This is a genomic window from Alteromonas sp. ABH4_456 (assembly GCF_056160645.1).
In genome coordinates, this window is sequence record NZ_JBSWXO010000011.1 from 1 (window position 1) to 57671 (window position 57671).

General features: G+C 49.5%; 44 protein-coding genes and 3 pseudogenes. 18 read left to right on the top strand and 29 right to left on the bottom strand.

Features of this window, described 5'->3' with window-relative positions; all coding sequences use genetic code 11:
• Positions 1 to 265: 265 nt before the first annotated feature.
• A pseudogene (locus tag ACXAG2_RS15955) lies at positions 266 to 1306 on the bottom strand (IS481 family transposase).
• Positions 1307 to 1411: 105 nt separating this feature from the next.
• On the opposite strand from ACXAG2_RS15955, the gene ACXAG2_RS15960 reads away from it, so the two are divergent.
• Entirely contained in the window at positions 1412 to 1717 is a 306-nt protein-coding gene (locus tag ACXAG2_RS15960) for a hypothetical protein (RefSeq protein ID WP_474868566.1), read from the top strand.
• Between the two features lie 22 nt (positions 1718 to 1739).
• Here the strand turns inward: ACXAG2_RS15960 and nadK are convergent, their stop codons facing one another.
• From nadK to ACXAG2_RS15985, 5 genes are all read right to left on the bottom strand, one after another.
• Positions 1740 to 2615, bottom strand: a complete 876-nt coding sequence (gene nadK, locus ACXAG2_RS15965) for an NAD(+) kinase (RefSeq protein WP_119500923.1) — start codon at positions 2613 to 2615, stop codon at positions 1740 to 1742.
• Positions 2616 to 2686: 71 nt separating this feature from the next.
• Positions 2687 to 3451, bottom strand: a complete 765-nt coding sequence (locus ACXAG2_RS15970; protein ID WP_474868568.1) for a 3-hydroxybutyrate dehydrogenase — start codon at positions 3449 to 3451, stop codon at positions 2687 to 2689.
• Positions 3452 to 3460: 9 nt separating this feature from the next.
• Entirely contained in the window at positions 3461 to 4459 is a 999-nt protein-coding gene (locus tag ACXAG2_RS15975; protein WP_474868570.1) for an extracellular catalytic domain type 2 short-chain-length polyhydroxyalkanoate depolymerase, read from the bottom strand.
• Positions 4460 to 4511: 52 nt separating this feature from the next.
• On the bottom strand, positions 4512 to 5738 hold the full coding sequence (locus tag ACXAG2_RS15980; RefSeq protein ID WP_474868572.1) for an E22 family MetX-like putative esterase: 1227 nt from the start codon (positions 5736 to 5738) through the stop codon (positions 4512 to 4514).
• A 20-nt stretch (positions 5739 to 5758) separates the two neighbouring features.
• On the bottom strand, positions 5759 to 7054 hold the full coding sequence (locus ACXAG2_RS15985) for a GntP family permease (protein WP_474845483.1): 1296 nt from the start codon (positions 7052 to 7054) through the stop codon (positions 5759 to 5761).
• A gap of 188 nt (positions 7055 to 7242) precedes the next feature.
• Between ACXAG2_RS15985 and ACXAG2_RS15990 the strand changes: the two are divergent.
• Positions 7243 to 9564, top strand: a pseudogene (locus tag ACXAG2_RS15990) (TonB-dependent receptor).
• A 119-nt stretch (positions 9565 to 9683) separates the two neighbouring features.
• Positions 9684 to 10325, top strand: a complete 642-nt coding sequence (locus ACXAG2_RS15995) for a response regulator (protein WP_303574662.1) — start codon at positions 9684 to 9686, stop codon at positions 10323 to 10325.
• 55 nt (positions 10326 to 10380) lie between these two features.
• Here ACXAG2_RS15995 and ACXAG2_RS16000 read toward each other — a convergent pair whose 3' ends face one another.
• Complete coding sequence (locus tag ACXAG2_RS16000; protein WP_474868574.1) at positions 10381 to 13773, bottom strand: PAS domain-containing hybrid sensor histidine kinase/response regulator; 3393 nt, start codon at positions 13771 to 13773, stop codon at positions 10381 to 10383.
• Positions 13774 to 14008: 235 nt separating this feature from the next.
• On the opposite strand from ACXAG2_RS16000, the gene grpE reads away from it, so the two are divergent.
• The 4 genes from grpE to ACXAG2_RS16020 all read left to right on the top strand — a co-directional run bounded on the left by grpE (position 14009) and on the right by ACXAG2_RS16020 (position 18757).
• Entirely contained in the window at positions 14009 to 14623 is a 615-nt protein-coding gene (gene grpE, locus ACXAG2_RS16005; RefSeq protein ID WP_119503362.1) for a nucleotide exchange factor GrpE, read from the top strand.
• Between the two features lie 110 nt (positions 14624 to 14733).
• On the top strand, positions 14734 to 16662 hold the full coding sequence (dnaK, locus tag ACXAG2_RS16010; RefSeq protein WP_474868576.1) for a molecular chaperone DnaK: 1929 nt from the start codon (positions 14734 to 14736) through the stop codon (positions 16660 to 16662).
• A 181-nt stretch (positions 16663 to 16843) separates the two neighbouring features.
• Positions 16844 to 17974 (top strand): molecular chaperone DnaJ, encoded by a 1131-nt coding sequence (gene dnaJ / locus ACXAG2_RS16015; protein WP_474868579.1) that lies wholly within the window; start codon positions 16844 to 16846, stop codon positions 17972 to 17974.
• Positions 17975 to 18124: 150 nt separating this feature from the next.
• Complete coding sequence (locus tag ACXAG2_RS16020) at positions 18125 to 18757, top strand: class I SAM-dependent methyltransferase (RefSeq protein WP_474868582.1); 633 nt, start codon at positions 18125 to 18127, stop codon at positions 18755 to 18757.
• Between the two features lie 75 nt (positions 18758 to 18832).
• Here ACXAG2_RS16020 and ACXAG2_RS16025 read toward each other — a convergent pair whose 3' ends face one another.
• The 3 genes from ACXAG2_RS16025 to ACXAG2_RS16035 all read right to left on the bottom strand — a co-directional run bounded on the left by ACXAG2_RS16025 (position 18833) and on the right by ACXAG2_RS16035 (position 21902).
• Entirely contained in the window at positions 18833 to 20359 is a 1527-nt protein-coding gene (locus ACXAG2_RS16025; protein ID WP_474868584.1) for a DUF3369 domain-containing protein, read from the bottom strand.
• A gap of 155 nt (positions 20360 to 20514) precedes the next feature.
• Positions 20515 to 21450, bottom strand: coding sequence for a sensor histidine kinase (locus ACXAG2_RS16030; protein ID WP_474868587.1), 936 nt, complete (start codon positions 21448 to 21450; stop codon positions 20515 to 20517).
• Entirely contained in the window at positions 21411 to 21902 is a 492-nt protein-coding gene (locus ACXAG2_RS16035) for a GAF domain-containing protein (protein ID WP_474868590.1), read from the bottom strand. Before ACXAG2_RS16035 ends, ACXAG2_RS16030 begins: the two co-directional genes overlap by 40 nt.
• 409 nt (positions 21903 to 22311) lie before the next feature.
• Here ACXAG2_RS16035 and ACXAG2_RS16040 point away from each other — a divergent pair, with 409 nt between their 5' ends.
• The 3 genes from ACXAG2_RS16040 (at position 22312) to ACXAG2_RS16050 (ending at position 24262) form a co-directional block, all read left to right on the top strand.
• Positions 22312 to 22647, top strand: a complete 336-nt coding sequence (locus ACXAG2_RS16040) for a DUF3718 domain-containing protein (RefSeq protein ID WP_474845494.1) — start codon at positions 22312 to 22314, stop codon at positions 22645 to 22647.
• Positions 22648 to 22779: 132 nt separating this feature from the next.
• Positions 22780 to 23376, top strand: coding sequence for a class I SAM-dependent methyltransferase (locus tag ACXAG2_RS16045; protein WP_474868592.1), 597 nt, complete (start codon positions 22780 to 22782; stop codon positions 23374 to 23376).
• A 289-nt stretch (positions 23377 to 23665) separates the two neighbouring features.
• Positions 23666 to 24262 carry a rhamnogalacturonan lyase family protein gene (locus tag ACXAG2_RS16050; RefSeq protein WP_474868804.1) on the top strand — a complete coding sequence of 199 codons (597 nt, stop codon included), beginning with the start codon at positions 23666 to 23668 and terminating at the stop codon, positions 24260 to 24262.
• Here ACXAG2_RS16050 and ACXAG2_RS16055 read toward each other — a convergent pair.
• Both ACXAG2_RS16055 and ACXAG2_RS16060 read right to left on the bottom strand, forming a co-directional pair.
• Positions 24228 to 24725 (bottom strand): annotated as a pseudogene (locus ACXAG2_RS16055) (type 2 periplasmic-binding domain-containing protein); the annotation flags it as partial. The gene ACXAG2_RS16050 and the pseudogene ACXAG2_RS16055 sit on opposite strands and share 35 nt — an antisense overlap.
• A gap of 43 nt (positions 24726 to 24768) precedes the next feature.
• A complete protein-coding gene (locus ACXAG2_RS16060; RefSeq protein WP_474868594.1) occupies positions 24769 to 25125 on the bottom strand; it encodes a hypothetical protein in 357 nt (118 codons plus the stop codon).
• Between the two features lie 259 nt (positions 25126 to 25384).
• Between ACXAG2_RS16060 and ACXAG2_RS16065 the strand changes: the two genes are divergently transcribed.
• The gene (locus ACXAG2_RS16065) at positions 25385 to 26887 is read left to right on the top strand and encodes a carboxylesterase/lipase family protein (RefSeq protein WP_474868597.1); all 1503 of its coding nucleotides are present in this window, start codon (positions 25385 to 25387) and stop codon (positions 26885 to 26887) included.
• Positions 26888 to 26985: 98 nt separating this feature from the next.
• On the opposite strand, the gene ACXAG2_RS16070 is transcribed toward ACXAG2_RS16065, so the two are convergent.
• From ACXAG2_RS16070 to ACXAG2_RS16095, 6 genes are all read right to left on the bottom strand, one after another.
• Positions 26986 to 28116 (bottom strand): ThuA domain-containing protein, encoded by a 1131-nt coding sequence (locus ACXAG2_RS16070; protein WP_474868599.1) that lies wholly within the window; start codon positions 28114 to 28116, stop codon positions 26986 to 26988.
• A gap of 11 nt (positions 28117 to 28127) precedes the next feature.
• Positions 28128 to 28727: a gluconate 2-dehydrogenase subunit 3 family protein gene (locus ACXAG2_RS16075; RefSeq protein WP_119500944.1), complete on the bottom strand. Its 600-nt coding sequence runs from the start codon at positions 28725 to 28727 to the stop codon at positions 28128 to 28130.
• Positions 28727 to 30418 carry a GMC oxidoreductase gene (locus tag ACXAG2_RS16080; RefSeq protein ID WP_474868602.1) on the bottom strand — a complete coding sequence of 564 codons (1692 nt, stop codon included), beginning with the start codon at positions 30416 to 30418 and terminating at the stop codon, positions 28727 to 28729. Before ACXAG2_RS16080 ends, ACXAG2_RS16075 begins: the two co-directional genes overlap by 1 nt.
• Before the next feature lie 348 nt (positions 30419 to 30766).
• Positions 30767 to 31951, bottom strand: a complete 1185-nt coding sequence (locus tag ACXAG2_RS16085; RefSeq protein WP_474868604.1) for an AGE family epimerase/isomerase — start codon at positions 31949 to 31951, stop codon at positions 30767 to 30769.
• 83 nt (positions 31952 to 32034) lie between these two features.
• Positions 32035 to 33462: a GGDEF domain-containing protein gene (locus ACXAG2_RS16090; RefSeq protein WP_474851788.1), complete on the bottom strand. Its 1428-nt coding sequence runs from the start codon at positions 33460 to 33462 to the stop codon at positions 32035 to 32037.
• Between the two features lie 64 nt (positions 33463 to 33526).
• Entirely contained in the window at positions 33527 to 34720 is a 1194-nt protein-coding gene (locus ACXAG2_RS16095) for a LysR family transcriptional regulator (protein WP_474868607.1), read from the bottom strand.
• A 132-nt stretch (positions 34721 to 34852) separates the two neighbouring features.
• Between ACXAG2_RS16095 and ACXAG2_RS16100 the strand changes: the two genes are divergently transcribed.
• The 3 genes from ACXAG2_RS16100 to ACXAG2_RS16110 are packed head-to-tail and all read left to right on the top strand — an operon-like array spanning position 34853 to position 37674.
• Positions 34853 to 35545, top strand: a complete 693-nt coding sequence (locus tag ACXAG2_RS16100) for a 4-carboxy-4-hydroxy-2-oxoadipate aldolase/oxaloacetate decarboxylase (protein ID WP_119500948.1) — start codon at positions 34853 to 34855, stop codon at positions 35543 to 35545.
• Positions 35542 to 36639, top strand: coding sequence for a 4-oxalomesaconate tautomerase (locus ACXAG2_RS16105; RefSeq protein ID WP_474868609.1), 1098 nt, complete (start codon positions 35542 to 35544; stop codon positions 36637 to 36639). Before ACXAG2_RS16100 ends, ACXAG2_RS16105 begins: the two co-directional genes overlap by 4 nt.
• A gap of 15 nt (positions 36640 to 36654) precedes the next feature.
• Complete coding sequence (locus ACXAG2_RS16110; protein ID WP_119500949.1) at positions 36655 to 37674, top strand: amidohydrolase family protein; 1020 nt, start codon at positions 36655 to 36657, stop codon at positions 37672 to 37674.
• Between the two features lie 152 nt (positions 37675 to 37826).
• Here the strand turns inward: ACXAG2_RS16110 and ACXAG2_RS16115 are convergent, their stop codons facing one another.
• The 3 genes from ACXAG2_RS16115 to ACXAG2_RS16125 all read right to left on the bottom strand — a co-directional run bounded on the left by ACXAG2_RS16115 (position 37827) and on the right by ACXAG2_RS16125 (position 43160).
• Positions 37827 to 38819, bottom strand: a complete 993-nt coding sequence (locus ACXAG2_RS16115) for a patatin-like phospholipase family protein (RefSeq protein WP_474868611.1) — start codon at positions 38817 to 38819, stop codon at positions 37827 to 37829.
• A gap of 150 nt (positions 38820 to 38969) precedes the next feature.
• Entirely contained in the window at positions 38970 to 40346 is a 1377-nt protein-coding gene (locus ACXAG2_RS16120) for an alkaline phosphatase PhoX (RefSeq protein ID WP_474868614.1), read from the bottom strand.
• Positions 40347 to 40451: 105 nt separating this feature from the next.
• On the bottom strand, positions 40452 to 43160 hold the full coding sequence (locus ACXAG2_RS16125) for a M14 family zinc carboxypeptidase (RefSeq protein WP_474868616.1): 2709 nt from the start codon (positions 43158 to 43160) through the stop codon (positions 40452 to 40454).
• Positions 43161 to 43370: 210 nt separating this feature from the next.
• Between ACXAG2_RS16125 and ACXAG2_RS16130 the strand changes: the two genes are divergently transcribed.
• A complete protein-coding gene (locus tag ACXAG2_RS16130; RefSeq protein WP_474868619.1) occupies positions 43371 to 44675 on the top strand; it encodes a porin in 1305 nt (434 codons plus the stop codon).
• Between the two features lie 77 nt (positions 44676 to 44752).
• Here the strand turns inward: ACXAG2_RS16130 and ACXAG2_RS16135 are convergent, their stop codons facing one another.
• The 3 genes from ACXAG2_RS16135 to ACXAG2_RS16145 all read right to left on the bottom strand — a co-directional run bounded on the left by ACXAG2_RS16135 (position 44753) and on the right by ACXAG2_RS16145 (position 47909).
• Positions 44753 to 45505, bottom strand: a complete 753-nt coding sequence (locus ACXAG2_RS16135; protein ID WP_474868621.1) for a copper resistance protein B — start codon at positions 45503 to 45505, stop codon at positions 44753 to 44755.
• Positions 45498 to 47402, bottom strand: a complete 1905-nt coding sequence (locus ACXAG2_RS16140) for a copper resistance system multicopper oxidase (protein ID WP_474868623.1) — start codon at positions 47400 to 47402, stop codon at positions 45498 to 45500. The genes ACXAG2_RS16135 and ACXAG2_RS16140 overlap by 8 nt, the downstream gene beginning before the upstream one ends.
• 63 nt (positions 47403 to 47465) lie before the next feature.
• A complete protein-coding gene (locus ACXAG2_RS16145; protein ID WP_474868625.1) occupies positions 47466 to 47909 on the bottom strand; it encodes a hypothetical protein in 444 nt (147 codons plus the stop codon).
• A 115-nt stretch (positions 47910 to 48024) separates the two neighbouring features.
• Here ACXAG2_RS16145 and ACXAG2_RS16150 point away from each other — a divergent pair, with 115 nt between their 5' ends.
• Positions 48025 to 48153 carry a hypothetical protein gene (locus ACXAG2_RS16150; RefSeq protein ID WP_269748665.1) on the top strand — a complete coding sequence of 43 codons (129 nt, stop codon included), beginning with the start codon at positions 48025 to 48027 and terminating at the stop codon, positions 48151 to 48153.
• A 4-nt stretch (positions 48154 to 48157) separates the two neighbouring features.
• Here ACXAG2_RS16150 and ACXAG2_RS16155 read toward each other — a convergent pair whose 3' ends face one another.
• Positions 48158 to 49381 carry an MFS transporter gene (locus ACXAG2_RS16155; RefSeq protein WP_474868628.1) on the bottom strand — a complete coding sequence of 408 codons (1224 nt, stop codon included), beginning with the start codon at positions 49379 to 49381 and terminating at the stop codon, positions 48158 to 48160.
• Between the two features lie 42 nt (positions 49382 to 49423).
• Positions 49424 to 49912 (bottom strand): GAF domain-containing protein, encoded by a 489-nt coding sequence (locus ACXAG2_RS16160; protein WP_474868630.1) that lies wholly within the window; start codon positions 49910 to 49912, stop codon positions 49424 to 49426.
• Between the two features lie 225 nt (positions 49913 to 50137).
• Here ACXAG2_RS16160 and ACXAG2_RS16165 point away from each other — a divergent pair, with 225 nt between their 5' ends.
• On the top strand, positions 50138 to 53026 hold the full coding sequence (locus ACXAG2_RS16165; protein WP_474868633.1) for a response regulator: 2889 nt from the start codon (positions 50138 to 50140) through the stop codon (positions 53024 to 53026).
• A 2-nt stretch (positions 53027 to 53028) separates the two neighbouring features.
• Here ACXAG2_RS16165 and ACXAG2_RS16170 read toward each other — a convergent pair whose 3' ends face one another.
• From ACXAG2_RS16170 to ACXAG2_RS16180, 3 genes are all read right to left on the bottom strand, one after another.
• Complete coding sequence (locus ACXAG2_RS16170) at positions 53029 to 53553, bottom strand: response regulator transcription factor (protein WP_474868634.1); 525 nt, start codon at positions 53551 to 53553, stop codon at positions 53029 to 53031.
• A complete protein-coding gene (locus tag ACXAG2_RS16175) occupies positions 53553 to 54614 on the bottom strand; it encodes a hypothetical protein (RefSeq protein ID WP_474868637.1) in 1062 nt (353 codons plus the stop codon). Before ACXAG2_RS16175 ends, ACXAG2_RS16170 begins: the two co-directional genes overlap by 1 nt.
• 108 nt (positions 54615 to 54722) lie before the next feature.
• Positions 54723 to 56831: a TonB-dependent receptor plug domain-containing protein gene (locus tag ACXAG2_RS16180; protein WP_474868638.1), complete on the bottom strand. Its 2109-nt coding sequence runs from the start codon at positions 56829 to 56831 to the stop codon at positions 54723 to 54725.
• A gap of 272 nt (positions 56832 to 57103) precedes the next feature.
• On the opposite strand from ACXAG2_RS16180, the gene ACXAG2_RS16185 reads away from it, so the two are divergent.
• Complete coding sequence (locus tag ACXAG2_RS16185) at positions 57104 to 57634, top strand: hypothetical protein (protein WP_232373517.1); 531 nt, start codon at positions 57104 to 57106, stop codon at positions 57632 to 57634.
• The last annotated feature ends 37 nt before the right edge of the window (positions 57635 to 57671 follow it).

Below are 57671 nucleotides of genomic sequence, written 5' to 3' on the forward strand. Positions count from 1 at the left end.
CACAACGCTCACCGGATAAAACTGAAAGGAGAGTCAATGAGAAAAACACTGGCGACCGTTGACGCCACTTGAACACTTAAGGTAAAAATCAACTAGCCAACGATGCGTTGATCTGAGGTGTTCAAATAAAACCGGAATGGCTGTTCAAGTAAAACGGAATACGCATCTTGAAGAGTCTGCGAAGAAATTGGGGTATGCCTCCTTTACATGTACTAGCTCAGACCTGATCTGACAGTTACCCAGTTTTTCTGGTGCCAGCGTCAGATTAGATTTGAGCTAAATTCTTCTCAGCCCAAATCTGTTTCCCCATCAATTAATGTTTCCATTGGCGTTCTGCCGCAGCACATTTTGCCCTGATGGGGTCGTTCATTGTTGTAATAATCCAGCCACTCGTCCAGATCTTTCTGCAACATCTCCAGTGAATCATAGAGTTTCTTGCGGAACGTAACCTGATAAAACTCGTTGAGAATGGTTTTGTGGAAGCGTTCACAGATACCGTTCGTCTGTGGATGACGGGCTTTTGTCTTGGTGTGGTCGATATCATTTATCGCGAGATAAAGCTGGTAATCATGCTGTTCGACCTTCCCACAATATTCCGTGCCTCTGTCGGTAAGAATTCTTAGCATCGGCAGCTCCTGTGCCCCGAAGAACGGCAATACGCGATCATTCAATACATCTGCTGATGTGATAGGCGTTTTCGTTGTGTAGAGCTTGGCAAACGCAATTTTGCTGTAGGTATCAACAAACGTCTGCTGGTAAATCCGACCAACACCTTTCAAATTCCCAACATCAAACGTGTCCTGAGAGCCAAGATAGCCTGGATGATGTGTTTCAATTTCACCGCAGGCTTCATCATCCTGCTTCTTCTTTTCCAGTGCTGCAACTTGCTCATCGGTTAGTATAATTCCTTCCTTCTCGACCTTCTGTTCAAGCGCAGCCAGACGCTTTTAAAGTTCTCAAGGTTATGACGAAGCCAGATAGAACGCACGCCACTGCCGGACACGAATACGCCTTGCTTGCGAAGTTCATTACTGGTTCTGGCTTGGCCGTGTGCGGGAAAATCGACTGCGTGAACGAGTACAGCTTGCTCGGTCTGCTCATCAACGCGATTCTTTAAGTTAGGTGTTCTTCTGGATTTGCTGATGAGCGAATCAACACCGCCATCTTCAACTAACTCCTGGTAGCGATAAAACGTGTCTCGGGATACGCCCATCACTTTGCAGGCCTTAGAGACGTTGCCGAGTTCTTCGGCCAGATTGAGTAATCCTGCTTTGTGTTTAATGATTGGATTGCTAGTATGCAACATGAGAGTTACCTTTTGGTTTGTTTAATAAAGATTCGACACCTTTATCAAACTGGGTAACTCTCACGCCCTCAGGTCCTGGAAGGACATGACAACTTTAAAGATTTCATGCGTTTCAAGTTTGATCCGGCGCGGCCTTATCAGTATCACATAGATACTTCGCTGCAATTACAGTCTGACTATCTGGTGGATTTGCACGGCAATGTGCTGGTGAATAAAGTCGGCAAGTACGAAAACCTGCAAGGGGATTTCGATAACATCTGTGAGCATATTGGCCTGAAAAAAATCACGCTGCCCCATAAGCGTAAAGCGGATGACAGAAAACGCTACCGCGCTTATTACGACGATGACCTGGCGGAAAAGGTGGCTAACCATTTCGCCCGGGATATTCAGATGCTGGGGTATGAGTTTTAACCGGGCAAAACGCCCGGGAGGATCAGTAAAGCTTGCTGCCCCAGCTCAGTTTATTCCGCAGAACATTGAAATAGCTGTAGCCTTTAGGGTGCACAAGGCGCAGGGTATCCTGGCTTTTATGCACGCGGATCTCATCCCCGGGCAGAACTGGCAATACAATATGACTGTCGCAGCTCACCTGCAGGCTGTCGCTGTTTACTTTTGACACCCGCATTGAAATTGTGCTTTTTGAGTCCACCACGATCGGACGGCTGCTGAGGGTGTGGGGGAACATGGGCACCAGGGTTAATGCATCCAGGTGGGGTACAATGATAGGGCCGCCGGCGGATAAAGAATAAGCCGTAGAGCCGGTAGGTGTGGCAACAATTAACCCGTCTGAGCGCTGACTGAACACAAACTGGCCGTCGATATAAATCTCAAACTCCATCATGTGAGCCACTTTACCGTGGTGCAATACTACTTCGTTCATCGCGGCATTATTGCTCTTCAGTTTTTCGTGGCGATACACACACACTTCCAGCAGGAAGCGCTCTTCAACCACGGTTTCACCGGAAAAAATAATATCCAGTTGCTCTTCAATCTGGTCCGGGTGGATATCGGTTAAAAAACCCAGGTTTCCACGGTTTACGCCGACAACATGAATATCAAAACGGGAGAGTACCCGTGCTGCGCCCAGCATACTGCCGTCGCCACCTATAACCACGGCAAGATCGGCTTCTTTTCCGATGGTGACTAAATTAGCGGCAGGGTATTTGTCATTATCCATCTCATCAATGATGGATTCTTCGATGAGTACGCGGCAACCACGTTTATCGAGCCAGGTCGCTATTTGTTTGAGACTGTCCTGAGTGCCGGTATGGTCAGGTTTACCAATCAGGCCAACGGTTTGATAAGTCATAATCTGGCTAATGCCCGCATGCTGCTACATTTTTTCGGACATTAGCACAGAGTTTGATAAAAAAGAAAGGGTTAGCGCGCCACCCAGCCGCCATCAAGTACCATGGTCTGACCGGTGATATTGCGGGCGCCGTCGCTGATGAGAAATTTCGCCGTTGCGCCAAGTTCGTCCATGGAAATAAATGCTTTCTTAGGCATGGGCTTGAGCATAATTTCATTTACCACTTCTTCTTCGCTGATCCCGTTTTCCTTAGCCTGGGCAGCAATTTGCTTGTCTACCAGCGGGGTTTTTACATAAGAAGGGCAAATGGTATTAATGGTGACATTGCAGTCGCCGGTTTCAAGCGCAATAGTTTTCGCGAAGCCAAGTAAACCGTGCTTTGCTGAGACATAAGCCGATTTAAAAGGAGAGGCAACCAGCGAGTGTATTGAGCCCACATTAATAATGCGGCCAAAATCATCAGCACGCATACCGGGTAAAAATGTCTGGGTAAGCAGGGCAGGGCCAACCAGCATAATATTGATAAGCTGTTGCCATTTTTCGGCCGGAAAATCCTCGATTTTAGACACATGCTGGATGCCGGCGTTGTTGATAAGCACATCTACCTTCGCGTCTCCCAGTTTACCGGGAAGTGCTGCGACCTGCTCAGCATCGCATACGTTAACTTCAACGGCCTGCGCGCTGAAGCCGGCGTCCTTTAATTGCTGAGCAGCAGACTCAGCGGCATCAAGATTAATATCTGCAATGATTAAATGATGCCCGTCATTTGCCAGTGATTCAGCAATGCCATACCCGATGCCACTGGCACCGCCAGTGATAAAAATATTCAAAGCCATGATAAAACCTTAATTTGATGATAATCCAAGAACGATATCGCGGACGGCATTAATCTGCTCTCCGCTGCGTGTGGCGTAATCTTCTCCGGTGTAACCCCACCAGTCCCAGCAGCCCTGAGGATTTAGAGGCATGAAAAGCGATTTGCGGGTTTGCGGGTACACCACCACCATATTGTTACTGTCGGCCCAGTTATTCAAGCCGGTTTGCTCTACGTAAGCTTTGCCCACTGCTTCTGCGTACTGATTACAACCATGAAAACTGACATGCACCCGGCATTGTTCACCTTCACGGCAACTGGCAGGAATATAAGCATAGCCTGTTTCTGCCATGGTAGACGCATTATCGCCAGCGAGTGTCTGCTGACTGAAACTCACTACCTCACCACTCAGCTTGTCGCTGGCGGGTTGTAAACCGTCCAGCAGAAAGTTGAGCATTTCTCCTGCAGCATCATAGTCACAGCGGCCGATATAGGGTGAGTCAGACGACATGCACCGTCCGCCGTTGTTCTTTGTAGGGAATAAATGGGCAACCGGTTTATTGTTAACGTAAGTAATTTGTTCAGCCGGCATCAAAGCCGCATACTGGGCGTTCAGTGCGTCACTGACGGCGCTGTTCACCCGCACGTCGCGGGTGCCGTGAAATAACCAGACCTTATCGTTTTGCAGTGCTGACAGTGGCGCCAGTTTTCCTTCCTGCGCCAGCGTTTTTACTTTTCCGGTGAGTGCATTCACATCAATGGCTGGTTCAGTTTTATCAACACACTGACTCAGCGCTGTGCTGATATCACCTTTTGCGCAGTAATAAGGGCCTGCCGCCAGAATGCCCGCTCCGTCAATCCAGTCGCTGTAAGCCAGATGAAACTGATTGGCCATGTAACCGCCGGAAGACAAGCCTGACACTGTGATGTGAGCAGTATCGAGGTTAAGCGCCGGCACCTGTGCCATTGCGCCGGCGCTAAATAATGCTGAGAGCAGGGCGGCGGTGGCGTTGTTTTTCAATCCGTGCATAAATCGTGTTTCCGTTATGAATCGTGAATGTTTGAATGAGGAACCGGGTGCATCATTCAGTTTCGTCGTTTAAAAACCGGCGCAGCAGTTGTGCTTTTTGTTTGATGTCAGCCACTCCTTCAAGATGCCCCAGTGCGCCTTTCAGGTAACTGAGTTGCGTATTCTTGCCTTGTGATTTCAAAATACCATGGGGTGCTTCCGCCATGTATGGCATCAGCAGAAGATCGGTTTCAGCGGGCAAATAAAGCGTTTTCGCCTTAACGTTCTTCAGCCCCTCTTGCAAGGAGCCCCGGTGGCCGGCAACGAACAATTGATTTGCGCGTACCAGGTAAAGCAGGTGGTTGGCATCCATTAAATCAGCACGGTCTTCTGCCCTGCTTCTGAGCCAGTTAATGATTGAATGGGTGGCATGAATATCCTCAAGCGGGCCTTTTTCCTGTGGTGTATAGCCCAGCGCTTTGCCTTGCTGATTGAAAAAATCCGGATGCAGCGCCTGCAGAGTAATGCTCATGAGTGCTGCGACCAGACCGTCTTTTGGCGGATTATCACGGGTATAATCACCGTTATTCCAGTGTTTATCCAGCCGGATTGGCGTGGCCCACTGTTCCAGCGCGGCGGTGGTCCAGGCGTCAGCCTGAGCCGCAGGGATCACGGCAATCATTCGGGGCACCCAGTCCGGATAAGTCGCGGCCCATTCCTGTGCCTGCATGGAGCCCATAGAGGGACCGGCAACGGCATGCAGCGATGAAATGCCAAGGCTTTCCAGTACGAGTTTTTGTACGTTCACAAAGTCGCGGATGGTCACCACCGGAAACGACAAACCATAAGGCTTACCGGTTTGGGGATTGATGGTGGCCGGGCCTGTGGTTACCACATTCGGGTCGTAAGCGGACAGGTTTACCAGAGAATCCACACTGATCACAAAGAACTTATTGGTGTCTATGGCCTTGCCGGGGCCGATAATGGCATCCCAGTATCCGGGTTCCGCATCATCTCCGTGATACCGGCCGGCGGCGTGTGAGTTTCCCGAAAAATAATGCGTGATAAGTATGACGTTATCTTTGGCGTCGTTGAGTTTGCCGTAACTTTCCCAGCCAACTTTCACTTCAGGAATAATTTCTCCGCCGTAAGTTTCAAACTGAGTAGTGGTGAAAACCTGCTTTTCTGTCATCAACATGGCTGTACCTGACTGGTTGGGCGGTGTGGCGGCACAGGCCGGTTGGACGGCTACCGCGCATAAGACAATTAACCTTACCAGTATGCTACGAAAATTAGTCATAAATGTAGTCATCATTTTCCTTAAAACAGACTGAACAGCGTAATGGCAATAGCTAAGCCAATAACCGGCACTACCACTGTCAGTGCGGCCATGGCACCGTATGCGGCTTTGTGGGTTTCGCGACAAATAGCACGGATGGTGGTAACAACGTAACCATTATGCGGCAATGAATCCAGCGCGCCGGATGAAATAGACACGATGCGATGCAATTGTTCGGGCTGCACGCCCTGGTCAATATAATGCGGTGCAACCAGCGGTAAAACAATGGCCTGGCCGCCGGACGCTGAGCCGGTGAGTCCGGCGATGACACTGACCGCAATCGCTGCGCCAATCAGTTCATTGCCGGGAATATGCGTCATAATTTCAACGGTTTGCTGAAAAGCCTCTGTGTGTTTGGCGATGGCACCGAAACCCACCACGGCGGCGGTGTTGCCAATGGCGACCAGAGCACCGGTTGTGCCATCGTTAATGGCGGCGGATAAATTATGAAAGTAGCGGAAATTGATGATCATCAGCGTCAGTACGCCGCCTGCCAGTGCAACGATTAATGCCAGTTGCGCCATGCTGTCATGGAGTAAAAAGGATAATGCCAGTACGACAAACAGGGGCAGTATGCCGGTCAGCGGACTGGGGTAATCTCTGGCTTCAATTTCAGGATCGCCGGTGCGGCTTTCAAACTTTTCGCCGTTAGCGATGGCGCGGCTAATCATGCGCTTCAGCCACCAGTAACCGAATGTGGCCATAAAAACAGCAACCAGCAAGCTGACTTCCCATGCTGCAAAGGGAGATGTTCCCAGATATTTTATCGGGATCCAGTTCTGGATTTCAGGTGAGCCTGCTGATGTCATGGTGAAGGTGACAGAGCCGAACGCCAGTGTAGCTGGGATAAAACGGCGGGGCAGATTGGCGTCTTTAAACAGGCTGAGCGCCATGGGGTAAACCGAGAATGCCACGACAAACAGACTTACACCACCGTAGGTTAAAATGGCGCAGGCAAGCACCACAGCCAGCACGGCGTGTTTAAAACCCAGCTTATCGACTATCCAGCGGGCCACGGAGTCTGCCGCACCGGTATCTTCCATAAATTTACCGAAAATAGCCCCCAGCAAAAACATAAAAAACCAGGCCGCAATGAAGCCGGAAAAGCCACCCATGTACAAGGTGACAAAATTCTCTTCGCCCTGAAAAAGAGGAATACCGCTGGTAAGCGCAACAATAACGGCGCAAAGCGGAGCAGCAATAAATAAATTCATGCCGCGGATGGTAAGCACAATAAGGAGGGCAAGCCCGCCTGTAAGGCCAATCATACTGATCATATCGGGTTCCTTAATAACAATCTGTGACCGCAGACGCTTCAGGAACTGAAAAAGATTGTGTCGTTAAATCAGTAAGATGCCCATAGTACGATGGTACTACTTACTGCTACAAAAAATTAACATAGAGTTTACCTCAGACCGCAGCTTCAGTGCCGAATAGTTGAAACAGATAACAAAAGGGACACATCATGATAAACGCACAGAAACCCGTTAACCGCTTTACCCGCACGCTAAGTGCAGTGGCGGTCACTGCCGCATGCTTAAGCAGTCAGACTGCTTTTGCGCAGCAAAACAACGATGAAAGCAGAGGCAAATTAGAGCGCATTGAGGTGACGGCCCGTAAAACGGTAGAGTCATTACAGGAAACGCCTGTTGCTATCACTTCAATCGGTGCAACTGAATTAACGGAAAAGGGCATCAGCGTGCTGACGGAAATTCAGCAGTTCTCACCGAATACCACCATGCAAACCAGCCGCGGTACCAACTCTACCTTAACAGCATTTATCCGCGGGCTGGGTCAGCAGGATCCGCTTTGGGGTTATGAGCCCGGTGTTGGGATTTACATTGATGATGTGTATATGGCACGGCCACAGGGCGCGGTGCTGGATTTACTTGATGTACAGCGAATTGAAGTGCTGCGGGGGCCGCAGGGCACATTGTACGGTAAGAACACCATTGGTGGTGCGGTGAAATATGTTACGAAAGAAATGACCGGTGAACCTCAGTTTAACGCTGAGGTGACACTGGGCAATTACAGCCGCCGTGACATGAAATTAACCGGTCAGATGCCGCTGATTGAAGACAAAGTTTACCTGGGTGTGGGTTATGCAAACCTGAACCGCGATGGTTACGGTGAGTTCCTGATCTCTGCACTGGATGGTCAGGATACAGAAAACTACAACAAAGATCTGTGAGCTGCCAGACTGACCCTGGAAATTCATCCGTCTGATAACCTGTTCCTACGGTTCGGCTGGGATAAAACCGAAGATGATTCAAATGCTAAAGGGGGTTACCGGTTACTGCCAAGCTTACGTACCGACGCACCGCAACCGGATTCTGTTTTCGACTCTTACACCAGCATGCCTACAGACAACTATGTTGAACTGGAAGGCTTCAGCTGGCTCGCCAGATACAATGTGAATGAAAATCTGGAGCTGAAATATATCGGCTCCCACCGCGAAAGTTTTTCTGATACCAATATCGATTTTGATAATACTCAGCTGGATATTTTTGACGTACCGGCCATTTACGATGACTCTAACGATACTCACGAAATTCAGGCGAACTATACCGGCAGTGCGTTCAGCCTTGTAAGCGGCCTGTATTATTATGACGGTGAATCCTGCGGCGTATTTGATGCGGTACTTGGTGTGCTGGGGCGGGACTACGCGGCGCTTGGCATCTTCCCTGAAGGTACGCCGGGTTTCACCCGTGAAGTGTCCGGTTGTAACAACAGTGAAAGCTGGGCGGCGTATACCCAGTTAAATTACGATATTACCGATAAACTCTCTCTGTCTCTGGGGGCCCGTTATACCGACGAAGAAAAACAGGCAACGGTAAATAACGGCACGGTATTGTTTAATCTGTATCCTGAATCCGGCTGGATTGACGGTTATGTCCGTCCTGACGGTCTGACTATGCCGCAGGTGCTGGGCAGCGATTCCGACGGCGACGGCGTGCTTGATGCGCCGGCAACAGAAAGCTGGTCACGTTTTACGCCGCGGGTAGGGGTAGAATATCAGTACACCAGGGACACCATGTTCTTCGCCAGTTATTCTCAGGGCTTTAAGTCCGGTACGTTTAACCCCCGCGCGACAATCAATGAACCCGGTGTATCACCGGAAGTAGTGGACTCGTTTGAACTGGGCGTGAAAAGTGATGTAACCAGTCAGTTCCGCGTCAATGCCACGGCGTTCAGCTACAACCATAAAGATCGTCAGTATATTGGTATTGAAGGTAACTCCGATGATCCCACAGCATTGCTTCAGCGTCTGAGAAACGCCGCTGAAACTGCCGCCTCGGGTATTGAGTTGGAGATGACTTACGTGGTGAATGAGGCACTGAAGTTTGATCTGGCCTACGGTTTTATCGATTTTGAAATTAAAGAAAATAACGCTACGCCGCCGCTAATCGGACTGGCAAGCACACCGGAAAACACTCTGAATTTTGGAGCAAACTATTTATTGCAAACCAGCATGGGTGATTTCATTTTCAACGCAAACTATTACTACCGTGACGACTATCTGCTGTTTGAGACCAGCGACCTTATTGAGCAGGACGCGTACGGCATGGTCAACCTTGGCGTAAGCTGGGAAAGCATGGAAGGCAACTGGTACGGTGGTCTGCATGTGAAAAACCTGACTGACGAAGAATACCTGGTTGGCGGTTATGACTTTGTCACCCGTAATGAGGATGGCAGTTACGGTCCCGGTCTGGGTAACGACACCACGCTGATTGGCTATTATGGCGATCCGCGCACAGTACAACTTACTGTAGGCTACCGGTTCTGACTCTGATTGTGTGTAAACTCTGAAAGGCGGCAAGGGCCGCCTTTTTGTGTTTGATGACTTGAACCCGGAGGCAGACTTCGTCAAAGTAATTCATGAATATGACTCAAACGGATTTACCCATGCAGGCCAATGTACTGATAGCTGATGATCACCCGTTATTCCGTGCCGCCATGCGTCAGGCGCTGGCCGGCATCACCGGTGAGTCAGTGGTTGAGGCCTCAACATTCAGTGAAGCCAAAGACGCCCTCATTCAGGATGACAGTATTGAACTGGTGTTCCTGGACATTCACATGCCAGGCAACGACGGACTCACAGGGTTGAGTGAACTTCGCACCACATTTCCTGATGTGCTGGTGGTAATGGTGTCAGCGGAGGACAAACCGGATCTTATTCGTAAAGCCATCGATCTGGGAGCCAGCGGTTATATTCCCAAATCAACGCCATTACCGTTGATTGCCGGTGCCGTCAGTCAGGTGCTGGATGGTGGTCAATGGTTGCCGGACGGGCTGGAGGCTGAATTAGCTTCTCATGAAGACGCCGCTCAGGCAGAATTTGCAGAGCGGCTGGCTCAGCTCACACCGCATCAGTTTACTGTGCTTAAAATGATGGCAGATGGTTTGCTGAACAAACAGATTGCCTGGGAATTGTCCATTTCCGAATCCACAGTGAAACAACATGCTTCGGCGGTGTTACGTAAACTCAATGTGATAAACCGTACCCGTGCCGGCGTGCTTTTCCGTCAACTCACCGGCGCGGAGTAGTGTCAGTACATCAGGTAATTGTGACTATAAAGCGCGCAGTCAGGCTGACTGTGGTTTACCCGTCTGTGATGATAAGCTTCTTCAGCATGCGCTTTAACGCAGCGGGTTTTACCGGCTTAGGTAAATAGCGCAAACCCGCTGCAGCCGCTTCGTCTCTCACTCCGTCTTCCCGGTTTGCTGTATTGAGAATACCGGGTACATTTTTTTGCCAGAAGTCTTTTAACGCAACGGCCGATGTTGTGCCTTTTTCGCCGTAATCCAGGTGAAAATCAACCAGCATCACATCAGGCGCCTGAGGGCATAAGGCTCTGGCCTGGTGCAATGACTGACTGCCGGTGACCGTCGCGCCCCAACCGGTGAGCAAGGTTTTCATCGCAGTCATGATCTGATCATCGTTTTCCAGCACTAAAATGTGTTTTTCAGCCAGCCAGTTTGCCGTATTTGTCATGTTTGGATTGATATCTGCTGCAAGCACATTACTACTTTTCTGCAGTGCCCTTACGCCACGGGGCAATGTCACTGTAAATACCGTTCCTTTACCCATTTCCGATTCCAGCGCAACAGGATGACCGAGAAGCTGGCTGATCCTTTCAACGATGGTCAGCCCCAGGCCCAGCCCCTGATTACCGGGTAAATGTTCCAGTTGATGAAATTCATTAAAAATCGCTTTTTGCTGACCCGCAGGGATCCCGGTTCCGGTGTCGTACACCCTGATTTGAATCCGGTTGTCTGACCGTCGCCGGACGCCAATCAGCACTTTGCCTTCCGGGGTGTAACGGATCGCGTTTGAAATCAGATTCTGGATAATACGCCGGAGCAGTTTTTTGTCTGAACGCACAACCAGCGCAGAGGGAATATAACGGAGTGACAGCGCTTTTTGTTCTGCAATAACCTTAAACTCATCCACCAACGGTGACAGCATGTCGTAGAGGGCAAATTCGGTGACTTGCGGGACTAGTACTCCGGACTCAAGTTTGGTCATATCCAGCAAAGTAGAGAGCAATGATTCGGCACTGTTCAGTGATGTCACCAGTCCCTGTGACAGACTTGCCAGTCCGGTGCCTTCGGTTTTCTGCGACAACATGCCGGCAAACAGGGTAGCGGCGTTGAAAGGTTGCATCAGATCGTGACCTGCAGCAGCCAGAAAGCGGGTTTTACTTTCGCTCGCCCGGTCGGCTTCCTGCTTCGCCTGTTCAAGCTGAGCCGTACGTTGTGCTACGCGAACCTCAAGATCTTCTTTTGCTGCCCGCAGTTCATCCTGAATGCGTATATAGGCCGTAATGTCGCTGTAGGTAGTCACGTAACCACCGTGGGGCAACGGGCTGCCGTTAAGCTCTATTACCCGACCGTCGGGTTGCTTGCGGATATACTGGTAACTGCTGCCGTTTTCCATGTAAGTAACACGTTTGCTTATTTCCGTTTCGACATCCGGAAGATTGCCCAGCAGGCCGCGCTCAGCGTTGTACTGCAATAAGGACTGGATCGGCATACCGGCCTTCAGGAATCCCGGTGGATAGCCAAACAACTCTGTATAGCGGTCGTTCCAGGCCAGCAGGGAAAGATCCTGATCCAGTACGCTTATCCCTTGCTGTATATTTTGTACCGAAGACTGCAATATGTCGTGATTAAACTGGAATGACTGGGAAGCTTCTTCTACCCATTCTACGATGTCACTGAGTTCGCCGCCGCGCTTTTGCGCAATGGCTGAAAGCAGAATACGGGCACCCGGTGTGCCCATCTGAGCAGCCAGTAATTTTTCTACCCGTGACAACAGGCCAGCACTGGCAAACCCTTCTGCATATGCAGAAGAATGGGACAACTGACTTTTAAGCGTGCGGTGCACCGATGGCTCCAGTACCCGGCCGGTGAGCAGGAACAGATCTCTTAATCTGATTGCCAGATCAGGGTGACTGTCGCTGACGATATCGCCTGTATCCGGTGCCTGAACAGACCTGGCGCTGCCCTGATTAAAAAGCAGAGACAATCCGGCCAGGGTGACCAGGTTAATAAACAGGCTGATGATAAAACTCCGGCCCAGCTCCAGTTCAGTCGGCGGACTTTCAAAGTAATAGCTCGACAGAATAGAAGGGTAGAGTAGCCAGGCGCACCAGCAACAAAAGCCGGTGAAAATGGCAATGATGACTGCCGTCTTTGAAGTCCTTTTCCAGTACAGACTTAATAACATTGCCGGCAGCAGTTGTCCGAGTAACGCGATAGCAATTACACCACTTTTCACCAGTGGCGCAGACTGACTGACGTTCACGTGATACCAGTACGCCACTGACAGCACAACCAGCACGGTTAAGCGTCGTACTGTCAGCAGAGTCGACGGCGTCATGGTGTTATGTGGATCGTCTTTAAGGCGGATTTTCAGCCATAAAGGCGTGATAAGGTTGTTAGAAATCATGATGCCAAGGGCAAGGGTTGCCACGATAATCATACTGGTGGTGGCTGACAGACCACCTATCAGCGCGGCCAGCGCCACACCGGCATTGCCGGCCTGTAATGGCAATGCCAGTACATAGGCATCTGTTTTTACCACTGAGGTATCCAGTAACACGTGTCCGGCCAGTGCAACCGGCAGAATAAATGTCGTCATGCCAAGCAGGTAGAGAGGAAACAGCCAGCGGGCGGTGCGCATTTCTCCTTCACCGTTACACTCAACAAAATTCATGTGAAATTGTCTGGGTAAGACAAAGAGTGAGCAAACACCCAGCAGGACGTGGCTGGCATACACCAGCGGTGCGCTGTCTGCATACAGCACTTCTCTGGCAACGGGGTGACTGGCGGCCTGAGCGATTAAGTCAAAAGGCCCGCTGAACAGGCCATAGCAGACAAAAATACCGACGATGGAAAGTCCCACCAGTTTCACCACCGATTCTACGGCGATGGTCAGCACCAGCCCCGGATGTTTATCGGTAAGGTTTAATGTACGTGTACCGAACAAAATGGCAAACAGAGCCATGAGTCCGGCGACATACAAGCCAACCGTGTTGGTTCCCTGTTCCGCATCATAAGCAATCAGGCGGATGCTGGCCGAAATGGCATCAAGTTGAAGTGCAATGTACGGGATAACGCCGGTAAAACACAATACGGTGACTGAGGCAGCCAGAAAATGTGAATGCCTGAAGCGCAGGGCGAAGAAGTCTGCCAGTGAGGTCACGTTATTTTTCTGGCAATAACGGGAAATTTTTATCAGTACCGGGAAAAGAAAAGCCATACCGGCAATGATCCCGGCATACGTCGGTACCAGTGCCCAGCCAAATTGTGACGCCTGGGTGGTTGTGCCGAAAAATGCCCATGAAGTGCAGTGAATGCCTAACCCTAAACTGTACAGCACCGGATGCTGCTGATTGTCGCGCAAACGCTTGTCTCCCCAGAAGGCAACAAGAAACAAAAACGTGAGATAAATCACGGTAATAACGCCGACAGTCCAGATACTAAACATGACCAGAAAGAGATGAAAACAATTCGTTAACAAACTCTACAGCAAACCTGTTGGCAAGCAAATCACAAAAAAATCGCGGTTTAGCCACAAATTTTTCATGGATACCCTTGAAGGGTGGGTAAGTAACCCCATTAATAGCCCCACTGAACGCATTCACGCAGCCTGTGGCACGGACTTTCCTGTGCAGGCCGCTAAGCAAAAATTCACCGCAGATGAGTATTGTTGGGAGGATAGCATGAGCGAAGATCGCGACGTGCAGGATCAAAAACAGCCTGAAGACGCAGAAGTGATTCAGGGTGAAGTAGTTAACGAAGACGCTGCAGAGGCGCAACCGGTTTCTGAGCACGAGCAAAAAGTTTACGAACTGGAAACAGCTTTATCTGACGCTCAGGCGCAGATTAAAGAACAACAGGACAGCGTATTACGTGCCCGTGCTGATATGGAAAATGCCCGCCGTCGTGCTGAAGCAGAAGTGGAAAAAGCCCGTAAATTTGCGTTAGAGCGGTTTGCCGGTGAACTGCTTCCGGTAATCGATAATCTGGAACGTGCTATCCAGGCCGGTGACGGTGAAAACGATGCGGTTAAGCCGTTGCTTGAAGGCGTGGATATGACGCTGAAATCTTTCGTCAGCACAATTGAAAAATTCGGTTTAACACCTATTGATCCACAAGGTGAAGGTTTTAACCCGGAACTGCATCAGGCGATGTCTATGCAGGAAAGTGCAGATCATGCGCCGAACACCGTAATGGCCGTGATGCAGAAAGGGTATCAAATTAACGGTCGCCTGCTTCGTCCTGCCATGGTGATGGTGTCCCGTGCACCTGAAGGTGGCGTTGATACGCAGGCTTAACCGGGGCGGAAGCCAAAAACGACAGATTTTTTCTGGCGACTATTGAAATGGTGCGGGAATAACCCCACTAATAATGCAGAAATTAAAGATTCTTATTTTGGAGACACGTAATGGGTAAAATCATTGGTATCGACTTAGGTACAACGAATTCATGTGTCGCAGTTCTAGACGGCGACAAACCTCGCGTAATTGAAAACGCCGAAGGCGATCGCACAACCCCCTCAATCATCGCCTACACAAACGATGGTGAGACGCTGGTAGGTCAGTCTGCGAAGCGTCAGGCAGTAACCAACCCGACTAACACTTTATTCGCTATTAAGCGTCTGATCGGTCGCCGCTTCGAAGATAAAGAAGTACAGCGCGATATCGACATCATGCCTTACAAAATTGTTAAAGCTGACAATGGTGATGCATGGGTTGAGAGCAAAGGCGAAAAAATGGCGCCTCCTCAGATTTCAGCTGAAGTGTTGAAGAAAATGAAGAAGACTGCTGAAGACTTCCTGGGTGAAGAAGTGACTGGTGCTGTTATCACTGTACCTGCATACTTCAACGACTCTCAGCGTCAGGCGACTAAAGACGCCGGCCGTATCGCTGGTCTGGAAGTAAAACGTATTATCAACGAGCCGACTGCTGCTGCCCTTGCTTACGGCATGGACAAGAAGAAAGGCGATAACGTTGTTGCGGTTTACGACTTAGGTGGTGGTACGTTCGATATCTCTATCATCGAAATCGATGAAGTTGACGGCGAGCACACCTTCGAAGTTCTGGCAACTAACGGTGATACTCACCTAGGTGGTGAAGACTTCGATAACCGTGTAATTACTTACCTGGTAGACGAATTCAAGAAAGATCAGGGCATTGACCTGCGTAAAGATCCGCTGGCCATGCAACGTCTGAAAGAAGCCGGTGAAAAAGCGAAAATTGAACTGTCTTCTTCACAGCAAACAGAAGTTAACCTGCCGTACATCACTGCTGATGCGACAGGTCCCAAGCACTTAGCGATCAAACTGACCCGTGCGAAACTGGAATCTCTGGTTGAAGACATGGTGAAAGATTCTCTGAATCCTGTTAAGCAGGCGCTGGCTGATGCTGACCTGTCAGTATCTGATATCCACGATATCATTCTGGTCGGTGGTCAGACGCGTATGCCTCTGGTTCAGAAGTACGTAACTGATTTCTTCGGTAAAGAGCCACGTAAAGACGTGAACCCTGACGAAGCAGTTGCTGTTGGTGCGGCAATCCAGGGCGGTGTATTGTCCGGTGACGTGAAAGACGTACTGCTGCTTGACGTAACGCCTTTGTCTCTGGGTATTGAAACTATGGGTGGCGTAATGACGTCACTGATTGAGAAGAACACTACGATTCCTACTAAGAAATCGCAAACCTTCTCAACGGCGGAAGATAACCAGTCTGCGGTAACAGTACACGTACTGCAAGGTGAGCGTAAGCAAGCTGCCGGTAACAAGTCGTTAGGTCAGTTCAACCTTGAAGGTATCCGTCCTGCGTCACGCGGAACACCGCAAATCGAAGTAACTTTCGACCTGGATGCTGACGGTATTCTGCATGTGTCTGCGAAAGACAAAGATACTGGTAAAGAGCAGAAGATCACCATCAAAGCATCTTCTGGTCTGAGCGATGATGAAATCGAAAAAATGGTTGCTGATGCAGAAGCAAACAAAGAGTCTGATGCGAAGTTTGAAGAACTGATCCAGGCCCGCAACCAGGCTGACGGTATGATTCACGCTACCCGTAAGCAGCTTGATGAAGTTGGCGATGCATTAAGTGCCGACGATAAAGCACCAATCGAAGCTGCTATTTCAGCGCTGGAAACCGCCACGAAAGGCGAAGACAAAGCTGAAATCGAAGCGAAAACGCAGGAGCTTATTCAGGCGTCTTCTAAACTGATGGAAGCAGCTCAGGCGCAAGCCGGTGCAGCAGGCGGCGCAGATGCCGGTGCTGAACAGCAAGCTTCCGGTAAGAAAGCGGAAGATGACGTTGTTGACGCTGAATTCGAAGAAGTGAAAGACGACAAAAAATAAGCTGTAGTCAGTGTGTCTCCGGTACTTTGTGTCGGAGTGCTGTACAAGCCGGGCGCAGCAGGAAATTCTTGTTGCGCCTTTGTCGTGTAAAGACCGGCTCAGTGCCGGATGATTTAAAAGTGTGTGGTTTAAGACAACTTGAACCGGGTGCTTGATGTAACGAGTAGGAAAAGTAAGCGATATGTCGAAACGTGACTACTACGAAGTGCTGGGTGTAGATAAAAGTGCTGGCGAACGCGATATTAAGAAAGCGTATAAAAAGCTGGCTATGAAATATCACCCCGATCGCACACAGGGCGATAAAGCACTGGAAGAAAAGTTTAAGGAAATCCAGGAAGCCTATGAGGTTCTGACCGATTCGCAGAAACGCGCTGCGTATGATCAGTACGGTCATGCCGGTGTGGATCCGAATCGTGGTGGTGCAGGCTTCGGCGGTGGCGCAGACTTTGGTGACATCTTCGGTGATGTATTCGGCGATATCTTTGGTGGTGGCCGCGGTGGACGTCAGTCCCGCGCACGTCAGGGAGCTGATTTACGTTACAACCTGGAGTTATCGCTGGAAGAAGCGGTACGAGGGAAGGATGTCGAAATTCGCGTACCTACACTGGTAGAGTGTGATGTTTGTCATGGCTCCGGTGCGAAAAAAGGCACTTCGCCAACTACGTGCCCAACCTGCCATGGTAACGGTCAGGTACAAATGCGTCAGGGGTTCTTTGCTGTCCAGCAAACCTGTCCGACGTGTTCCGGGCGGGGCAAAATTATTTCCGACCCTTGTAATGCCTGTCATGGTCATGGTCGCAAAGAAAAAACAAAAACCTTGTCGGTTAAAATTCCGGCGGGCGTTGATACCGGTGACCGCATCCGCTTAACCGGCGAAGGCGAAGCAGGAGAGAACGGTGCACCGGCAGGTGATCTGTATGTTCAGGTTCATGTGCGCGAGCATGATATCTTCCAGCGTGACGGTAACAACCTGTACTGTGAAGTACCACTGAGCTTCACAACCGCTGCCCTCGGCGGCGAGCTGCAAGTACCGACCCTTGACGGTAAAGTAAAGCTGAAAGTGAGCCCGGAAACCCAAACCGGCCGTATGTTCCGTCTGCGCGGAAAAGGCGTGAAGTCGGTAAGAAGCGGCGTGACCGGCGATCTGATGTGTAAGGTAGTGGTTGAGACCCCGGTTAACCTGTCAGTAAGACAAAAAGAATTGCTGCAGGAACTGGACGACTCTATGGGCGGTGATTCTGCGAAGCACCGACCGAAGGAAAAAGGTTTCTTTGACGGCGTGAAGAAATTCTTCGACGACCTGACTAACTAATTAAATCCAAAGCATTATAAAAGCCCTCGCATGAGGGCTTTTTTGTGTCTTTAAAAGCCGGCAGGATTATTCACATTTCGTATTAGCTTTTGTCTGCTATAGTATTCTGATAAAACTTGATAAATAACAACAGCATTTGGCGGAAAAACTATGCCTGATATAGAGTGGAATAAATCCTGGATTGGCAATTTAAAACAATTTTCACGGGGACAATTGTCAGGTGATAATTATGGTGATCAGTGGGGAAACCCCCATGAGAACAAGCTTCTTATTGAACTTGTAGAAAAACACATAATACCTTTTTTAAATAGTGATACCTGTGTCCTCGAAATCGGCTGCGGTGGTGGCAGGTGGACACAGTTTTTCCTCGATTGCAAAGAGGTCTACTGCGTAGATCTCAATCAGGAAATGCTGGATTACACTAAGGAACGTTTTCCCGGTGCCAGTAATCTTAATTTTATTAAAACAAATGGTTCTGATATTGCGGGGGTGAGAAATGAGTCGGTCGATTTCTTATTTACCTTCGGAACCTTCGTTCATTTGGATTTTGCAATTATCCAATCCTATATGGAGAATATTAAGCCGTTAATGAAAGACGGTGGCTTTTTTTCTATCCAGTTTTCAAATAAAAGTAAACCTATGGCAAAGACTAACCCTGATTTTTCAGAGAACAGTCCCGAAAAAATGAGCGAGTTACTATCCGGACTCGGGTTTATTCCCCAAAATATCGATGACGAGCTTTTGCCGCACTCCACCGTCATATCAGGGCAATTTCGTAAGTGAGGCGGTAGTTCAGGAATGAACAGCATATATAAGGAATGACAGGACAAACTGCCGGTTCAGCAGCAATGTCCGGGGCTATTCCTCATCCGGTGCCTGAGCGCGGATTTCCTGAATCTGCTCAAAATGCTCCAGCATGACATGTGTGATGATAGGGTCGAATTGCTTACCGGCATTTTCAGTCAAATAAGCTTTGACATCTTCTGCGCTCCAGGGCGGCTTGTAGCAGCGTTTTGATAACAGTGCATCGACAACATCAACGATAGCCATGATACGGCCTTCAATAGGAATATCGTCACCGACCAGTCCTTCCGGATAGCCATCACCATCCCAGCGTTCATGGTGAGTTTTGGCAATGATAGCGCCCATCTTCGCGACAATTTTGTCGGAGCCTGCCAGTAATTCGTAGCCTTTCGCAGCGTGGGTTTTCATGATTTTCCATTCATCCGGAGTCAGTTTACCGGGCTTGTGCAGAATGGTTTCCGGAATACTGATTTTACCCACATCATGCAGGGCAGAAGCATAGCGGATGGTTTCAATAAACTCGTCACTCATGAACAGTTTTTCAGCCAAAAACTCTGACATCAGCATGACACGCTTAACATGGCCGCCGGTTTCTTTACTGCGCATTTCTATGGCGTCACTGAGCACCATAATCAGCTCTTTCTGGGTATGCTGAATATCTTCTTTGTGCATCAGGTTCTGGAAAATGACGGACACATTTGAGGCAAACATTTCCAGCGTTTTCAACTGAAACTTATTCAGCGGCTCGCTTAGTTCCACATACAGAATATTATGGCTGTCTTTGCCCGTGGGGTAGTAGCCGATGAACAGCTCTTCAGATTGGAAATGAGATTTCTTCTCCAGTACTTCTTTCACTTTCTCCGCAATTTCATCCGGGATCTCTGCTGAAACGCCTTCTTTACTTAATCCCACCAGATCACCGCTGGCACCGAGCACGGTCATTTTAGTATGGCCATACAAGTCTGTGTGCTGGGCAGATAAATACAGTATAGAGTTATTCAGATTAAGCAGAGTCAGGGTTTGTTTTAACACTGCGGTGCCGAATTGCCCCAACGACTGGCTTTCCAGAATTGAAGATGAAGACTGTAACACGCCTTCGATGCCCCGTTTACCTTCCTCAATAGTCTGGATATCACGGTAGGAGCGGATAGCCGTGTACACACAGGATTTCAGTTTTGAAGAGGTCAGTTCGGTTTTCGACTTGTAATCGTTGATATCATAGCGGCTGATCACTTCTTCTTCCGGTGCCTGACCAGGCTGCCCGGTGCGTAAAACTAAACGTGTCGTACGGTTCTTAAGTATATTGCGAATGGCGTCGATAAGGTTCAGACCAGCTTCATCCGTCTCCATGACCACGTCGACAAAGGCCAGCGCGATGTCAGGCGTATTTTTGAAGAGTTCAAGTCCTTCCTTAGCGCTGTATGCCGACAATAATTCGAGATTGCGGTTCTCAAAGGTAAATTTTTGCAGCGTGAGTTTCGTGACCTTATGCACATCACGTTCGTCGTCAATAATGACTACTTTCCAGGGGGGGAGCTTAGATTTCTTGACTGCAATCTCTGTCTTTTTAAACAACGGCATATACGACTAAAAAAGTTTGCGTTATTTAAAGTTAATTCACAATCTGCGATACCGCAAATGCGAACCGGCAGATAATTTCAAATTATTAAAAAGTCATCCGTAGCCTGAAGGTGGCACATGGTGCCCGAGCGGTAACGTTCATTTTAAATCGTCATCTATGACTCAAGTTCACCGCTCACTGGTCGAATTTTCAGGCGGAATGTGGTGCCTTCGTCCGGTGCTGAGATGAGTTCAACTTCACCCTGAAGCTTTTGAATGACAAGGTTGTATAAAATGTTCAGACCGAGACCGGTGCCGCCCTGATCCCGCGCGGTGGTGTAGAAAGGTTCGAAGACTTTTTTGTGCAGTGAAGCCGGAATACCCTTACCGTTGTCACTGACACTGATGATTACGCCGTCATCCACACCATAGCAGCCCACAGTTATGAGATTGCACCCGTTATTTTTATAGTCATGAAATCCGTGTCGTTGTGCGTTGGAAAGTAAATTAGTAAGTAGCTGGGCAATAATACCCGGACTGGTAATGATGGTAGTGTCAGGGTGAATATCCAGCTTAAGTTGGATGTTGTCTTTTTTAAACATGGGCCGCAGCGGGTTGCATACTCTGGGAATGTAATCATCGAGAGACAAGCGCTCTACGTCCATGGATGTCTGATCGGCAGAGGTACGTTTGAAGTCCTGTACGAGGTCGGCAGCCCGGAAGAGGCTGGATTCAGCCAGATTGAGTCCTTCGTTGCATATATCATTAAAATCTCTGAAGCCTTCTTCCGACAGTTCCCCGGATTCAAAATCCTTATAAATCCCGGCAAGTTCTTCCTTACAGTTACTGACAGAAGTAAGCGCAATGCCAAGTGGTGTATTAATTTCGTGCGCAATGCCGGCCACCAGATTGCCCAGAGCTGCCATTTTTTCTGACTGAACCAGTTTCTCCCGTGCTGATTCCAGAGATCGCAGAGTATCTTCAAGCTCTGCGGTACGATCCTTAACTTTTTGTTCCAGCGTCTGATTAGCTTCAATGAGCTTATTCTCATAATCAGCCCGCTCTTTGGCACTCACTGCGCGGCCGTATAAGTCGGCCAGCGCCGCGCACACACAATTTCATCGGGATCCCACTGTCTCGGGTTTCCGCGATGTTCGCAGCATATTATTCCAATCATATTACCACGGTGACGTATAGGTACATCGAGCATGGCGTTGATATTCAGGGGCGTCAGGTAGCATTCAGCAAATTCGAAGGTAGCAGGATCTGTCATTGCATTATCAGCGGCAATGGTCCGCTCTGAATCCAGTGCTGCAAAATAGTGAGGGAAGTCTGTTCTGCTTAAGATAATCGCTTCCTGATCGAGTGTTTCTCCCCTGTCTATGAGCAATGCACATTCAATATGTGACTGAGTTGTGTCGTAAAGCCAGATCCCCGCACGTTCGATATTCAGGCCCTTACAAACAGAGTGAATAATAAGCTGTGAAGCGACGGCGAGTTCACCCTTATCGATGTCTTCACTTTGGCTGACTTTCAGAAGAATTGACTCAAGTACTTCTTTCATTTTGATATACCGGTGTTAATACAAAGGTGCTTCAGTTGATGGTATATCCATATGAGAAGCCGGCTACATAAACAGAAAAACCGGGGTCCTGAACATCAGCATAGTTAAACCTTAAGAATTTTAAAGGTACTTCACACCGGCGTATTCAGCAAACTGGGCATCTCAGTTCTAGCCTAAAGTTCAATCGCGGCATCACATCCGGTCTACTATCCGAATGAATGTAAATAGCACTAATTATTAGTCAATACGGCTACTTAAGCTGGCCAAAACAATCACTCATTTTTGCTGTCATCAAAGAATTAAAAGTTAAGTTATTGATTTTAAATATTTAAAAAAGTTGGCACTTCCATTGCGATAGAAAGAGCAAGCATAACGCTTAAATCTCTTAATAATTGAAAAGGAAATAATTATGAAAGCATTTACGAAAACTCTGGCTGTTGTTGGTTTGTCTTTTGGTGCAATGGGTATGGCAAACGCAAGTCCTGAACTGACGCCTGCAGATACAGCAGTGACGTCAAAAATTTGTGTCACCGCAGCAACCGGCAGCAAACTGAAGCTTCGAAATGCGCTGGAAGATGCTGGTCTGACTAAGCACTATGTTGAAAATAATGTTACCTGTAATGGCCTGCCTATTGTTGAATTTGTTGCGCAATACAGCGACAACCCTGACAGCATAAACGCCTTTATCACCAGTGGTAAATATGTGGCTGACAACTACATCGCGAGTGTAAAATCCCGTCATTAATCCGGTTTTGCGTTATGTTTACTTACCCCGCAGGGATGTCGGCGTTGCCGGAGCGGGGTGAGGTAAACATCTGGACTTCCTTCCCTATATTCTGTTTACTCTCCCTATCATTCGTTTTATTCCGTCACTTTTATGGAACCCCGTCAGACCGGTGAAAAATACGATCGTATCGCTCGCTGGTGGCATGAACGTCATCAACATTCTCAATATGGTGTAGCTGCTGTAACCCGTGCACTGGATTACCTTGGTGAGGGAGCCATTGCACTTGATGCAGGTTGCGGTGCAGGCGGCAGAATGGTGAGGTTGATGGAGGAACGGGGGCTTGCTGTAACCGGTGTGGATGTGTCTGCTGAAATGATAGCGCTGGCGAAAGCGCAACACCCTGAGCACTCGTTTATTCATCAGGATATCTGTACCTTTAAGCCTGAAGTGCAATATGATTTTATTCTTGCCTGGGACAGCCTTTTCCATCTTCCTCTGAGTGCCCAGGAGCGGGTCATTGCTAAGCTGAGCAAACATGTTGCTGAAGGCGGGATCTTGCTGCTGACTTGCGGCAACGATTGTGGTGAACATACTGACAGCTGGATGGATGATACATTCTATTACAGTTCAATTGGGATTAACCGGAATCTTCAACTCATGATGTCAGCCGGACTGACCATCGTGCACACTGAACTTGACCAGTATCCGCAAAAACATGTGCTGATTATTGCCAGAAGGCAAGATTAGAAACAGTTCAGATGACAGCGAATTTTCGCATTTGAACCAAACTGACAGAAGTTGACAGGTTTGGCCTGAGTCCTTGCGTGTAATTTTCTAGTTTACGAAAAATTAACATTTGTGTTGATATTTCGGACAAGGAAAATACATGATATTCCAGACTAAGCATCGCGCATTAAAATCCGGCCGCCTTATCACCGGGGCCTTAATCCCTCCCGTCCTTATGCTCAGTGCCGCATGCGCTGATGCCAGCGACAGACACAGACAAAATCAAAGTGATCCCGCTACCGGTATCATCATGGAATCCCTCGACCGGGGACTGGTTGTCATTCCCGCTGAGCAGGGCAATGCGGTGAGCTGGCGGTTGCTGGGAACCGATCCGCTCGATATTTCCTTTGATATTTACAGGAACGGTCACAAGCTGAACGGTAAAAAGCTATCCGGTGCGACGTTCTTCACCGACCCGCAGGGAGACAAAGACGATGTGTATGAATTAAAAGCGACCGGCCTGAACAACAAAAATAAACGCAAGAAAGATCGCAGTGCTGCCATGGCCACAGCCTGGCAGGATGTGATGCTGCAGCTCCCGCTGAATAAGCCTGCCGACGGCTGGGTAAACGGACAATCCTTCACGTATTCGGCCAATGACGGCTCGGTGGCGGATTTAACGGGAGATGGCCGGTACGAAGTCATTGTTAAATGGTATCCGTCAAATGCCAAAGCTAATTCACAGGCCGGTCATACCGGAAACACGTATCTGGATGCTTACACGTTGGAAGGACAGCAACTTTGGCGTATCGACCTTGGCAGGAATATTCGTTCCGGCGCCCATTATACTCAGTTTGTTGCCTATGATTTCGATCAGGATGGTCGGGCACGGTTTCAGGGGCTGTGATGGCTAAAATACGTGCCTGGCCACCTTCTGCAATTTCCAGTGCTTCGCTTAATCCGGTAGAAAGCATTTGTACTTCACCTGAAAGCAGTCCGGCTTTTGCCTGACTGCCTGCGATGGTCAGTTCACGGACGTTTTTGGACAGGATCGCTATGGCTTCATTCCAACTTTTGATGGGCGAGTCTTCTCGCACCACAAAGGCGCCGTAGTCGGCAATTATGCTGGCAACGGGCTTCACATCACGATAGCTGAAAGGTACCTTACCGGTTAACGCACGGATTACAATAGGCGTAGAGTTAACCATCAACATATCGCCGTGTTTGTTACCCGATTCAATCAGGTAAGCAATGGCACGACCGCCACCACCACCGGACATATTCTGAAACGAGGCGTTATCTGAAATACCTGACTTCATCAACGCTTCCCGGATACCACGACCGTTAGTGTCCCAGCCTCCGCCGGGGCCTGACACTTTGCTATGCACGCCGTTCAGCATAATTTTTGTATTTTCATCGATGTAACAAAATTTCGATGGTTTCTTCGGCAAATTCCAGAATCATCTTGTATTCCAGATCGCTGCGTTCGCCTTCTACCGACAACCGCGCACGGCGGGGAAAAATAGTAGAACCTGTGTTGCCTTCGTTGTCTGCATTGTAGGCGCCGTCAAAGATGTTAGCGTCTATCTGAAGTCGTCCGCCTAACGTCACCCATTTATCGTCACTTGCGTCTTTCGCTTCCATTGATGCGAGCTGTTGCTCTAACTGAGAAAGCCTGTTTTCAAGAGACTGATTACTGGTTGATTCCGTTTGTGCCGAAGCCTGATAAGTGGCTGCCAGGCACAGCAGACCAATTGTTGTTTTATGCATCACAAAGTACCTCAATGTTTCGTGACGCAAGAATATTGTTAGTCCTTTGTCAAGGCTATGTAATGGATGTTTTTGTGCTTGAAAATATAACTGTCTGTTTTGTTTGTTTTGTCCATGAACTTAATGAACAAAATAGATCAGGTTGCAGGAATAAAAGAAGCTTTACCGGTAACAATTACTGTCTGATAATGTTAAGTTAATGTTATTGTTGCATAAACTTTAACGGTGCCCGTCACCGGTTTCTATGATGAGGACCAGGATGTTATTCACTTTTTTTTGCTGCCAGCGCTTTCGCGGGTGTTTCTCTGTACTGTTTTTAACTATTTCGTCGCTATCCTGCGGGTATGCTGCCGGCCATGACACGCCTGAGGTGACTCTCGCCTCCGGTAAAGTAACCGGACAACATGCAGACGGAATAAACTTTTACCGCGGTATGCCTTATGCCAAAGCGCCGGTGGGTAACTTGCGCTGGCAGCCGCCTCAGGCACCGGATGCTATTGCATCGCCCTATGCAGCAACGTCTTTCTTTCCTCCCTGCCCGCAGCGGGGCAAAGATAATGGCAGCGAAGACTGTTTGGGAATTAATGTATTCTCCCAGTCAGCGGATGACGGGCAGACTGCGCGGCCAGTGTTAGTGTGGATTCATGGTGGCGGGTATGTAGGTGGATCAGGTGATTTGGATCCCAAAATCGTTTCACACTGGGTAAGTCAGGGACTCGTACTGGTATCGTTTAACTACCGGCTTGGTGCACTGGGTATTTTTGCTCATCCGGCTTTATCTCAACCTGATGGTGTTAACTATAGTGTGATGGATATGGTCGCTGCGCTGTCCTGGGTTCAGGACAATATCGCTGAATTCGGTGGCGATCCCGCCAGGGTGACGATTGCCGGCGGCTCTGCAGGTGGCATGGCCGTGCAGATGCTAATGGTAACACCCAAAGCTGAAGGTTTGTTCTCCGGCGCGATTTCTCAAAGTGGCTACGGCACCTGGCCGTTGCCACGCACTTCAGGTGCACCGGCCCTTCAGGGCAGCCCGGATGCAGAGATCCTGTCCTCTGCCATCGCACAGCGGGCAACGGGAACAGACAAAGTCAGCAGGGAGCAACTTTATCAGACCAGTCCGGAAGCATTCGTCAATGCGATAAACGGCTTTCACCTGCCGGTTGCAGACGGTATCACGTTGCCCGACGAACCGGCGCGATTGTTTGCTCAGGGGAAGCAGCACGCTGTACCTTATATTAGCGGCGGAAACAGTTACGACGGCAATGTTTATCCCTATGCCGGTGTGTCACCTCAGCGCATGCTCACCTTAACGGCATCTGCTGCTGACAGTGTGCAAAAAGCGTATGGACTGGGCGAGCAGGCGCTGACGGCCTTACCTTTTCAACATTTGTTCGGTGATTTACGTTATGTTCTGGCCGGTATGGTGACAACCGGCGCAATGCAAACTGTTAAGCAACCGGGGTACCGTTACTTTTACGATGTTGCGGATGAGACTACGCCGGGGGCAGGTCATGCCTCAGAAACCTTTGCACTTTTTAAACCTGCCGGCGATGATGCCGTTAAAGCGATGCAGGCGTACTGGCGGAATTTCATAAGAACCGGCAACCCGAACGGGCAGGGCTTATCTGAGTGGCAGCCAGTGGATAAGCAGGACAAGAACTGGATGGTTTTTGATAAGACAGCCCATGCTGAAAAAGAGGTCAGAGCCGGAAAGCTTGGCATATTGCGACAGGTTTATCAGACGCGGGTGAATCCTTAACCCCGTTTGTTATTATCAATAACAAGGCATATCTGCCGTTAAACGAAAAAAGGCCCGGAATGACCGGGCCTTATCATTTCAACTGTTCAGCGAAAATATCACTGCTTGCAGGTATCGTTACCTTGTCCCGCCGTCCACTTCATACCGTTCTTTAATAACTTAATGTTGTATTCAGCGTTGTAAACTTCTTTGCGGTGACCGATAGCGCTGTACATTGCGCGGCCTTCGCCGATGCAATGGGTCCAGACCAGCGGATGATCTTCACCCATTTCCAGTTCTTTACCCGGCACATAAGTGGTTTCATCTATGGCCATTACGATGTCGTAGCCTTTAGAGGACACGCTGTCTGAGAACGAATACCACTCATCATTGAGTTCCCAGCGATCAGGGATCCCTTCTGCCACACCTGTGCCGTGACGGGTAACATCCAGCGATGCATCCTGGAACCAGTTGTCATCGCCCGGATGGCCAATAAACTGTGCACCAATCAACACATCACGATACCAGTCCCAGAAATACACCGAGTCGCCGGCTGAAGCATGAATGCCCAGGAAACCGCCACCGTTATTCATATAGTCTTCAAACGCTTTACGCTGAGACAAAGTGAGTGTGTCACCGCTGACATTATTCCAGATCACCACATCAAACTCAGACAGGTTTTCCGGTGTAAATGCACTGCCTTTGGCGCTGACAGAAACACCATAGCCCATTTCTTTTGCCAGCTTGCTCAGGTTTTCTGTGGCAGCAGTTACTGATTCGCCGTGGTCATAGCCATTGATTTTCTGATAGATCAGCACCTGAACAGGTTCCTCTCCCAACTCGAATTCCACCGGTTCTGAATCGAACCTTGCACAACGTGCAATCTTATCTTCACGGGTGACCGGCAGTGCTGCCAGTTCTTTACGCATAGCCGCAGCGTTTGCATCGTCTTCAACACCCACACGGGCCAGTAACTGGTCCAGTGTGATCAATGTACTGAAAGAAGGCATTGATTCACTTAAGATCCACGCCGGAATTTTGGCCAGTACGCCGGGATAGTGTTTTTCAACAATGGCTCTGGCTTTCGGGCGCATTACCACATCGTAAGCCGGCATAGAGCTGGAAAAAGGCACATCCCGTAAGGAACAGTCGGTTAAAGCCTCTGCGGCAGACGCGCTGCCTGTCGCTACCAGACTGCCCATTGTGATGCTGCCGGCAATAATGGCTTTAAGCATATTTTTCTTCATCATCAGGAGTCTCCTTACATCGGCCAAACGGTCATCCAGGCTTTGTCCCCTTTCTTATAAGGGATATCTTTGTAGTCGCCCGGTATGTCTACGTGACGGAGCACCTGAGTGCCGCCTGTTTTCGACGTAAAGAAACCAAAGATCATCAGCTGCTTGTAGAGGGTAAAGTAATGGGGCAGGCCATCTTCTTTACCGTCCCAGGGCGAGTCTTCACCGCGGTTAAACGCCAGCGCCTCACTGTCCAGCTTTGAAGCCAGTGCCGTTTTCTGTTTCTGGCTTAAGCCAACGAAAGGCTTACCATATTCTTCCTGACTGCGTGCATCCACATCTTTAAATCCGGCTTCCATCAAAGCCTGTTGTTCCGGTGTGTAGCATTCGCGGATCATGCCGATAAAGAACGCCGGCAAACCCGCATCTTTTGCTCCCGGCGTATCAGTTCTCGGTAATACGGTTTCGCACAGTTCAGTAATCAGCGCGACGGTGTTGTCGTCCAGTCCTGAGTCTTTTACAGAGGTCAGGGCCGGTTGCTCCTGCCAGACGGCCATGGCCGGAGAACAGATAAAGCTTGTGCCGGTGGCGGTTGCGATAAGTTTTAGTAAATCACGACGATCCATTACAGATTACCCCGCTTGAGTTCTTCTACTGCAAAATCTGCGGCACGGGCTGTCAGTGCCATGTAAGTAAGTGAAGGATTAACACACGAAGACGATGTCATACAGGCTCCGTCGGTAACAAATACGTTAGGCGCATCCCACACCTGGTTGTGCTTGTTGAGGACGGAAGTCTTAGGATCCCGGCCCATGCGGGCAGTGCCCATTTCATGAATACCTTTACCCATGTGGTAAGTGGTTTCCCAGGCGGTGGCGTTTTTAAGACCGATGCTGTCAAACATTTCTACAATGTCTTCTTTCATGGCTTTACGCATTTTCAGTTCGTTGTCACGGATTTTGGCATCCATTTCCAGCACCGGCAGTCCCCATGCATCTTTCACATCATGGTTCAGACTTACTTTGTTGCGGTGGTCCGGCAGAATTTCACCAAAACCAACTGTACTGATGCTCCACGGACCCGGCTCACTGAGACCGTCTTTCAATCCGGCTCCGATACCTAAGTCGTCAGCGCTGCGGCTGAAACCTGAACGGGATGCGTTACCCTGGAAGCCGAAGCCACGGAGGAAGTCACGTTTGTCATCGCCCCAGTTTGCAAAGCGGGGAATGTAGAAGCCTGTTGGCCTGCGGCCATAGACGTATTTGTCGAGATGGCCTTCAATTTCTGCCATACCGCCCAGCATGTAGTGGTGATCCATGACATTGTGACCCAGTTCACCTGAGCTTGAGCCAAGACCGTTATCCCAGACATCACGGGCTGAGTTCATCAATAACCAGGCAGAGTTCAGTGCCGAGGCATTCAGGAAGACAATTTTGCTGTGGAAAACTTCAGTTAGTCCGGTTTCAGAATCAATTATTTCAACTCCGGTAACCCGTTTGGTGTCTTTATCGTAAATCAGCTCTTTTACGATGGAGAGCGGGCGCAGAGTAAGATTGCCGGTTTTAAGTGCTGCAGGCAGGGTTGCAGACTGGGTACTGAAATAGCCGCCGAAAGGACAGCCTGTCCAGCACTTGTCACGGTGCTGACACTTCACACGACCCTGTTCGGGACGTTGCTCGGTAATGTGGGCGGTACGGCCCATAATTAATTGTCGCTTGCCCTTGTACTGTTTTTTAAGACGGGCTTGAACGTCTTTTTCTACAGCATTGAAAGCAAATGCCGGCAGAAATTCACCGTCAGGTAATACATCCAGACCGTCGCGGTTACCGGAAATTCCGGCAAATTTTTCAACATACGAATACCATGGTGCCACATCTTCATAGCGAATAGGCCAGTCAACACCCACACCTTCTTTACCATTGGCTTCGAAGTCTTCAGGGTTTAAACGGTAAGACTGACGACCCCACAACAAAGAACGTCCACCCACCTGATAGGCACGAAACCACTGGAAAGGTTCTTTTTCCACATAGGGGGATGTTTGCGCAGAAGCCCAGGCGCCCATTGTGGGTTCATTAAAAGGATACCCCTTACCACGGGCCATATTGGGTTCAGCGGCCAGTGCTTCCAGGCTGGGACGACCGTGGTGTGGATAGTCCCATAAATTTTTACTCATGTTGGTGTAGTCTTTGATGTGATCGACGTTTTCGCCGCGCTCAAGCATAAGTACCTTCAGGCCCTTTTCGGTAAGCTCTTTAGCAGCCCAGCCCCCGCTGATACCAGAGCCAACTACGATGGCATCATATGTATTTTTTGACATTTTCGCCCCTGTTCAAGTTGAAAACGATCTGCGCCTGTTTTTGTCCCTACAAGCAGATCACACAGTGAATCCTGACCTTAACCTGATTGATTTTATTTGTAATCAATATGGTTAACAAAAAGTAAATTTAGTAACACTATAATGTATTTATGTCATCGATGTCATTATAAAATTGACGTGTTTTGTAACAGGCGTGCGGGTGTTTTTGTAAGCGCTTTCTTGCTTGCCTGCTATGCATATGAGCAGTAAGGGGTTTTTGAAAAATTAATGTCAGAAGGAAATTGTGAGATTTTGTTTCAATGGCTCACGGTGTCAAAACGCCGTGAGCAGGAAAGTCAACCTGAAACGTTATCCGGAAACAGCTGGGCTTTCAGCAAATGCAGCGGCAAAACGGGAGGCTTCGTTATGTGCCATACACAGGTGATATAAGGTACTGGCAGCCATTTTCGGGTCCACGGGTTGTCCGTTGCTGTCTATAACATACGTGTAATGGGCTTCAAGTTGCGGATGGGAGAAGCCGTCAATCAACTGGTGGATGGCAAATGTGGCACTGGCAATGTCCTGCTCACGGTTTGCATTGTCAGGGAAAGTGCTGTGAACCAGTGCGGCTTTTATCCACTCCGTCATCGGCCAGCTCTTAAAGGTGGACGATACGACTGTTCCTTCAGGTGTAACAGTATCGTGCAACCAGCGGTTACCGTGCGTCAACCCGTAGTCTCTGGCATGGCGGTATAATACCGACTGATAACGTGTGGTATCTGTGCCACTGACAGTCTGAAATTCATGCAGCAGCCATACCCACTCCATCATGTGGCCGGGTTCTACACTCCGGCCGCCGGTGGGGCATGGCTGCCAGTCTGTGGTGAAAAACTCCAGCAACACACCGTGCTGTGCATCGAAAAAATGCTGCTCAAACAGTGCATACACCTGATTGCAGCGTTCAAGCCAGAACGAGTCGTTACTGACCCGGTACAGGTGAATAAAGGCCTCGAACAAATGCATGTGCGGATTTTGACGCCGCGTGGTGTGGGCATATGTCCCTTCAAGCCAGCCACCATGATCACTTTTCAGAACAGTATCCACGTGCAGTGCAAGGTTTTTCGCTTTCAGCAGAGCATGATCATCATTCAGCGCGTCTTTTTGCCAACTGTATGCCAGCAGAAAAAATGCCACATCATACAAATCGGTAGCGGCATTTTTTACTTTATCGGATGCATCAAGGGTCATCGGGTAAAAGCCTGGAAGGGCGTCAGGACAGGCATTGCTGATAAACTTTTCCGTTGCCTGCGCCAGGGCTTTACCTTCAGGCAGGAACCCTTTTTTATAGCCGTAGCACATTGAAAATATTTGTCTTGATTGCACCCGCATACGCTTGTCGGCTTGCCAGTCGGGCTTGCCTTCACCATCAAAACATTCCAGTGCGGCGCCGTTTTCAGCAAAACCCTGTGCAGCCCATTTCGGAAACAATGATGTCGTCAGCCAGAGGTCGAAACGCTGCCAGGCGTCGATAAAATCGCGATGTATCGTTTCCATGAAATTTCCTTGCACTACAGATGAATGGACAACGGACACGCATTGTAATCGTCAGTACATGGGTTTGACAGTGTTTTTGCAGTCTAAAAAGCCAGCTGGCGGACTACCTTGTTGCTACGATGACCAATTCCGGCGGACCGCGGAGGCACTAGTACGTTAGCGGACACACGATTTCTGCCTCGTTGTTTTGACTGATAAAGGGCCTGATCCGCGCGGCTCACTGCGCTGCTGATGCCGCCTTTTGTCAGATTCGTGACGCCGAATGATGCAGTAACCGGTATGGTTGTACCTTCTTCATTTCTGAATATCTCGTCATCAATAAATTTACGCAGTGTTTTTGCCACCACCATCGCGCCTTCCGGGCAAGTGCCAGGTAATAAGACAGCAAATTCTTCGCCGCCAAAACGACACAGGCTGTCGGTGTCCCGAAGATTTGTTTTAAGCAGTTCTGCAATGCGTTGCAGCACCATGTCGCCGGCAGGATGACCGTGAATATCGTTCACCTGTTTAAAATGGTCGATATCCAGAAGCAAAAGTGAAGCAGTCACCGGGTGGCGGCCGGAGCGGGTGCTCTCATATTGAAGGACTTCGTCAAACGCCCGCCGGTTCAGAAGTCCTGTGAGCGGATCTGTTCTGGACGTGATCAGCAGGCGGTTCTCCATCCGTCTGCGGTATTTATCAGCTTGCTCAAATAACGTAGCACTGATTGTGACCAGAATGATAATCAGCCAGCATACCGCAACGGCATAAGCGCCGACCCTGTCTGAGTCGTCGATGGATACGATAGAACGCACCAGCAGATAGCCAAAACTGAAGACCACGATAAATCCGGTAGTAAACTGAAACCGCGCTATCCTGCCGCCAATGTAGGGGGATAACACTGCGCGCAGCGCGCCGTGATTGGCAGTGCTCCACAATGCAGAACAACACAGCAAGCATAAACTTACTGCAGAGATAAGCGACATTTCGCCGTGAAAGCTGTGAAGAGAGTAGGCGTAGCCGAACAGAGCAAGGGACGGAAGGGACAAAGCAACAAACGCAAACCCCTGGGAACAGAGTGGCCGGTGGTTAATGCGTAAAATAACGGAGCACCAGACTAACATGAAGGTGATAAACGTGTTTAGCCCTACATGGTTTGTCAGACCATTACTATGCTCTTGTGCAGCTATACGGTTAAACGGAATAACGTAATCTGACAGTCTCAGACTGAGCAGACTGTCGATGAGAAGAACCAGAGACAACATGAAACTCAGCCCGAGCAGCCATTTAATATTTTGCCGGTGACCGGGACGGTTTACAAATATACATAATGCCAGAATAAATATTTGGGCGCAGGTAAACGGATGGGTAGCAGCCTGGTCACCTGACGGCCTGTAAAGATAAGGTATCTCAGTAAGGTAGCCGGCAATTGTGACTGCGCTGATGAACATAATAAATACAGATAACGAACGACTCGCACTCAAAGCCAGAAGGACGAGATAACGGGGTCTTCCGGATTTTATATTTGCCATGATAAATTTTCCCCGCCATTGCATGTATTAATGTAAATTACATGGATTGTTGCTTTTTTATACTTTAGTCTAGTTTGTCTGTCCTTGCCCTCAGATGATCTAAAAATTCTTTTTGCAACCGGGTGGGGTGCCAGTTTTTCCTTAATGTATAGCCAATCTGTCTCGGTGCATCGCTCAGTGGCGTCGGGTTGACCGCCAGCAATCCTGCGGCAACATCAATTTCAACCTGGCGGGCAGGCAGGATGGCGGCGCGGTCGCTGTTGATTAGCAGTCCGCGAATTGCCATCAGTGAGCTGCATTCAATCACTTCGTAAGCGTGATCGGGGCAAATGGCATGAAGCAGATCGCCAAAGGCTTTTCGTGCCGGTGTGCCTTCTTTTGCCGCAACCCACTTCAGTGATTGCCAGTCTTGTGTCGTTAGGGGGCATTTAGCGGCCAGCGGATGGTGACTGCCGGTCACAATTGACAGGTAATCATCAAACAAAGGGATTTGCTCAATATCGTCAGACAGGGCAGGGAAGCGCAAGGCGCCTACCAGTATATCAATATGTCCGTGCAGCAAGGCATGCAGCTGCTCTTCATAAGGACCGTCGACAATACTTATATTGGCGCCCGGCGCCTCTTCAAGCAGAGCGAGTACAGCTTTGGGAACAATCTCTGACCGTGCCAGCGGTAAGCTGCCAATACGCACGCTACCCAGTTTTTCACCATTTAATTCTGCGACTTCGTCCAGCCCCTGGCTGAGTTCTGAAAAATACAATGAGGCAATACGGGAAAACTGTCTGGCACGCCAGGTGGCCTCGACACCGGTGGGGGAGCGGTTGAACAGGGTTTGCTGGCACAAGGTTTCCAGATCACGGATAGTTCTGTGAAGCGTGGGTTGAGACAAGCCCATTTTTACTGATGCAGCCGTGTAACTTTGCAATTCAACAATATGTACCAGAGCATCAAGTTGCCTTGTAGTGACCCCCCGCAGAAACGACGTTCTGCCATGCTTGTCGGCACTGAATAAAGTGGTGGCAAAGCTTTCCAGCAAACTGAAGGCACGGCCAAACCGGTTAAGAAAAACATCTCCCTCCGGGGTTACGAACATACCGGAGGAGGAACGGGTAAACAGCGTCCAGCCAATGCTCTCTTCCAGTTTTTTAATGCTTTGAGTAAGGGCAGATTGGGTGAGATGCACTTGTCGGGCTGCTTCTGACAGATTGCAGTACTTTTTAATTTCAAGTGCACAGTGCAGGTGCCGGATATTCAACATGGCATGGCAAACCAGTAGCGATTTTTTGCCATTATAGAAAAAAGTAATGATGCTGCACAGGTTTCTAAACGGCTTTTTAACATTTACCGGCGCATACTGAGCCACATCAAAAAGTCAGAAGGGTTTAAGGTTATGGCAGTATGCGTTACGAATTGTCCACGTGCATCTGAGGACACGCTGAAAAAATATGAAGGCGCGGAAGTGGCTACCGTCCACGAAGCTCAGGGCCGCAAAGGTTTGCTGGCTGATTACATGCGTCCAATTTATCGTCCGGCCAGTATTTCCGGAACGGCCGTAACCTGTCAGGTTGCCCCGGGTGATAACTGGATGATCCATGTTGCTGTTGAGCAGTGTCAACCCGGAGATGTATTAGTTGTATCGCCCACCAGTCACTGCATTGACGGTTTTTTTGGTGACTTGCTGGCTACCTCGCTAAAAGCCCGTGGCGTAAAAGGGTTAATCATTGACGGCGGTGTGCGTGATACCGCAACGCTGCAGGAAATGGAATTTCCCGTCTGGTCTAAAGCTATTTTTGCCCAGGGCACAGTGAAGGAAACCATCGCCAGCGTAAACGTGCCAGTGGTTTGTGCCGGCGCACTGATTCATCCGGGCGACATTATTGTTGCCGATGACGATGGTGTTGTGGTTGTGCAGCGTAACGAAGCGGATGCAGTGCATGAAAAAGTACAGAAGCGTCTTGATAACGAAGCATCCAAACGGGATCGCCTGGCCGCCGGAGAACTGGGGCTGGATATTTACAATATGCGTGAGCGTTTGGCTGAAAAAGGCCTGAAATATGTGTCTTACGAGGAGTACAGCAAGTGAAGGCCATTCCCTGCCATCTGATGCGCGGCGGAACGTCTAAAGGCTTGTATTTTCTGGCATCTTCGTTACCGGAAGATACTGTATTGCGGGACCAGGTTTTGCTGGCTGCAATGGGATCTCCGGATGACAGACAAATCGACGGTGTGGGCGGTGCCCATCCGTTGACCAGCAAGGTTGCAGTAGTCAGTCCGTCTACCAGAGACGATGCCGACGTGGATTATCTTTTCCTGCAGGTTGTGGTGGATAAAGCAGTGGTCAGTGATGGCCAGAATTGCGGAAATATTCTTGCAGGCGTGGGTCCTTTCGCGATTGAACAAGGCTTAATTGACGCGCAGGAAGGTATCACCAGTGTGCGTATTCACATGGTTAATACCGGTGGCCTTGCGGTAGCACAGGTCGAAGTTAAAGACGGTGCGCCGGTATATGAAGGTGATGCCCGTATTGACGGCGTGCCGGGCACGGCAGCGCCGGTTCTGATTGATTTCCTCGATGTTGCCGGAGCCAGTTGCGGCGCACTGTTTCCCACCGGCAATGCCAAAGATGTGATTGATGGTGTGGAAGTGACCTGTATCGATAACGGCATGCCTGTTGTGCTGTTAAATGCCGCTGACTTTGGCTTAACAGGCGATGAGTCTCCTGCGGAAATTGAAAAAAATACCGGCGTTAAAGAACGTATTGAAAGCATCAGGTTACAAGCGGGCCGGCAAATGAACCTTGGTGATGTAAGCGATAAAACTGTCCCTAAAATGTCGCTTATATCGGCCCCTGTCCGGGGTGGTTTGCTGAATACCCGCACCTTTATTCCACACCGTGTGCATGATGCCATAGGTGTACTGGGTTCGGTGAGTGTTGCTACAGCCTGCGTGGTGGACGGTTCCATCGCCTACGGCTACCTCAAAGGTTGTAGCGACTACTCCCGTCTTGAAATAGAACATCCAACCGGCAGTTTCACTGTGGCAATGGATGTGGAGGGCAGCGGTTCGCTGTCGACTTTAAAAATTAACCGTTCTGCGCTGTTGCGCACAGCCCGTTTGCTCATGCGTGGAGAAGTGCTGGTCGCAGACTCAGCTTTCTCTGCGCCCGGGAAACAATAAGTTACAGGATTGATTATGATTATTGATTGTCACGGCCATTACACAACGGCACCGGAACCACTTCAATTATTCCGTGATGCGCAACTGGCGGCGTTTAAGGCGGGTAAAGCGTTACCTGAAGTTCCTCATATCAGTGATGAGCAAATTCAGGAAAGTATTGAGAAAAACCAGCTTCGTTTGCTGATTGAACGCGGTTCAGATATGACCATTTTTTCTCCCCGCGCGTCAGCCATGGCGCACCACCTGGGGGACGAAGCCGTTTCTAAACAGTGGACCAGCGCATGTAACGATTTAATTAAGCGTGTGGTGGATTTATATCCGAAGCAATTCATTGGTGTTTGCCAGCTGCCGCAATCCCCGGGCGTGCCGATTAAAAATTCAGTGGACGAACTGGAACGTTGCGTAAACGAACTGGGTTTTGTCGGGTGTAACCTGAACCCGGATCCTTCAGGCGGTCACTGGACATCAAAGCCGCTGACAGATGAAAGCTGGTATCCCTTCTATGAAAAAATGGTAGAACTGGATGTACCGGCAATGATCCATGTGTCCGGCTCCTGTAATGCCAACTTCCACGCTACCGGTGCTCACTATATGAACGCAGACACCACGGCATTCATGCAGTTCCTGCAGGGAAATCTGTTCAAAGAGTTTCCGGATCTGCGCTTTATCATTCCTCATGGTGGCGGTGCAGTGCCTTATCACTGGGGACGTTACCGCGGTCTTGCCGATATGCTTGAGCAGCCCCCGTTACGTGAGCATGTGATGAAAAATGTGTATTTTGACACGTGTGTGTATCACCAGCCGGGTATCGATTTACTGTTTGATGTTATCGATCTGGACAACATTCTTTTTGGTTCAGAAATGATTGGTGCGGTGCGCGGCATTGACCCGGAAACCGGTTACTACTTCGACGACACTAAACGTTATGTCGATGCGCTGGATTTAACTGAGGAACAACGTACTCAGGTTTACTCAGGTAATGCCCGCCGTGTTTATCCCCGTCTGGATGCAAAACTGAAGTCTATGGGACTGTAATTCAGGCCAAAAAAATACCGCCGGGATGAGCTCCGGCGGTCTAAGGGTCCTGCCTTTTGGCTGGAGGAGTAGTACCAGGTTGAAAATTAACAGGCTCAATTCTCAAAAGGTGAAATCATCTTAATGCAAATGAGAATATTTATCAATAAGGTTTAGCCAAAAAGTCCGGGTAAATCGCAACTGTCTCTTTTCCCCAAATCTCCGGTGCTGGTTTCCAGCCATTGCTCAGCGGTTTTTATGCCTTCCTCCTTCAGTTCCAGAAGGAACGCCCTTGAATTGTCGTACTTACTCATCTGGTCAAGGGCAGACATTAATTCACTGTTTTCTATGATGTGGGTGCGGGTGGCCCGTATACGTTTCTCAAAATCTCCGGAAACCCAGCCCCACCGTTGAGACGAGGTTTTAATGTCCAGCATTGAGCGCATCTCCCGCAAGAATGCACAGTGAAATGTGAGTTCACTGATGCGGTCACTGATTTCTTCTGAACGGACGGGCAGTGCTCTCCGTTGTAATGGTTGCAGCAGCACAATCAGAACATCCTGAGCCTCACAACTGTGGATCAACGGAAAGATTGCGGGATTGGCCGCGTAGCCACCGTCCCAGTAGTGTTTATTATTTATCGTCACCGCTTTGTATACGTTGGGCAAACAGGCAGAAGCCAGAACGTGACTGACGGTCAGCTCCTGTTCATTAAAGAGTTCCAGTTTTCCCGTCGTCACTTCAGTTGCGGCTATGAACAAGCGAAAAGGGGAGTGGTGTTGCAGTGCTTTGAAATCAGTAATTTCATCGAGCACATCCCGCAGCGGGTTGATGTCCATCGTATTGATGTCGTAGGGGGAGAAATGTTGAAACATGCTCATCCACCATTTGTTCAATGATTGCTCCAATATTTTCGGCATGGGCATCTGTATACCTTTGTCAGCGATGGCTTCCCAGAATGCATCCAGTTGTGCTGCTGCCCCCCGGCGACCGTCTTTACGCCAGCCTTCAGCCAGCATTACTGCATTCATTGCACCGGCACTGGTGCCGCTGATGCCGTCAAACTCCAGCCATTCCTCTTCCAACAGCCTGATTAACACCCCCCAGGTGAAAGCACCGTGGGCCCCGCCACCCTGTAAAGCGAGATTAATTTTCAGTGGTTTCATCGCCTGTTCCTTAAGTTATGCTGCTATGCAGCATTTTCAGAATAGCATACGGTTCTGCCCGGGGTTTAGTGCAAAATTGAATAAAAAATAAACATTTCAGGTGGGGAGAGGAAAACGGACAGCCACACCCGGCTGTCCGGTAAACAGGTATTATCTGCTTCTGGCTGACCAGGGACCGGTAATTGCGACGGTTCTGGCCGGTGAATACAAATTAACAAACAGGGTACTGCCGTCCGGTGAGAAGCATGCGCCGGCAAGTTCAGTTTGATCATGTAAGCGGGCAAAAGGATACACACTGCCATCCGGGGTTACACCCCGCAAATGGTTGTCAACGACGTCTGTGTACTGATCTTCACAAACAATTAGATCACCAAAAGGTGCAACAGTGAGATTGTCGCCAAAGTTAAACAGGGATTTATCTGTGCTTTCCAGGAACAATTGTAGCCGGCCCGGCTTAGCTGCTTCGTGTTCTGTGCCTTCAGACGCAGAAGGTTGATAGCGCATAATTTGTCCCAGTTGCTTTTTGCCGCCATTGGTACAGCAGAAATAGAGTTCACCGTCTCCCCAGTGAATCCCCTCACCACGGGCGAACAGGGCTGCACCGTCTGCATATCCCCGTTTGCGGAGATCATCTTCCGGACTCTCCGGGTCTGACAAATCTATCCAGCTGGCGTCGAGCCACTGTTGCAGCGGCATCGCCGGGTTAACCCAGTTGCGGCTGTCGTAACCCGGACTGGCTTTTATTGCCAGCGCCTGAAGTCTGCCACCTTTGATAAGATCGCCGGGCACATCGGGAATAAAGCGGTAGAACAGGCTGTCTCCCCGGTCTTCCGTCATGTAAACAATACCGGTGCGGGGGTCCACTGCTGCAGCTTCATGGTTAAAGCGGCCCATGGCTTTAAGCGGCTCAGGTGAGACAAGGGTTTGTGCTGTTGAGGGGACTTCAAAAACCCAGCCGTGGTCTTTATTGTTATAAGCCGACGGCTTATCAATACTCTCTTCGCAAGTGAGCCAGCTGCCCCAGGGAGTCATGCCACCGGAACAGTTCCGGATTGTGCCGCATAAACTCACATGCTGGCTCTCTGTTTCACCGGTAATTAAGTTATACACCATGGTAGTCGTGCCACCGGGCAGTGCGTTCCCGTCGGGGGCGGTGTCGTAGGCGTCAGCAGTTTTGTGCGAGGCAACCGATGCAGGCTGTAAGGCCCGGTCTTTTGGCGTAAGCTCATGGTTTCTCACCAGAGCCACACGTTGTTCATCCAGTTTGAAACAGCCCATTCCGTCAGCTTTATCCGGCACATTCAGGCCGTCAGACATGGCCTGGCCCAGCGCAGAAATGACTTTATAAGTAAAGCCTTCCGGTAAATCCAGCAGGGAAGCCGGATCCGGTTTCAGCGGGCCAAACCCGGTCGCTGCACGCAGTCCGCCTGCGGCATGCTGAGTTGCTGCATTCGCGAGCCCGCCGAATGCGCTGCTACCAGCGGAAAGGGCCGCGAGACCAAAGGTGAATTGTCGTCTTGTTATCATTATTGTGTTCTCATAAAAAAGGTATTGTTACAATATAACAATACCTTGATTCTTCATGCCAGTCTGTTACGTTAAGATGAAACCGTAACAGGATTAACTGTCAGATCAGCGTCGTGGTGATGCATGCGCTGCGCCACGGAATATGGCATTCAATAGCATGACGTTCAGACCATCCATATATGCGCGGCTTGAAGGGTCCTGGGTAAAGCCTATCACCATGCCTTCGCCGGACGGTTGCACCATCAGAAATGGCTTATAAGCCAGCTGTTCGCGGTTCTCGTCCCATAAATATCCGGATGCGAGCAGCTCATCAGCACCTTTATACCAGGCAACATTTTTACCGGCATCCAGTTTCATGGGCGCAAAAATAGTATTACCTGTTACCAGCGAAACCACTTCAGGATTGACCCCTGCGGTAAGCCAGTGCTCCTGGTCCACTTCAACCTTCGCAAGGATACCGGCAACGTAATCCGGTGAACGCTGGTTGTTTTCAATGCGACGAATAAGTTGCGATTTATCAGTAATATGTGAACCGGCAACATGACCACGATGATCTGCCTGTTCATCTGCTTCCACCGTTTCATCGTTAAAGCTGTATTCCACGTCTGCATCCAGCAAGCCGTTATCCGGTGAGGCTGCAAAAGCGGTTGCCTGTGCAAAAGTGATCAACACACCTCCCTGTTTTACCCAGGCCTTGAGGTTTTCAGCGCCGCGCTGGCCTAAGGCTCCGTTGTACCAGCCTGCGGGCAAAATGATCACCTGATAGTGGTTGAGGTTTCTGCTTGCCAGCATATCTGTCCGGATTGCGGTGACCGGATAGTTAAACTGCCGCTCAATAACAAAGCGGGTGCTGCCGGCGCTCAGTGAGCTGGTGGGAGAATCCCAGGCCATAGCAATATTGGGTGCTGACATCACCGGTGTACTGCGGCTGCCGAAGCTGGGACCGTCAGTTACCCAACTGCTGTCAGTGCCTGTTACCAGCGCGCCGGTTTGTGCTGCAAGAGCTGCAATTTTTTCACCGGTGCCTTCGCCATTGGCTTTCACTTCAATAATTAATGTACCGGCCGGAAACCGGCGTTTATCGTCGAGAGTGAAGGCTTCATCAGCACTTTTCAAATGGATCCCCTGTTGCAGCGCGGCTGTCAGAAAACGGCCGGCTGCGGCATCACCCCAGGGCACCAGCCAGGCTACACTGGCGTCCGGTTTATCCACATTGCCTTTCAGGGGCATATCAGGTGTCACGTAGCTGCCTTTTACAGATAAACCATCATCACAACTGTCGGTTTTGATATTGAATAACAATGGCAGAGACCAGGCTGTCACATCATAAATTTCATCGTCCAGCTTGCGGGCCCGGCGCCGTTCCTGCTCTTTGATGAATGATTCCGCCATATCGACCTGGCGGGTAAAGGTGGTTTTCACAAACCGGCCACGGGGCTGGGCAGTGTCAATGATATAGGCCCCTTTGTTATACCGCGTGCCACATGCTTTAAATGATTCGCCTGCCTGTTTTACTTCGACACCGTGGGTCGCCATTAATGCAGCCAGACGGTGGCTGCCGGCACGGTCGGTGGTTGCCGGAATAATAAAGGTACGCTCGTCATCTTTTTTACCGGCTTCAATAGCATTAACCTGATACTGGTAAAAATCAGTGAGGATTTTTTCACGGTTATCCGCTGCTGCTTCCAGGGTAGAAAGGGAGGCAACAAAGTGCTTTTGCACAGGATCGCGATAGTGATTCACTTTGCCGTCTTTATTTCTGAATGTCATTCCACGGGTAGAAGCCACTTCATAGGTGGCAGCAGATGCTCCGTAAAAAGTAGGCCAGCTGTCACCATAGCCCGGATAAAATGCGTCATAGACTTCGCGGGTAAAATAGTCAAAACCCATGCGGTCAAAATGTTTACCGTTGTTTCTGCCTATTAAATCGTTATTGTCGAGCTGTGCCTGCTGCATATGCGGGTTGATCGGACTTGCTGCCGGCACGAAAAAGTAAGTGGAGTCACTACCCATTTCGTGTAAGTCGATGACTACCGTTGGCTTGAAGTGGTTCAGGGCATTCACCCGCCCCAGCGTTTCAGGTTGGGTAATGGCGAGCCAGTCGCGGTTCATGTCGAACAGATAGTGGTTACTTCTGCCCCTGGGCCATGGCTCATTCTGATCAACGCTCAGGCGATCATCGCTGTCCTGTAAGCCTGTGGAGGAATAGTAATTGTGCGTAAACCGGGTGCGGCCATCGGGGTTCTGCAGCGGGTCGATAAAGACCAGTGTGTTTTTTAGCACCTTCGCCGTTAAAGGGTCATTCTGTGCTGCCAGCAAGTGATAAGCCGTCATCATTGCGGCATCGGTACTGCTGATTTCGTTACCGTGAACACCGTGCTGAAGCCATACCGACGAGGGCAGGGAAGCAATGAGCTTATTAGCTTCATCACGGGAAGTTTTTCGGGGGTCGGCCAGGCGGTTCATATTTGCTGCGAACTGCTCCAGGTCCTTAATATGCTCAGGCGAACCGATAGCGACATAAATAAGCGCACGGCCCTCCCAGCTTTCTGCGTATTTAACCAGATGGACCCGCTCCTGAGCAGCTTCTGCCAGTGCTTTGAAATAGGTCAGCATATCACTGTGGGTCGTGATGCGTTCGCCGGTGTTATACCCGAGCACCGATTTTACCGTGGGGATGGACGGGCTGTACTGTGCGCCAGGCCACATTTCAAAACTTTCTGTTTGCTGGGGCGTGCTTGCAATAACTTTTCCTGCACTGAAACATAAAGAGGCTGTGAGTGCAGAAATGGTGAATAAGTGTCTGAGTGTCATGATTTTCCCGGTCAGATATTTTTATTATGCAAAGTGAATCATAGCAATTAAAAGCACCCCGCAACATTTCCCTTATCAGTGGTTTTCAGGCCTTTATCGAATCGTTTTACTGTAATTCGTCTTAAAAATAAGCATTTACATTTGTTTTACTTGAAGGCAACCGGTCGTACCAGTAGGATGCGGCCCTTTTTCAATAATCATAGAGTTTTTATGAAGCATCCTTTATTCGTCCGTACAGCGCTTGCGCTTTCTGTAGCCGGACTGTTCTCTTCTTCTGCTTTCTCTGCAGGTTTTCAGGTAAATGAACACAGTGCGAACGGACTGGGTCGCGCTATGGCGGGTCAGGCTGCAAAGCCGGAAAACGCTTCTGTGCTGGCAACTAACCCGGCCGCTATCACCGCGTTTGATAAAGCACAATTCAGCGCCCAGGTCAGCTACCTTGACCCCGAAGTGGATATCCGCGGTGATATGACCACCTCAGTAGGCGGCGCAACCATTACCAGTGATGCCAGTGCTGAAGACATTGCTGAATCAGCCGTCATCCCTTCCATTTTTTACGCTGCGCCGGTTAACGATAAGTTCTCCTGGGGCATTGGTTTGTTTACCAGCTACGGCCTGTCGACAGATTACAGCGATGATTACAATGCGCTGCATTATGCAGATGAAGCTGAGATCATCTCTTTTACGGTAAATCCGGCTGTTGCCTGGAAAGCAACAGACACATTAAGTCTGGGGCTTGGGCTGAATGTTACTTATGCCGATGCGAAAATCAGTACCTCTATTCCTCAGGTCTTCGGCCAGGTGATGGGTAATCCGGCGCTGGGTAATCTGACTATTGTCGAAATGGCCGGTGATGATATCGGCTATGGCTGGAACGCCGGTGTATTCTGGCAACCGGTTGACGGCACAAATGTGGCGTTAAGTTACCGTGCTGAAACACAGCTGAAACTGGCCGGTGAAATTAAGTCAGATCTGGGTGTGCTGATCCCTGAAGTTGCTGAGCTGTATAATCAGGGCGGTAGTCTGGATTTGAATTTCGCTGCAGTCACTGAGCTGGCCATCGATCAAGAAATTGATGAGCAATGGTCTGTGCAGGCCAGTGTGAATTACACAGACTGGAGCACCTTTGACAAGCTGGAAGCGAATCTGGACAGTGGCTATGATTTGCTGCTCAAAGAAGAAGATTTTGAAGATACCTGGCGCTGGAGTGCAGGTGTTACTTATCAGTATGATGAGAAGCTGACGTTGCGTGCCGGTTATGCTTATGATGAAGGCGCTGTGAGTTTTGCACACCGCTCACTGAGCATTCCTGACACAGATCGTCACTGGGTAAGTGCCGGAGCAACCTGGGCGCTGACTGATGACACCAGTTTGGATATGGCCTACGTGTATATCAAAGGACGTGAAGCGGCGGTATCTCAGCAACGTGCAATCGGCTCTATTGTCAGCGATCTTACCGCTACAGAGCATGCGAAAGCGCAAATTCTGAGCGTACAGATTAATACCGCATTTTAACAGGCCGGGGCATCAGCCCCGGTGGCATATTCAGATACTAAAAGCACAGAAGCAACGGCCGCTGTGCTTTTTTATTGTCAGAACCAGATCCGCGCGCCGGCAATAAAGCCGAATTCGGACGTGTCTTCACCGTTTGCAGCGGTAGTGTTCGCAGTTTGTCCTAACTGCTTTTGCCAGTAAACACCAAAGTATGGCGCAAACTCCCGCACCACTTCCTGACGGTAACGCAAGCCGAACCGCACGGATTCAACACCGGCCTCTCTGCCAAAGTGCTCTGAATCTGTCAGGTTGGTATTCACCGTTAACCTGGGCTGAAGATAACTGGTTTGCGTCAGCAAAAAGTCATATTCAAACTCGTTAAGCCACTGAACGTCACCGTCTTCATTAATAAGCAAACTGGAGTCGGTTTCAAAGTAGTAAGGCGCAAGGCCAGTCAGACTGAATACTGCATAGTGCTCGGCGTTCTCCCCAGACGACATCTCACCTTTCAGACCAAGGCCGGCCTGCAGTGACCAGAAGGATGAAATCATGTAGCTGTAGCTGATATCTGTTCTTTCAAGGTCGGTGGGATGACCATCGTTTTGCTGATTTTCGCCCTCAGTCCTTAACACAACGCGGTGATAATCGCCGCCGTACCAGGCGGTGGCATCCCAGGTAAACACATTTTCTTTATCTGTATTACGGGATAATTCCAGCCTGTCGAGCATGATTTGCCAGGCTGCCATTTCCATCATCGGTGAAGGCCAGTCTGATTTATCCTCTGCCATTGCGCAGGTTGAGAATGTAATACTGCTGAGCACAGCAGCGGCTAAAAGATTGTGTTTAATCATTATGATGCCCTCCGTGCTGAACACTGACTACCCTGAACATGCCGGCTTCCATGTGATAAAGCAGGTGGCAGTGGAAGGCCCAGTCACCCATAGCATCCGCGGTGATAAGTAATGACACTTTTTCTGAGGGTTTTAAGCTGATGGTATGTTTTCGTGGACGGGGATACTGACCATTTTCCAGTTCCATCCACATACCATGTAAATGGATAGGGTGGTCCATCATAGTATCGTTTACCAGCACCAGCCTTAACCGTTCTCCGTGCTGGAACACTACCGGTCCGTCAACCTCGTTGAACTTTTTACCGTCAAATGACCACATGTAGCGCTGCATGTTTCCGGTAAGGTGAAGTTCGAGGTTGCGGGACGGTTCCCGTTCGTCCCCCCAGGTTTGAGCACCGGTGAGATCTTTATAAACGAGTACCCGGCGACCGTCATTACCCAGGCCAATGCCGGGTTCGTCCAGTCTTGAACGGGGATTCGCTGCAATCATCGCTGCCCCCGGACCGTGTCCGTCCGCGTCGTGATGGATGGCAATATCATCGACGGCAGGTTTGCCGCTGCCCTGCATGTCGTGACCTGCGTGCTTCATCGCGCTGTGATCCATATTTCCGTGGCTCATACTGCCATGATCCATACTACTATGGTCAACGGGCTTCGTTGTACCGGAGGCGTTTGTTTCCGCGGATTTATGATTCATGGCGGCATGATGCATTCCACTGTGGTCCATGCTGCCATGGCCGGTATCCTCGTGGCTCATACTACTGTGATCCATATCACCATGATCCATGCTCATGGCATTCATACCACGTTCAGTAATCGTCCGGCGGGGAGGGACGGCGGCGCTCATGCCAGGCCGTGGCGCGAGCGTGCCGCGAACAAAACCGCTGCGATCATAACTTTCGGCAAAGAGGGTATAAGCTTTGTTCTCTTTGGGCTGTACAATCACATCGTAACTTTCTGCGATGGCAATACGGATCTCATCAACGGTGACAGGTTTTACCGGCTGACCGTCTGCCGCGACAACCGTCATTTCCAGCCCCGGAATTCGGAAGTCGAAATAAGTCATGGCGGAACCGTTCACCAGCCGCAGCCTGACTTTTTCTCCCGGATTAAACAGAGCCTCCCAGTTCATCACCGCATCCCGGCCATTCATCAGGTAGGTATATGCGCTGGCTGACACATCAGCAATATCCCTGGGATCCATCCGCATGCTGTTCCACATACTGCGAACATGCCATGTATCGGCCAGGCCTTGTTCTTCCACATCTTGTAACGTGTCGAAAATGGTCCGCTTCTGGTAGTTGTAATAACCTTCAGACACTTTAAGCTTGCGGAATATTTCGTGAGGATCTTCAAAGGTCCAGTCTGACAGCAGGATCATATGTTCCCGGTCGGCACCAATATCGCCGTCAGCGGGATGAATAACCAGCGGGCCAAGATGTCCAATCTGTTCCTGTAAGCCCGAGTGGCTGTGGTACCAGTAGGTACCGCTTTGTTGCAAATCAAATTCGTATCTGAAGGTTTCGCCCGGCTTGATGCCGGCAAAGGATAAGCCCGGCACACCGTCCATGTTGGCGGGCAAAATGATGCCGTGCCAGTGGATTGACGTGTCTTCGCTGAGGGTATTAGTGACGTTAATCACTGCCCGTTCACCTTCGCGAAAACGCAGTAGTGGCCCCGGCATCTGACCGTTGATGGTAATGGTGTTATTTTTCTTGTTGCCAAAAGAAAATGTTTGCTGGCTGATCTTCAGATTAACTTCATCATTACTGGTCTGAAATTCAGTGTTCCCCTGAGCAACAGCCCAACGGGGGGCGGCCTGATATAATGCCATCGCTGACATTGAGGTCACCGCGCCGCAAAGAAAACGACGACGTGACGAATCCTGGTTGTTCATAGCTATTTCCGGTTAAAAAAGTAATGTCCGCCTGCATGCAATGCAGGAGGTGTTTAACTGTAATTAACTTAACCGGATAGGGGGCTTGAAGGGCGGACCACCATGAGCAGTCAGCGGTTCTGATATGGTGCTAGTGGTATCATTTACCACAACTGCTGCGGTAAAGTGCGTAAAGTGAGACAGCACGAACAGGCTACCGTGGCACATGGAGACATCACAATGACACTCCTGTTTACAGCAAACTTCCTGAGTCATACCGGACATCATTACATCAGGCTCTGAATGTGCCTGCATGTGGCCGGTCATATTCATTTGTACAGTTTGCATAGCATGGTGTCGCGCAGCATCGTGCACATTGCCCTGCGCGTTCATAGTGAACACACCAAGCAGACAAACCATTAAAAATGCAGTAAAGACTTTCATCAGAGGAATAATTTTTTCCTGTTCATTTACTCTCTCAGGATATAACGGTCGCCGGACGCTTTGCAAGAACAGACACGCAATCATACGACTCTGTTGCCGGATTCTACGGCGGGCAGCTTCATGCTAAAGTTTAATGTTTAAAGTTTGTTAATTTATGGTAAATTTAAGTGGTTGATAACCGAAAAACGGGAAGTCCTCTATGAACCACCGTATTGATAAAATGAAAAACTATCTGAAAGATTGTGTGTCTGATCCGGTACTATATTGTTTTGCTGCGGGTCTGATGATGCTGCTTATTGTGGAAAACAATCTGGTGATCAATCTTTAAAGCCTCAGGCTTTTTCTTTCATATCCGTTGAAGTCAGTTTTCTCAGTGAGGGGAATTGCCAGATTCCCCATCCAACCACACCAAAAGCTGTGATTGCTCCAATCAATGCAGCGCCGGCGGGCCCTGCTGCGGCAGCTACCGTTCCTGCTCTGAAATCCCCCAGTTGATTTGATGACGCAATGAAGATGGCATTCAGCGCGCCTACACGTCCCCGCAGTGCATCCGGTGTATTATGCTGAATAACGGAGCCGCGGATAACCACGCTGAACATATCTGATGCGCCGTAAATGAATAAGCATGCGCAGGCTATCCAGATACTGGTCGTCTGCGAAAATACCAGTACGGAGCAGGCAAAGACAAACAGGGCAGTGAATAGTGTATAACCGGCGTGGCGGAAGTCGGTTTTAAATTTCGACAGATAAATGCCGATGAGTACCGCGCCGATAGCGGGCATGGCCCTCAGCATGCCCAGTCCTTGCGGACCAGTGTGCAGAATATCCGCGGCATAAACGGGTAATAATGCTACGACGGAACCGCCCAGCACGATGAGTAAATCCAGCGACAAACTACCCAGTACGATGGGATTTCGCTGCATGAAATGTACGCCTTCCCACAAGGCTTTTTTACTACGTTGTCCTCCGGTATTAGCAGGACCAATCGGGGGCAGAAACAAGAAACAGATGCTGATCACAAAGCAAATTACGCATACTGTCCAGTACACTTTGAAGTCCATTAACGCTATCAGCAGCCCGGCGACGAAGGGACCGGCGGTTAATGCCAGATTCCACACGGTGCTGGTAATCGCGATGGCTGCGCCAAGCCGGTCGGGAGGCACCAGGTTGGGCACAATGGCCTGCATGGACGGAGATATAAACGCTTTGACGGTGCCGAGTGTCATTAATAACGACAGTAAAACCCACTTATTAAAGTTTCCGTCGTGCATCTCAAAGGCGATACAAAGAATGATACCCAGCCAGCAAACGGCCCCGGTTTGCAGTACCTTCTTACGGGACATATGGTCGGCAACCCAGCCGGTAAGGATAAAGAAAACATACACCGGGACGATTTGAAATAATCCTACCAGCGCCAGGTCGAAGGGATCTTTTGTAGCCTGATATAAATGCCAGCCTACAGCAGTGCCTAATATGGAGTCTATGACACTGAACAGCCCTCTGCCGGTGAGAAAAGCGTAAAATCCGGGCGGAAAACGTCCTGATTGTTGTGTCATGGTATCCTTTACTGGTTGAGCATCCTTTTACGGAGCAATGACTTAACGTAGATGTTGGAAAATTATCTCTTTAGTTTGTTTGCCAAGGTCCCGTAATACGTTGATATCCTGAGCCGAAAAAGTGCGGGGCGCGTCATAGATAACGCACAATGTACCCAGCTCGTAACCCTCCGGGGATTTCAGGATCATGCCTGCATAAGCCCGGATAAAGGGTTCACCCTTAACCAGCGGACTCCCGGCAAAGCGGTTATCCTGTGTGGCATCAGGGACAATCAGGTATTCTTCTTCGGCAATGGCATAAGTACAGAAAGACACATTTCTCGGCGTCTCAGTTTTATCCAGACATTGTCTGGATTTAAACCACTGACGATCTTCTGCTATCAAACTGATTAGGCATATTTTACAGTCAAAATACGCTTGCGCGGCCTTAGTAATCGCATCTAACCGTTCATCCGGCTCAGTATCGAGAATTTTCAGGTCATGCAATGCTTTTAAACGGGCGTCTTCGTGGGGCAGAACGGGATAATCCATACAGGGGTCACATCAGATCCGCAAGGGACCGGCCAATGTTTGTTACGACAGGTATGGGATTCTATATTAACTCTGTCCGGTGAAGAATATTTTTTCTTTAAATTTGAACTATAGTATAGAGACTATGTTTTAATGCGTTACGCTGAACACGGTTTACGTATGTAACATGTTGTGACAGCGGAAAAAACAGGATTTTCTGAGGTGGAAGGTCAGGTAAAGGAATAGATGTTTAAAGTTCAGTCGCACATGCAAAAACTGCTGGCCACTTTTCTGGTCTCAACAGTCTATATATTGTTTGGACTTCTCAGTATATGGGCTGCCATTCCGCCCGGTTATGCTACGGTAGTCTGGCCCGCTGCCGGCCTCGGTCTGCTGGCCGTACTTTTGCTCGGTCCGTTTGCATTGTTTGGTGTGTTCGCCGGTGCTGCAGTGCTTAATTTCATTATATCTTTAAACTATGCCGACGGAGAGCCGTCGTTGTTTTTTTCCGGCATGATGGGGGCGTTTGCGGCAACACAGGCGCTGGTCGGGCGGGTACTGATTGTCAGTGTCATTCCCGCGCCGGTTAATTTTGTGCGTCCTGCGGTGGTGGCGAAATTTTTATTGCTCGGAGCAATTATCAGCCCCTTAACCGGCGCCACTTTGAGTAATATTTTTCTCTGGGCACAGGGGGTTATTTCTGACCAGGACTGGTTTAAAAACTGGGTAAGCTGGTATATGGGCGATGCTATCGGCATCGTGTTTATCATTCCCTGGCTGCTGGTATTTACACCGAAAACCCTGTCTTCTCATGTATCCAAGTTCCGCTTTGTTTTTTATTCCCTGATCACTATTACTTCCTGCACGGCGCTGCTGGGTTGGCTGGTAACCAAAACGGAAATGGAAAAACACAAAGTTGAGTTCATTGTTAATGTGAACGTTCTTGAGCGTGCACTCAGCGGTGAACTGTCCAAAGTTTCGGATATCCTTCAGGCGCTGGCGGGGTTTGTCAGAATTCAGGAAGATGTCACCCCTTCAGAATACCGTGTCTTCACGCTGGATCTGCTGAAGCGAAACCCTTCAATTCACGGGTTATCGTGGAATGAAAGACTGGAGGGGCGGGAACTGAAGGCGTTTGAAACGGCTATGCAGGCGAGTTACGAGACCTTCGATCCCACCATTCATTTTGAAGTGAAAGGTCTGGATGCCAAAGAAAATATGGTGGCGGTAGATAACCGTGATACCCACGTAATCGTGTCGTTTATTGAGCCTATGACGGGTAACATAAAAGCACTGGGGCTGGATGTTTATTCACAAATATCCCGCCGGAAAGCGCTGGATAACGCGTGGTCCAGCCATCGTTTATTCCCCACTGCGCCTATCAACCTTGTTCAGGGTGACAGCTCTGAACCTGGCGTACTTATGTTCATGCCTGGCGGAAAAACTACCGGATCAAATCATTCCGGTTATGCCACTGCGGTTTTGAAAGCTCAGGAAATGATTGAGAATGCCTTTGGTGATTCTCTTTTGCCTACTCTGGGTGTACTGGTCTTTGACCCGGCGGCACCGTCCGGCCAATCCACCTTGTTCCGGCAAAATCTCTCCGGCGAAGATGTAGAATACCTGACTACAGGATGGAATGAGTCCGCACAGAACAAAGCGGGCTTCCTGACTGAGCGTTTTCCGCTAAATGAGGTCAGAACGATTACAGTCGGAGGACACAGTTGGGTGCTGCTGCAGGTGAGCGACAGCAGTTTCCTTTATCAGCCCTGGGGCGTGCATTTACTGTTGGCAGGTTCTGTGTTGTTCGCCGGGCTGCTGGGCTGGTTCATTATTATTGTGGCCGGACATACTGATGAAATTGAATATCAGGTCAAACGACGTACCCGTGATTTGACTCAGGCTAACAGCAGACTGGTTGAGTCAGAGTATGCTCAGGCTGAAGCGGTTAAAGACGCAGAACGTTCAAACCGTGCGAAAAGTGAATTTCTGGCCAATATGAGCCATGAAATCCGTACGCCGCTGAACGCCATTCTGGGATTAAGCCGGTTGGGGCTGAACCAGGAGCCGCCGGCTAATTTCCGCGACAAGTTTGAAAAAATCAATCATTCCGGCGAGCTGTTGCTGGGGATCATCAATGACATTCTGGATTTTTCCAAAATCGAAGCACAGAAGCTGGAGCTTGAGGAACAGATTTTTTCTATTAAGGATATTATCAGTCAGTTGCGGGATTTATTTATCGAGCAGGCCAAAGCGAAGGGGATTGAACTGCAATTCCGTTTCGACGGCAAACTTCGCCCCTGGCTTACCGGTGACTCATTGCGTCTGCGGCAGATACTGGTGAACTTACTTAGCAATGCCATTAAATTCACCAGTGAGGGAAGTGTTACTCTGGTGTGCCGGTATGAAGATATCGACGATCATGAATGCTTGCTGGTAATTTCAGTGACTGACACCGGGATTGGCATGTCGGAAAGTCAGCAGAAGGTAGTCTTTGATGCCTTCACGCAGGCGGACTCTTCAACCAGCCGCAAATTTGGTGGTACAGGGCTGGGAATGACCATCAGCCATCGTCTGGCAACCGCCATGGACGGGAATATCTCAGTAACAAGCCGTCAGGGCGAGGGCACGACTTTTATAGTAAAACTGCCGTTTAAGTTACCTCAGCCACGGGAAATTGATGAGTTTAAAGCTGAGCGGGCACGGGTAAGAGACAACCGTGAAGGGGCTTTTAGCGGTCACGTATTACTGGTAGAAGACAATGAGATTAACCAGGAAGTTGTGGGTGAGCAACTGCGTCATCTTGGACTGGATGTCACTATGGCAGATAACGGGGCGCTGGCTGTGGCTGCAACACGCCGCCATCATTTTGATATTATTTTAATGGATATTCAGATGCCGGTGATGGATGGTTATGAAGCGACCCGGCAAATCCGTGAGTCTGGCATCAATGTACCGGTTATTGCTTTGACCGCTGCGGCCATGGTGGAAGACAAACGTAAAGCGCTGGAATGTGGCATGAATGATCATTTAAGTAAGCCATTCCGGCAGGAAGAAATGTATGCGGCACTGACCAAATGGTTGAATGCATCAAAATCTACCCTGACGTCACCCCGTGACGACGGCAAGGGGTAATATTATTTGCCCGGTGACATCTTTTGTAGTTTTCTTTGTAAAGTCCTGCGGTGCATTCCCAATGCCTTCGCTGTAGCGGAAATATTGTGTTCGTGATCGTGCAGGGTGCGCTGAATATGTTCCCACTCCGCCTGTGCCGGCGTCATCGGTGTCAGCGATTCTTTTTCATCTCCGGCTGACAACACTCCGAGGCGTTGCAAAATGGTCAGGAAAGAAACCGGTTTGGTTAAGTAGTCTGTGGCACCGCTTTTTATGGCCCGCACGGTGGTAGGAATGCTGGCGTATCCTGTCATCACAATCAGGTGTCGGGGGCAAAAGCGGGCGGCCAGCTGTTCAATAAAATCCAGTCCGGTTTCATCCTGCAACATCATATCGAGTAAAATTGCATAAACACCGGTTTGCTGGTGGTGCATGGCTTCACTGGCCGATGCAAAGCAATGTACGTTAAATTCTGTTTTGGTGGCAAACCGTCTGGCAAGCACTTGTGAAAGTCTGGGATCATCGTCAATGATAAAGATAGTCTGCATTATTGCTCTGCCGGCAAAATAACCGTGGTTTCAAGTGTGAGAGCGCCCCGGCTATCAATAATTTCCCAACTGACTTTGCCACCGAACCGCTCAATTGTTGCGTTTGTCAGCACACTGGCAACCCCGTTTCCTTTTTCGCTGTGAACAAGTTGCCGGCCGATGACCGGTGCGTGTTCAGGTGGCGCACTATTCAGCGGATTAGCTATCCGTAACGTCCATTGACCGGTGCTGACAACCTGAGTGATGCTCACGCCGTTGTCTGCTTCACCGGACGCTTCTTCACAGGCATTCACGACAATATTTGTAAGCGCAGGCAGCAGAGTGCGGTCAGCGTGAATAATGCAATCGCTATTAAAGGTTTGCCAGTGAATAAGGGCTTCCGGTCTGGCAAGAATCAGACTATGCCGTAATGCTTTGATTAATCCTGAACTGCGATAGGTTGTGGTGCGGGACTCTCTGACATCATCCGCCACTTCCCGCCAGTCAGATAACAAACCATTCAGTCTGCTGACCTGTTCACTGAGCTCTTTTATGAGTGCCGGATCCGGGCTGTCCCGCCATTCTTCCAGTAGCAAATTAATTGTATGAACCGGCGTTGCAGCATCATGGGTAAGTTGTGCGGCGGCAGTGCCAATAGCCAGGAGTTGTTCATTTCTTAACTGAGTTTCTCTGAGCGCAACAATAGCCGCATTGCGCTTTCTTAACTGGCGGCGGTAATAAAAAATGATGGCTGCGATAAACACGCTGGTGCCGGCAAAACTCCACACCATATTGGCCGCATGCTGCGCCATACCATCATGATGAGAAGCAGGGGAAGCAAGCAGTTGTAATAACTGGGCACCGGTACTGATAAGCAATACCGCCGTGGCCAACCTGAAGGGAAGTTGTACCAGACCGGCGACAAGGGGGATCAGTAATATGATGGCGTAGGGATTACTGGCCGCACCGTTCAATCCGATAAGCCAGTTTATCAGCACGATTTCCAGCACCGTGCAGACAAACAACGCTACGGCGTTCAGCCGGCGCTTTTCGGGTAGCAGGGTGAGCAAGATCAGTAGCATCAGCGTGGATTACCGCATTGTCTGTTATTCCGGCGTACTGCTTCTGCAGAGCGGGCCTGATTATAGATTGCTCTGCGGCGTACAACCGCAGAGTATAAAGTGTTAAGTCTAAAACGCCAGTGTTACGCCAAGGTCAAAAGACCGCCCCCTTCCGGCAATCTGCGCGAAGCCCTGTTCCGGCGTTTGCTTAAATTGAGCAATGTTGACTCCGCCAGCGGGCTCTTCATACCAGGTATCCAGCAGATTATGGATGTCGAAGTGGAAAGTCATATTACCCTGTTGCCATGCAGTAGACAGATGCAGAAGTGACCAGGCGTCAGTGGTGTTCTCATTCCGCCGGTTATCCACATCGTTTTTACTGCCTGTCCATTGCCAGGATAATGCACCGGAGAACGACGATATGGCATATTCCAGGCTCATAGTATTCTGTACCGGTATGATTTGGTAAAGATTGCCTTCTCCGTGACGGCGCTCACCTTGTTGCCAGCTGAACGCTGTTTTCCAGGTCAGTGCCCCTGCTTCATTGTCAAACAGACGCTTCGATGCTTTTACATCAGCACCGGTAAGAGTAGCGTCTGTGTTCACAAATTGCAGAATGTTTCTCTGTCCCGCAGCGGACTCTGTGCGGTTGAAAGTACCGGTGACGTCGACGTCAATGTAGTCTGATACCCGCGTGTACCAGATACTCACTTCTGCTGCCCAGTCTGATTTTTCTGCCTGCCAGGACACCGAGGCTGTACTGGCGGTTTCAGGTGCAAGTTTGATGTTGCCGATATAGCCGTTTCCGTCACCGAACCAGCCAATCATGGATGTGGCCATGGCGCTGGTTCCCCAGCTGTAGCGTTCATAAAGGTTAGGGGCGCGGTTCTTTCTTGCGATACCTAGGGTCAGGCTTTGATCGCCGGATAATTTGCGTGTAGCCAGCAACGTGGCGTCGAACAGTGTGTCAGACTGACTGCGGTCTGCTGAATTAAATGCGCTGGCTGCTGCCAGATTGTTTGCCATCATCATCCCGCTGCCCATGGACATGCCACCCATGGACATTCCATCCATGCTGCTGTTTACATATGCCTGAACTTCACCGGTATCTGTTGTGACATATTCAGCGCGCAGTCCCGCCTGATACTGCCAGTCTTCATCAGCGGCGGACAACCATTCAGCCCAGGCTGCAAGGCGGTCCCGCTCCCCGTCATTAATGTTGATGTAGTCATTGGGGCCCATCATAGCTGAGCCTTCTACGGCCGGCCACCAGTCGTCCAGGCGATTGGCGTAATATTCCTGACCAAAAACAAAGGTGCTGCTGTTGTCTGCCGGCATTGTCCATTTCAGCTTTAGTGCAGTGTCGTGGCTGTCTGTGTTCATTGGCATCATGCCTGTTTTCTCCGCCGTGAAGAAACCCATTTCATGGGTGGTATGACGGGTACTGGCGGTGGCATCCAGGGCAATATCTCCGAACTGTCGCTGGTACAGTGCCGTAATGCCTGTACTGGTATTGTCAGTCATGTCCATGTACTGGTTCGGGAAGCCCTGATAGGGGATACGCTGGTGAGAAATGCTCATTTGCAGGCGTTGTGATGCATCCTGATAACCACCACTCAGCAAATGGTTTGTGGCTTTATAAAGGGTATCAAGTACCAGGCTACCATGCCCGTCTTCGTAGCTTTCTGCTTTGGACTGATTTCCTGCATAGCTCAGATACCATGTGTCACTGGCAACAGTGGCATCAGCGCTCAGCGTTCTGCCATTGTCGTTGCTTTGATAAAAATACCCCAGCGACCCTTTCTCAAACGTTACCGTATCACTTGTATTGAATGCCGGTGTGAAAGTAGACAATGCAATAACCCCGGCAATATTGTCACCGCCGGCACTGACCGGAGATACGCCCGGTAAAACGGCAATGGTATTGACCTGATTAGCGGAAACATATGACAGAGGCGGGTTCATCTGGTTACCACAAGCTGCAGTAACAGGCACACCGTCGGTGAGTAGCTGAATGCGGTCACCCATCATACCGTTCATCACCGGTAATGCAGAGACACCGCCTGCTGCAGAAAACGTGATACCGGCTTGTCCCAGACGGGATGAGAGGTTCTCATCACCATGAAGATGGGGCTGGCGGGTGGTGACTTCGATGGTTTCCACCGGAGTTTCTCCGGCAGAAGCTAATGTACTGAGCAGTGTGGTTGCGGACAACACAGCATAGGGGAGTGGTTTCACTTACATTTTCCGGTTATTAAATCCGGCGATAGTGTAACGGCGGCGTCGCAAAACCAACATGCGACAAATTGTCGCACATGTTCAAAAGTTAAGCGTTTGAGAAGTTTGGCGATATTTATTTAGCTTTACGGAAGATAAGCCCTTATTCAGGCTCAGAAATCATGTAACAATAGTCGTTCATCCGGTCCATCCTTGTCATACTAATGATTAGTTGCGGCTTTATCATATTGGTTATACGTTTCAGGTATAAAGTTATTCTGTAGGATATTGTAGTGTCTGATAATCTGGTTTCTGTTAAGACTCTCGATAAAGAGCAACTTAAACACGCAACAATTTTTTCCGGTATCAGCCCGAAGGCCATGCGCCGGGTGTTTGCTGCGTGGTGTATTTTTTGTGTTGTAGTCGCCATTATTGTGGTTATGGCTCCTGATTTATCTCAGGTTTTCCAACTTACCGTGTTTGGTGTACTGATTGCGTTTACGCTGGCCATGTTTGGTCAAAGCCGCATCGCTGAAGGCTGGCCGGCTGTACTTTCCAGTGACAATGAAATTTGTGTGATCCGCGACCCGCAAAAGCGGGAATTTATATGTGTGCCTGTCAGTTTGGTTACCGCAGCTGAACCGGCGCTGATAAAGCCAAATAAAAAAGCACTGGCGCTCATGCTGGATACGCAGCGGCTATCGGAAAACGATGTCAGTACCCTTAATCAGGCTGTCTGGCCACGGGACGACCGGTTGCTGGCTCTTGCGCACTTTATATCCCGCGATAAAGCATGCCGGAAAATTAATTCTTTCCTTTCCTGATATCCATTTCTTCCGGTGCTTGCACAAAAAATGAGCA

Coding starts and splice junctions, on each gene's coding strand:
- ACXAG2_RS15960 (WP_474868566.1), top strand. CDS start 1,412: ATGCGTTTCAAGTTTGATCCGGCGCGGCCTTATCAGTATCACATAGAT.
- nadK (WP_119500923.1), bottom strand. CDS start 2,615: ATGACTTATCAAACCGTTGGCCTGATTGGTAAACCTGACCATACCGGC.
- ACXAG2_RS15970 (WP_474868568.1), bottom strand. CDS start 3,451: ATGGCTTTGAATATTTTTATCACTGGCGGTGCCAGTGGCATCGGGTAT.
- ACXAG2_RS15975 (WP_474868570.1), bottom strand. CDS start 4,459: ATGCACGGATTGAAAAACAACGCCACCGCCGCCCTGCTCTCAGCATTA.
- ACXAG2_RS15980 (WP_474868572.1), bottom strand. CDS start 5,738: ATGACTAATTTTCGTAGCATACTGGTAAGGTTAATTGTCTTATGCGCG.
- ACXAG2_RS15985 (WP_474845483.1), bottom strand. CDS start 7,054: ATGATCAGTATGATTGGCCTTACAGGCGGGCTTGCCCTCCTTATTGTG.
- ACXAG2_RS15995 (WP_303574662.1), top strand. CDS start 9,684: ATGCAGGCCAATGTACTGATAGCTGATGATCACCCGTTATTCCGTGCC.
- ACXAG2_RS16000 (WP_474868574.1), bottom strand. CDS start 13,773: ATGTTTAGTATCTGGACTGTCGGCGTTATTACCGTGATTTATCTCACG.
- grpE (WP_119503362.1), top strand. CDS start 14,009: ATGAGCGAAGATCGCGACGTGCAGGATCAAAAACAGCCTGAAGACGCA.
- dnaK (WP_474868576.1), top strand. CDS start 14,734: ATGGGTAAAATCATTGGTATCGACTTAGGTACAACGAATTCATGTGTC.
- dnaJ (WP_474868579.1), top strand. CDS start 16,844: ATGTCGAAACGTGACTACTACGAAGTGCTGGGTGTAGATAAAAGTGCT.
- ACXAG2_RS16020 (WP_474868582.1), top strand. CDS start 18,125: ATGCCTGATATAGAGTGGAATAAATCCTGGATTGGCAATTTAAAACAA.
- ACXAG2_RS16025 (WP_474868584.1), bottom strand. CDS start 20,359: ATGCCGTTGTTTAAAAAGACAGAGATTGCAGTCAAGAAATCTAAGCTC.
- ACXAG2_RS16035 (WP_474868590.1), bottom strand. CDS start 21,902: ATGAAAGAAGTACTTGAGTCAATTCTTCTGAAAGTCAGCCAAAGTGAA.
- ACXAG2_RS16040 (WP_474845494.1), top strand. CDS start 22,312: ATGAAAGCATTTACGAAAACTCTGGCTGTTGTTGGTTTGTCTTTTGGT.
- ACXAG2_RS16045 (WP_474868592.1), top strand. CDS start 22,780: ATGGAACCCCGTCAGACCGGTGAAAAATACGATCGTATCGCTCGCTGG.
- ACXAG2_RS16050 (WP_474868804.1), top strand. CDS start 23,666: ATGGAATCCCTCGACCGGGGACTGGTTGTCATTCCCGCTGAGCAGGGC.
- ACXAG2_RS16060 (WP_474868594.1), bottom strand. CDS start 25,125: ATGCATAAAACAACAATTGGTCTGCTGTGCCTGGCAGCCACTTATCAG.
- ACXAG2_RS16065 (WP_474868597.1), top strand. CDS start 25,385: ATGTTATTCACTTTTTTTTGCTGCCAGCGCTTTCGCGGGTGTTTCTCT.
- ACXAG2_RS16070 (WP_474868599.1), bottom strand. CDS start 28,116: ATGATGAAGAAAAATATGCTTAAAGCCATTATTGCCGGCAGCATCACA.
- ACXAG2_RS16075 (WP_119500944.1), bottom strand. CDS start 28,727: ATGGATCGTCGTGATTTACTAAAACTTATCGCAACCGCCACCGGCACA.
- ACXAG2_RS16080 (WP_474868602.1), bottom strand. CDS start 30,418: ATGTCAAAAAATACATATGATGCCATCGTAGTTGGCTCTGGTATCAGC.
- ACXAG2_RS16085 (WP_474868604.1), bottom strand. CDS start 31,951: ATGGAAACGATACATCGCGATTTTATCGACGCCTGGCAGCGTTTCGAC.
- ACXAG2_RS16090 (WP_474851788.1), bottom strand. CDS start 33,462: ATGGCAAATATAAAATCCGGAAGACCCCGTTATCTCGTCCTTCTGGCT.
- ACXAG2_RS16095 (WP_474868607.1), bottom strand. CDS start 34,720: ATGTTGAATATCCGGCACCTGCACTGTGCACTTGAAATTAAAAAGTAC.
- ACXAG2_RS16100 (WP_119500948.1), top strand. CDS start 34,853: ATGGCAGTATGCGTTACGAATTGTCCACGTGCATCTGAGGACACGCTG.
- ACXAG2_RS16110 (WP_119500949.1), top strand. CDS start 36,655: ATGATTATTGATTGTCACGGCCATTACACAACGGCACCGGAACCACTT.
- ACXAG2_RS16115 (WP_474868611.1), bottom strand. CDS start 38,819: ATGAAACCACTGAAAATTAATCTCGCTTTACAGGGTGGCGGGGCCCAC.
- ACXAG2_RS16120 (WP_474868614.1), bottom strand. CDS start 40,346: ATGATAACAAGACGACAATTCACCTTTGGTCTCGCGGCCCTTTCCGCT.
- ACXAG2_RS16125 (WP_474868616.1), bottom strand. CDS start 43,160: ATGACACTCAGACACTTATTCACCATTTCTGCACTCACAGCCTCTTTA.
- ACXAG2_RS16130 (WP_474868619.1), top strand. CDS start 43,371: ATGAAGCATCCTTTATTCGTCCGTACAGCGCTTGCGCTTTCTGTAGCC.
- ACXAG2_RS16135 (WP_474868621.1), bottom strand. CDS start 45,505: ATGATTAAACACAATCTTTTAGCCGCTGCTGTGCTCAGCAGTATTACA.
- ACXAG2_RS16140 (WP_474868623.1), bottom strand. CDS start 47,402: ATGAACAACCAGGATTCGTCACGTCGTCGTTTTCTTTGCGGCGCGGTG.
- ACXAG2_RS16145 (WP_474868625.1), bottom strand. CDS start 47,909: ATGATTGCGTGTCTGTTCTTGCAAAGCGTCCGGCGACCGTTATATCCT.
- ACXAG2_RS16150 (WP_269748665.1), top strand. CDS start 48,025: ATGAACCACCGTATTGATAAAATGAAAAACTATCTGAAAGATTGTGTG.
- ACXAG2_RS16155 (WP_474868628.1), bottom strand. CDS start 49,381: ATGACACAACAATCAGGACGTTTTCCGCCCGGATTTTACGCTTTTCTC.
- ACXAG2_RS16160 (WP_474868630.1), bottom strand. CDS start 49,912: ATGGATTATCCCGTTCTGCCCCACGAAGACGCCCGTTTAAAAGCATTG.
- ACXAG2_RS16165 (WP_474868633.1), top strand. CDS start 50,138: ATGTTTAAAGTTCAGTCGCACATGCAAAAACTGCTGGCCACTTTTCTG.
- ACXAG2_RS16170 (WP_474868634.1), bottom strand. CDS start 53,553: ATGCAGACTATCTTTATCATTGACGATGATCCCAGACTTTCACAAGTG.
- ACXAG2_RS16175 (WP_474868637.1), bottom strand. CDS start 54,614: ATGCTACTGATCTTGCTCACCCTGCTACCCGAAAAGCGCCGGCTGAAC.